Annotated in this window: 57 protein-coding genes and 1 pseudogene (2 of these 58 only partly in view); 28 read left to right on the plus strand and 30 right to left on the minus strand. The window is 61.6% G+C overall.

The features are described from left to right. Positions 1 to 898 carry the 3' portion of a 1-acyl-sn-glycerol-3-phosphate acyltransferase gene (locus tag QAO71_RS05155; protein WP_280165437.1) on the plus strand. It extends 275 nt beyond the left edge of the window, so the window shows 898 of its 1173 coding nt (coding positions 276-1173); its start codon lies off the left edge, out of view; the stop codon is at positions 896 to 898. Here the strand turns inward: QAO71_RS05155 and QAO71_RS05160 are convergent. Further along, a complete protein-coding gene (locus tag QAO71_RS05160; RefSeq protein ID WP_036990610.1) occupies positions 866 to 1141 on the minus strand; it encodes a hypothetical protein in 276 nt (91 codons plus the stop codon). The genes QAO71_RS05155 and QAO71_RS05160 overlap by 33 nt on opposite strands. A gap of 250 nt (positions 1142 to 1391) precedes the next feature. Between QAO71_RS05160 and QAO71_RS05165 the strand changes: the two genes are divergently transcribed. The 7 genes from QAO71_RS05165 to QAO71_RS05195 all read left to right on the plus strand — a co-directional run bounded on the left by QAO71_RS05165 (position 1392) and on the right by QAO71_RS05195 (position 7746). Beyond that, positions 1392 to 1853, plus strand: coding sequence for a glycine zipper 2TM domain-containing protein (locus QAO71_RS05165; protein ID WP_036990609.1), 462 nt, complete (start codon positions 1392 to 1394; stop codon positions 1851 to 1853). 158 nt (positions 1854 to 2011) lie between these two features. Further along, entirely contained in the window at positions 2012 to 4801 is a 2790-nt protein-coding gene (locus QAO71_RS05170) for a monovalent cation/H+ antiporter subunit A (protein ID WP_280165438.1), read from the plus strand. Then, entirely contained in the window at positions 4801 to 5127 is a 327-nt protein-coding gene (locus QAO71_RS05175; RefSeq protein ID WP_036990607.1) for a Na+/H+ antiporter subunit C, read from the plus strand. Before QAO71_RS05170 ends, QAO71_RS05175 begins: the two co-directional genes overlap by 1 nt. Further along, entirely contained in the window at positions 5127 to 6650 is a 1524-nt protein-coding gene (locus QAO71_RS05180) for a monovalent cation/H+ antiporter subunit D (RefSeq protein ID WP_280165439.1), read from the plus strand. Before QAO71_RS05175 ends, QAO71_RS05180 begins: the two co-directional genes overlap by 1 nt. Then, positions 6647 to 7153: a Na+/H+ antiporter subunit E gene (locus tag QAO71_RS05185; protein WP_036990605.1), complete on the plus strand. Its 507-nt coding sequence runs from the start codon at positions 6647 to 6649 to the stop codon at positions 7151 to 7153. The genes QAO71_RS05180 and QAO71_RS05185 overlap by 4 nt, the downstream gene beginning before the upstream one ends. Next, a complete protein-coding gene (locus QAO71_RS05190) occupies positions 7138 to 7407 on the plus strand; it encodes a K+/H+ antiporter subunit F (protein ID WP_036990604.1) in 270 nt (89 codons plus the stop codon). Before QAO71_RS05185 ends, QAO71_RS05190 begins: the two co-directional genes overlap by 16 nt. Before the next feature lie 9 nt (positions 7408 to 7416). Then, the gene (locus QAO71_RS05195) at positions 7417 to 7746 is read left to right on the plus strand and encodes a Na+/H+ antiporter subunit G (RefSeq protein WP_036990603.1); all 330 of its coding nucleotides are present in this window, start codon (positions 7417 to 7419) and stop codon (positions 7744 to 7746) included. A 6-nt stretch (positions 7747 to 7752) separates the two neighbouring features. Here the strand turns inward: QAO71_RS05195 and QAO71_RS05200 are convergent, their stop codons facing one another. Further along, on the minus strand, positions 7753 to 8295 hold the full coding sequence (locus QAO71_RS05200) for an OmpA family protein (protein WP_051611012.1): 543 nt from the start codon (positions 8293 to 8295) through the stop codon (positions 7753 to 7755). A gap of 129 nt (positions 8296 to 8424) precedes the next feature. Between QAO71_RS05200 and QAO71_RS05205 the strand changes: the two genes are divergently transcribed. Next, positions 8425 to 9081, plus strand: coding sequence for a hypothetical protein (locus tag QAO71_RS05205; RefSeq protein ID WP_280165440.1), 657 nt, complete (start codon positions 8425 to 8427; stop codon positions 9079 to 9081). 82 nt (positions 9082 to 9163) lie between these two features. Here the strand turns inward: QAO71_RS05205 and QAO71_RS05210 are convergent, their stop codons facing one another. Genes QAO71_RS05210 through QAO71_RS05230 form a run of 5 tightly spaced genes read right to left on the minus strand, consistent with a single transcriptional unit; the run spans position 9164 to position 14001 of the window. Next, the gene (locus QAO71_RS05210; protein WP_036990602.1) at positions 9164 to 9865 is read right to left on the minus strand and encodes an ABC transporter ATP-binding protein; all 702 of its coding nucleotides are present in this window, start codon (positions 9863 to 9865) and stop codon (positions 9164 to 9166) included. A gap of 3 nt (positions 9866 to 9868) precedes the next feature. Then, a complete protein-coding gene (livG, locus tag QAO71_RS05215; RefSeq protein ID WP_280165441.1) occupies positions 9869 to 10642 on the minus strand; it encodes a high-affinity branched-chain amino acid ABC transporter ATP-binding protein LivG in 774 nt (257 codons plus the stop codon). After that, on the minus strand, positions 10639 to 11895 hold the full coding sequence (locus tag QAO71_RS05220) for a high-affinity branched-chain amino acid ABC transporter permease LivM (RefSeq protein ID WP_280165442.1): 1257 nt from the start codon (positions 11893 to 11895) through the stop codon (positions 10639 to 10641). Before QAO71_RS05220 ends, livG begins: the two co-directional genes overlap by 4 nt. Beyond that, positions 11892 to 12818: a high-affinity branched-chain amino acid ABC transporter permease LivH gene (gene livH / locus QAO71_RS05225; protein WP_280165443.1), complete on the minus strand. Its 927-nt coding sequence runs from the start codon at positions 12816 to 12818 to the stop codon at positions 11892 to 11894. Before livH ends, QAO71_RS05220 begins: the two co-directional genes overlap by 4 nt. 55 nt (positions 12819 to 12873) lie before the next feature. Further along, on the minus strand, positions 12874 to 14001 hold the full coding sequence (locus QAO71_RS05230) for a branched-chain amino acid ABC transporter substrate-binding protein (protein WP_036990598.1): 1128 nt from the start codon (positions 13999 to 14001) through the stop codon (positions 12874 to 12876). 196 nt (positions 14002 to 14197) lie between these two features. Here QAO71_RS05230 and QAO71_RS05235 point away from each other — a divergent pair, with 196 nt between their 5' ends. Next, positions 14198 to 14530: a DUF2288 domain-containing protein gene (locus QAO71_RS05235; RefSeq protein WP_235833901.1), complete on the plus strand. Its 333-nt coding sequence runs from the start codon at positions 14198 to 14200 to the stop codon at positions 14528 to 14530. A gap of 27 nt (positions 14531 to 14557) precedes the next feature. On the opposite strand, the gene phnE is transcribed toward QAO71_RS05235, so the two are convergent. From phnE to QAO71_RS05255, 4 genes are read right to left on the minus strand one after another with little or no spacing between them, the layout of a single operon-like run. Then, a complete protein-coding gene (gene phnE, locus QAO71_RS05240) occupies positions 14558 to 15322 on the minus strand; it encodes a phosphonate ABC transporter, permease protein PhnE (protein ID WP_074780310.1) in 765 nt (254 codons plus the stop codon). Beyond that, the gene (locus QAO71_RS05245) at positions 15319 to 16167 is read right to left on the minus strand and encodes an ABC transporter permease subunit (RefSeq protein WP_136869293.1); all 849 of its coding nucleotides are present in this window, start codon (positions 16165 to 16167) and stop codon (positions 15319 to 15321) included. The genes phnE and QAO71_RS05245 overlap by 4 nt, the downstream gene beginning before the upstream one ends. Beyond that, the gene (locus tag QAO71_RS05250; protein WP_074780316.1) at positions 16158 to 16976 is read right to left on the minus strand and encodes a phosphonate ABC transporter ATP-binding protein; all 819 of its coding nucleotides are present in this window, start codon (positions 16974 to 16976) and stop codon (positions 16158 to 16160) included. Before QAO71_RS05250 ends, QAO71_RS05245 begins: the two co-directional genes overlap by 10 nt. Continuing rightward, on the minus strand, positions 16973 to 17839 hold the full coding sequence (locus tag QAO71_RS05255; RefSeq protein WP_280165444.1) for a putative selenate ABC transporter substrate-binding protein: 867 nt from the start codon (positions 17837 to 17839) through the stop codon (positions 16973 to 16975). The genes QAO71_RS05250 and QAO71_RS05255 overlap by 4 nt, the downstream gene beginning before the upstream one ends. A 132-nt stretch (positions 17840 to 17971) precedes the next feature. Between QAO71_RS05255 and QAO71_RS05260 the strand changes: the two genes are divergently transcribed. Further along, a complete protein-coding gene (locus QAO71_RS05260) occupies positions 17972 to 18787 on the plus strand; it encodes a TIM barrel protein (protein WP_280165445.1) in 816 nt (271 codons plus the stop codon). On the opposite strand, the gene QAO71_RS05265 is transcribed toward QAO71_RS05260, so the two are convergent. Next, positions 18762 to 19184: a hypothetical protein gene (locus QAO71_RS05265; protein ID WP_280165446.1), complete on the minus strand. Its 423-nt coding sequence runs from the start codon at positions 19182 to 19184 to the stop codon at positions 18762 to 18764. The two genes, QAO71_RS05260 and QAO71_RS05265, sit on opposite strands and share 26 nt — an antisense overlap. A 158-nt stretch (positions 19185 to 19342) precedes the next feature. Between QAO71_RS05265 and QAO71_RS05270 the strand changes: the two genes are divergently transcribed. The 3 genes from QAO71_RS05270 to QAO71_RS05280 all read left to right on the plus strand — a co-directional run bounded on the left by QAO71_RS05270 (position 19343) and on the right by QAO71_RS05280 (position 21043). Beyond that, the gene (locus QAO71_RS05270; protein ID WP_074780326.1) at positions 19343 to 20191 is read left to right on the plus strand and encodes an SDR family NAD(P)-dependent oxidoreductase; all 849 of its coding nucleotides are present in this window, start codon (positions 19343 to 19345) and stop codon (positions 20189 to 20191) included. A 134-nt stretch (positions 20192 to 20325) separates the two neighbouring features. Then, positions 20326 to 20589, plus strand: a complete 264-nt coding sequence (locus QAO71_RS05275; RefSeq protein ID WP_280165447.1) for a hypothetical protein — start codon at positions 20326 to 20328, stop codon at positions 20587 to 20589. A gap of 97 nt (positions 20590 to 20686) precedes the next feature. After that, the gene (locus tag QAO71_RS05280; RefSeq protein WP_036990591.1) at positions 20687 to 21043 is read left to right on the plus strand and encodes a hypothetical protein; all 357 of its coding nucleotides are present in this window, start codon (positions 20687 to 20689) and stop codon (positions 21041 to 21043) included. Between the two features lie 214 nt (positions 21044 to 21257). Here the strand turns inward: QAO71_RS05280 and QAO71_RS05285 are convergent, their stop codons facing one another. Continuing rightward, positions 21258 to 22121, minus strand: coding sequence for an alpha/beta hydrolase (locus QAO71_RS05285; protein WP_036990590.1), 864 nt, complete (start codon positions 22119 to 22121; stop codon positions 21258 to 21260). A gap of 188 nt (positions 22122 to 22309) precedes the next feature. Next, on the minus strand, positions 22310 to 22471 hold the full coding sequence (locus QAO71_RS05290; RefSeq protein ID WP_280165448.1) for a hypothetical protein: 162 nt from the start codon (positions 22469 to 22471) through the stop codon (positions 22310 to 22312). A 345-nt stretch (positions 22472 to 22816) separates the two neighbouring features. On the opposite strand from QAO71_RS05290, the gene QAO71_RS05295 reads away from it, so the two are divergent. Next, positions 22817 to 23263 carry a sn-glycerol-3-phosphate transporter gene (locus QAO71_RS05295; RefSeq protein ID WP_280165660.1) on the plus strand — a complete coding sequence of 149 codons (447 nt, stop codon included), beginning with the start codon at positions 22817 to 22819 and terminating at the stop codon, positions 23261 to 23263. 117 nt (positions 23264 to 23380) lie between these two features. Here QAO71_RS05295 and QAO71_RS05300 read toward each other — a convergent pair whose 3' ends face one another. The 3 genes from QAO71_RS05300 to QAO71_RS05310 all read right to left on the minus strand — a co-directional run bounded on the left by QAO71_RS05300 (position 23381) and on the right by QAO71_RS05310 (position 25914). Continuing rightward, positions 23381 to 23836, minus strand: coding sequence for a MaoC family dehydratase (locus tag QAO71_RS05300; RefSeq protein ID WP_036990588.1), 456 nt, complete (start codon positions 23834 to 23836; stop codon positions 23381 to 23383). A 150-nt stretch (positions 23837 to 23986) separates the two neighbouring features. Next, complete coding sequence (locus tag QAO71_RS05305; RefSeq protein ID WP_280165449.1) at positions 23987 to 25216, minus strand: DedA family protein; 1230 nt, start codon at positions 25214 to 25216, stop codon at positions 23987 to 23989. Continuing rightward, complete coding sequence (locus QAO71_RS05310) at positions 25201 to 25914, minus strand: DNA-3-methyladenine glycosylase (protein WP_280165450.1); 714 nt, start codon at positions 25912 to 25914, stop codon at positions 25201 to 25203. The genes QAO71_RS05305 and QAO71_RS05310 overlap by 16 nt, the downstream gene beginning before the upstream one ends. Positions 25915 to 26004: 90 nt before the next feature. Here QAO71_RS05310 and QAO71_RS05315 point away from each other — a divergent pair, with 90 nt between their 5' ends. The 11 genes and pseudogenes from QAO71_RS05315 (at position 26005) to lipB (ending at position 35900) form a co-directional block, all read left to right on the plus strand. Then, positions 26005 to 27270, plus strand: coding sequence for a glutamate-5-semialdehyde dehydrogenase (locus QAO71_RS05315; protein ID WP_280165451.1), 1266 nt, complete (start codon positions 26005 to 26007; stop codon positions 27268 to 27270). Further along, positions 27267 to 27905 carry a nicotinate-nucleotide adenylyltransferase gene (gene nadD, locus QAO71_RS05320; RefSeq protein WP_280165452.1) on the plus strand — a complete coding sequence of 213 codons (639 nt, stop codon included), beginning with the start codon at positions 27267 to 27269 and terminating at the stop codon, positions 27903 to 27905. The genes QAO71_RS05315 and nadD overlap by 4 nt, the downstream gene beginning before the upstream one ends. A gap of 20 nt (positions 27906 to 27925) precedes the next feature. Beyond that, complete coding sequence (rsfS, locus tag QAO71_RS05325; RefSeq protein WP_036990584.1) at positions 27926 to 28285, plus strand: ribosome silencing factor; 360 nt, start codon at positions 27926 to 27928, stop codon at positions 28283 to 28285. 6 nt (positions 28286 to 28291) lie between these two features. Continuing rightward, positions 28292 to 28759, plus strand: coding sequence for a 23S rRNA (pseudouridine(1915)-N(3))-methyltransferase RlmH (gene rlmH, locus QAO71_RS05330; protein WP_136869296.1), 468 nt, complete (start codon positions 28292 to 28294; stop codon positions 28757 to 28759). Between the two features lie 3 nt (positions 28760 to 28762). After that, complete coding sequence (gene mrdA, locus QAO71_RS05335; protein ID WP_136869297.1) at positions 28763 to 30652, plus strand: penicillin-binding protein 2; 1890 nt, start codon at positions 28763 to 28765, stop codon at positions 30650 to 30652. Positions 30653 to 30711: 59 nt separating this feature from the next. After that, positions 30712 to 31791 carry a rod shape-determining protein RodA gene (gene rodA / locus QAO71_RS05340; protein ID WP_235818277.1) on the plus strand — a complete coding sequence of 360 codons (1080 nt, stop codon included), beginning with the start codon at positions 30712 to 30714 and terminating at the stop codon, positions 31789 to 31791. 29 nt (positions 31792 to 31820) lie between these two features. Then, a complete protein-coding gene (mltB, locus tag QAO71_RS05345) occupies positions 31821 to 32837 on the plus strand; it encodes a lytic murein transglycosylase B (RefSeq protein WP_036990580.1) in 1017 nt (338 codons plus the stop codon). After that, positions 32834 to 33742, plus strand: a complete 909-nt coding sequence (locus QAO71_RS05350) for a septal ring lytic transglycosylase RlpA family protein (protein ID WP_074780345.1) — start codon at positions 32834 to 32836, stop codon at positions 33740 to 33742. The genes mltB and QAO71_RS05350 overlap by 4 nt, the downstream gene beginning before the upstream one ends. A 59-nt stretch (positions 33743 to 33801) precedes the next feature. Next, positions 33802 to 34992, plus strand: coding sequence for a D-alanyl-D-alanine carboxypeptidase family protein (locus tag QAO71_RS05355; RefSeq protein ID WP_074780348.1), 1191 nt, complete (start codon positions 33802 to 33804; stop codon positions 34990 to 34992). A 10-nt stretch (positions 34993 to 35002) separates the two neighbouring features. Then, complete coding sequence (locus QAO71_RS05360) at positions 35003 to 35278, plus strand: DUF493 family protein (protein WP_036990578.1); 276 nt, start codon at positions 35003 to 35005, stop codon at positions 35276 to 35278. Beyond that, positions 35278 to 35900, plus strand: a pseudogene (gene lipB / locus QAO71_RS05365) (lipoyl(octanoyl) transferase LipB). Before QAO71_RS05360 ends, lipB begins: the two are co-directional and overlap by 1 nt. Before the next feature lie 150 nt (positions 35901 to 36050). On the opposite strand, the gene lipA reads toward lipB, so the two are convergent. The 3 genes from lipA to QAO71_RS05380 form a co-directional block, all read right to left on the minus strand. Continuing rightward, positions 36051 to 37100 carry a lipoyl synthase gene (gene lipA, locus QAO71_RS05370; protein ID WP_036990576.1) on the minus strand — a complete coding sequence of 350 codons (1050 nt, stop codon included), beginning with the start codon at positions 37098 to 37100 and terminating at the stop codon, positions 36051 to 36053. A 190-nt stretch (positions 37101 to 37290) separates the two neighbouring features. Continuing rightward, positions 37291 to 38868 (minus strand): TerC family protein, encoded by a 1578-nt coding sequence (locus QAO71_RS05375; protein ID WP_280165453.1) that lies wholly within the window; start codon positions 38866 to 38868, stop codon positions 37291 to 37293. A 189-nt stretch (positions 38869 to 39057) separates the two neighbouring features. After that, positions 39058 to 40338 carry a lytic murein transglycosylase gene (locus QAO71_RS05380; protein ID WP_280165454.1) on the minus strand — a complete coding sequence of 427 codons (1281 nt, stop codon included), beginning with the start codon at positions 40336 to 40338 and terminating at the stop codon, positions 39058 to 39060. A 258-nt stretch (positions 40339 to 40596) separates the two neighbouring features. On the opposite strand from QAO71_RS05380, the gene QAO71_RS05385 reads away from it, so the two are divergent. Together QAO71_RS05385 and QAO71_RS05390 are read left to right on the plus strand one after the other, a co-directional pair. Further along, positions 40597 to 41895: a sialidase family protein gene (locus tag QAO71_RS05385; protein WP_235818275.1), complete on the plus strand. Its 1299-nt coding sequence runs from the start codon at positions 40597 to 40599 to the stop codon at positions 41893 to 41895. Continuing rightward, positions 41892 to 42521 carry a hypothetical protein gene (locus QAO71_RS05390; RefSeq protein WP_280165455.1) on the plus strand — a complete coding sequence of 210 codons (630 nt, stop codon included), beginning with the start codon at positions 41892 to 41894 and terminating at the stop codon, positions 42519 to 42521. The genes QAO71_RS05385 and QAO71_RS05390 overlap by 4 nt, the downstream gene beginning before the upstream one ends. Before the next feature lie 15 nt (positions 42522 to 42536). Here QAO71_RS05390 and QAO71_RS05395 read toward each other — a convergent pair whose 3' ends face one another. The 10 genes from QAO71_RS05395 to treZ all read right to left on the minus strand — a co-directional run. Next, a complete protein-coding gene (locus tag QAO71_RS05395) occupies positions 42537 to 43508 on the minus strand; it encodes a lysylphosphatidylglycerol synthase domain-containing protein (protein WP_036990571.1) in 972 nt (323 codons plus the stop codon). Further along, positions 43505 to 44737, minus strand: coding sequence for a cardiolipin synthase ClsB (gene clsB, locus QAO71_RS05400; RefSeq protein ID WP_036990570.1), 1233 nt, complete (start codon positions 44735 to 44737; stop codon positions 43505 to 43507). The genes QAO71_RS05395 and clsB overlap by 4 nt, the downstream gene beginning before the upstream one ends. Then, positions 44737 to 45525, minus strand: a complete 789-nt coding sequence (locus QAO71_RS05405) for an endonuclease/exonuclease/phosphatase family protein (protein ID WP_136869302.1) — start codon at positions 45523 to 45525, stop codon at positions 44737 to 44739. The genes clsB and QAO71_RS05405 overlap by 1 nt, the downstream gene beginning before the upstream one ends. After that, positions 45522 to 46439, minus strand: coding sequence for a DUF72 domain-containing protein (locus QAO71_RS05410; RefSeq protein ID WP_036990569.1), 918 nt, complete (start codon positions 46437 to 46439; stop codon positions 45522 to 45524). Before QAO71_RS05410 ends, QAO71_RS05405 begins: the two co-directional genes overlap by 4 nt. A 13-nt stretch (positions 46440 to 46452) precedes the next feature. Continuing rightward, positions 46453 to 47739, minus strand: a complete 1287-nt coding sequence (locus QAO71_RS05415) for a zinc-dependent alcohol dehydrogenase (protein WP_280165456.1) — start codon at positions 47737 to 47739, stop codon at positions 46453 to 46455. Positions 47740 to 47836: 97 nt separating this feature from the next. Then, positions 47837 to 50002 (minus strand): glycogen debranching protein GlgX, encoded by a 2166-nt coding sequence (gene glgX, locus QAO71_RS05420; protein ID WP_036990567.1) that lies wholly within the window; start codon positions 50000 to 50002, stop codon positions 47837 to 47839. Positions 50003 to 50008: 6 nt separating this feature from the next. Continuing rightward, complete coding sequence (locus QAO71_RS05425; protein WP_280165457.1) at positions 50009 to 50350, minus strand: DUF2934 domain-containing protein; 342 nt, start codon at positions 50348 to 50350, stop codon at positions 50009 to 50011. Next, positions 50347 to 53118, minus strand: coding sequence for a malto-oligosyltrehalose synthase (gene treY, locus QAO71_RS05430; protein ID WP_280165458.1), 2772 nt, complete (start codon positions 53116 to 53118; stop codon positions 50347 to 50349). Before treY ends, QAO71_RS05425 begins: the two co-directional genes overlap by 4 nt. Further along, a complete protein-coding gene (malQ, locus tag QAO71_RS05435; RefSeq protein ID WP_280165459.1) occupies positions 53111 to 55183 on the minus strand; it encodes a 4-alpha-glucanotransferase in 2073 nt (690 codons plus the stop codon). Before malQ ends, treY begins: the two co-directional genes overlap by 8 nt. Beyond that, positions 55180 to 56152: the 3' portion of a malto-oligosyltrehalose trehalohydrolase gene (gene treZ / locus QAO71_RS05440; protein WP_136869308.1), read on the minus strand. Its footprint extends 791 nt past the window's final position; the window shows 973 of its 1764 coding nt (coding positions 792-1764); its start codon lies beyond the right edge, outside the window; its stop codon occupies positions 55180 to 55182. Before treZ ends, malQ begins: the two co-directional genes overlap by 4 nt.

Here is a 56152-nt window from a genome sequence, read left to right on the forward strand (position 1 = left end):
GCTGGAGCATCTGAGCAAGACGCGGCCTCATCTATTCCTGGCCAATCACCGGGATATCGCCATGGATCCGGCCTTCGTCAACTATGCGTTGTACCATGGCGGCCACCCGACGCCGCGCATCGCGATTGGCGACAACCTGTTGCAGCGGCCTTTCGTCAGCGACCTGATGCGGCTGAACAAATGCTTCATCGTGCATCGCTCGGTGGCCGGGCGGCGGGAAAAGCTGGCGGTTTATCAGACCTTGTCCGCCTACATCAGCCATTCGATTCTGGATGGGCACTCGGTGTGGATTGCCCAGGCTGAAGGGCGCGCTAAGGACGGCTGCGATCGCACCGACACGGCGATCATCAAGATGCTGTGCATGAGCCGCAAGGGCGAAGCCTTTGCCGACGTGGTGCGCTCACTGAATATCGTGCCGGTTTCCATCGCCTATGAGTGGGACCCTTGCGATCAGATGAAGGCACGTGAGCTGGAGCAGCGTGAACGCACTGGCGGCTATACCAAGCAGCCGGGCGAGGATGACCGCTCTATTGCCATGGGCCTGACCGGCTACAAGGGGCGGGTGCATATCGCCTTCGGTAAGCCGCTGACCGAGGAGTACCCTGATGCCAAGGCGGTGGCCGCGGAGGCGGATCGCCAGATTCTCGGGCTATATCGTCTGTATCCCAGCAACTATCTGGCGATGGAGCAGCTGCTGGCGGAGCATCCAGCAGTAGACATCGCTGGCTGGCGCGGGCAGTTCGATGCTTCGATGCTGGCGGCTGAGGAACAGCGGTTTGCCGAGCGCCTGGCGGCCTGCCCGCCGGATCAGCGCCCCTGGTGGTTGCGCCAATACGCCAACCCGGTGGCTAGCCGCCAGTGGGTGTCAGACCAGGCGGGCAGCGAGCGTGAGCAGTAATGCCAGACCCAGGCAGACACCGCCGACCAGCATGAACATCCGGTTGGCGGGATGCGGGCGGGCCGTCGGGCCGGTTAGCGTCAGTGCGCTGCCGCCGGTTGCCAGCCGCATGGCGCGGGCGGTACGCCACTGGGTAGCGATGATCAGCCAGCTGCCACTGAGGCCGTAAAACAACGCCAGGCAGTTGAGTACAAAGGCGCTATTGTTAAGATAATAAAGCCACGCAAGCTGCAATACGGGCATGCAATTCTTCTCCGAATATATCGAGTGCTCGTGAGCTGCGGATTTAATTGTTATTCTGGCTGGAGCAGTGGGAAGGTGAATGATCGGCGCGGATTCTAAAGGAAACCGCAGTGGACCTCGACCCACGCCGAAGAAAACCCGATGAAAGGCCCCCGCAACATTCGTGGGCTGGCCGGGTCCAATATTCAGTGGCAGAAACTGCACACTAACCGGTAGCCTTCAGGGTTGCTGCACAATACAGAGGTGAATCATGAATATACGAATTCTCCAGAGCTGCCTGCTCGGTGTTGCGTTGGTGCTGGGTGGTTGTGCTTCGGGATTGACCGGTGACACCTATAGCCGCGATGAAGCGCGCGCGCCGCAAACAGTGCGTATGGGCACCGTCGAATCGGTTCGCCTGGTGCAGATCGAAGGCACCAGGACCAATATCGGTACCGGCGCTGGTGCAGTGGTTGGTGGTGTTGCCGGTAGCTCGATCGGTGGCGGACGTGGCAGCATTATTACCGGCGTGTTGGGTGCTGTCGCCGGTGGCATGGCGGGTGCGGCGGCCGAAGAAGGCATCACCCGCAATCAGGGTATCGAAATCACTGTGCGAGAGGATGGTGGCCAGACCCGCGCCTATGTGCAGGAAGTCGATCCGAGTATCTCCTTCGCTCCGGGCGAGCGAGTGCGGGTACTGACAGTCAACGGGGTTTCGCGTGTAAGCAAGTAGTAACCTGGCTGGCATGGCGGGTCGCTCATTGGCCCGTCATTGATTGACTGCCCGCTTGCGGGTGCCTTCATCCTGTCGTTCCCGGACATTTCCCGCCGCCGCGCTAGCGGGATGGACCATATTGTGCTGAGCACGTTCGAACAAACGGAGTTTCATGAATGACCCTGGCGCTGATCGTGCTGCTGCCACTGCTGAGTTTTTTCCTGCCACTGCTAACGGATACTAAAGGCCGCTCCCTATGTGCCTTGGCGACCATGGTGGCGCCAGTTCTGGGTCTGATACTGCTGTGGAGTCATGCCGCCACCGTTTTTTCAGGTGGGGTGGTGGTGCAGAGCTGGCCGTGGATCGAGCGGCTCGGACTCACCATCAGTTTTCGCCTCGATGGGCTGAGTTTCCTGTTTGCCTTGCTGATTCTCGGTATCGGCATTCTGGTTATCATCTACGCGCGCTACTACCTGTCGAAGAACGATCCGATGGGGCGCTTCTTCTTTTTCCTGTTGCTGTTCATGGCCGCCATGCTGGGGGTGGTCCTGTCGGAAAACCTCCTGTTGATGATGTTCTTCTGGGAGCTGACCAGCCTGTCGTCCTTCCTGTTGATCGGCTATTGGTCGCATTCTTCCGATGCGCGCAAGGGCGCGCGCATGGCGCTGGCGGTGACCGGGGGAGGTGGGTTGGCCCTGCTGGCCGGGGTGCTGCTGCTGGGGCAGGTGGTAGGTAGCTACGAGCTCAGTGTGGTGCTGGCTTCAGGCGATCTGATTCGCGACCATGCGCTCTATCCGCTGATTCTGGTACTGGTATTGCTGGGAGTGTTCACCAAGTCTGCGCAGTTTCCTTTCCATTTCTGGCTGCCCCACGCGATGGCCGCTCCCACGCCAGTGTCGGCCTACCTGCATTCGGCGACCATGGTCAAAGCCGGGGTGTTTCTGCTGGCGCGGCTGTACCCGGCGCTATCAGATACGGACCTGTGGTTCTTCCTGGTCAGTATCACCGGTATGGCTACGCTGTTGCTGGGCGCCTGTACCGCACTGTTTCAGCATGATTTGAAAGGGTTGCTGGCTTACTCGACCATCAGCCACCTGGGCCTGATCACGCTGCTGTTCGGGCTGGATACCCAGCTGGCGGCTGTAGCCGCCGTGTTTCATATCATCAACCACGCGACCTTCAAGGCCTCGCTGTTCATGGCTGCAGGGATCATCGACCATGAGACCGGCACGCGGGATATGCGGCGTATCAATGGCCTGTGGAAGTACATGCCTCATACCGCCACGCTGGCTATGGTTGCGGCCTCGGCGATGGCCGGCGTACCTCTGTTGAACGGTTTCCTGAGCAAGGAGATGTTTTTCACCGAGACCCTGCAGCAACACCAGTTCGGCAATTTCAGCTGGATGGTGCCGCTGGTCGCGGTAATAGCGGGCGTATTCTCGGTGGCGTACTCGCTGCGCTTTATTCATGATGTGTTTTTCAACGGCAAACCGGTGAATCTGCCGAAATTCCCACCCCATGAACCCAGCCGTTACATGAAGATTCCGGTCGAGATTCTGGTCGCCCTGTGTCTGCTGGTAGGCCTGGTACCAGGCTTTACCGTGGCCGGGTTGCTGGCAGTGGCAGCAGCAGCGACGTTAGGGGGAGACTTGCCGAGCTACAGCCTGGCTATCTGGCACGGCTTCAACCTGCCGCTGGCCATGAGCGTGGTGGCGTTATTAGTGGGTGTGCTCATCTACTTCGGGCGGCACCGTTTGCTGGGTTGGCACGTGCACCTGCCGCGGTTGGATGCGAAAAATCTGTTTGAGCGTGTGATCCAGCGGCTGGTGAACCAGGCAGCAATGCTTACCTTGCGAATCGAGAACAGTTCGTTGCAACGCTATCTGCTGTGGATGCTGCTGACGGCGCTGCTGATGAGCGGTTTCTGGTTGATGCAGCTCCCGTCACTGGTGGGGCCGATGCCCATGACCCCGGTGGATGGGGCAACTCTGGTCGGTGCCGTCCTGCTCATGCTGACAGCTGCGGCCACTGCGTATTGGCATCGTCGGCGGCTGGTGTCACTGGTCATGCTCAGCGTAGTGGGGCTATTCGTGGCCCTGGCCTTCGCCCGTTTCTCGGCGCCGGATCTGGCACTGACCCAACTCTCGGTCGAATCGGTCACCATCATCCTGATGATGTTGGCGCTGTTCTTCCTGCCGCGCACCTCGCCCGCAGAATCATCCGGATTGCGGCGCGGTCGAGATCTGCTGATCGCCGGATTGGCGGGTGTCCTGGTTACCGGGCTGTGCCTGGCCGTGCTCACCCGTCCCTACGATAGTATTGCCGGGTATTTTCTGGCCAACAGCCTGTCGGGTGGTGGCGGAACCAACGTGGTGAACGTGATCCTGGTCGATTTTCGCGGCTTCGATACCCTGGGGGAAGTCACTGTCCTGGCGATCGCAGGTGCCGCTATCTACGCGCTGATCCACGGCCTGCGGTTGCGCAAACCATCGGTGGATGAACAGGGGTGGACCTGGGCGAGAGATGCTCACCCCTTCATGCTGGTGAACCTGTCACGGCTCATTCTGCCGTTGGCCTTGATGGTATCGGTGTACATTTTCCTGCGCGGGCATAATCTCCCGGGTGGTGGTTTCATCGCGGGCCTGATTACCGCAGTGGCGCTTATCCTGCAGTACATCGCCAGTGGTCACGCCTGGAGTCAGGCCCGTTGGGGTGTCGATTTCCATCATCTTGCCGGGGCCGGCGTAATCATCGCGGGGCTGACCGGAGTGGGTAGTTGGTTGTTCGGTTATCCTTTCCTGACCAGCGCATTCGATCATTTTGCCATTCCGCTGGTCGGTGAAATCGAGCTGGCGACGGCCCTCCTGTTTGACCTCGGTGTGTATCTGACGGTGGTCGGCGCCACACTGCTGATTCTGTCCAATCTGGGCAAGCTTTCCATCCATGCCGCCAGGGAGCCTGAATAATGGAACTGCTGTACGCTCTCACCTTGGGTGTGTTGACGATGTCGGGTGTTTATTTGCTGTTACGGGCCCGTACTTTTCCTGTGGTAGTGGGGCTGACGCTTATCAGCTACGCAGTGAATCTCTTCCTGTTTGCCATGGGGCGTCTGCATACAGGCAAGCCAGCGGTGCTTGGTCAGGTGGCCGAGCATGGCGACCCCCTGCCGCAAGCGTTGGTACTGACTGCCATCGTCATCGGCTTCGCAATGACTGCCTTCGCTCTGGTACTGGCGCTTCGCGCGCAGGGTGAGCTGGAGAATGATCACGTTGATGGGCGGGGCAAACGTTGATGGATCATCTGGCCATACTGCCAATACTGTTGCCGATGTTTGCCGGCGCCCTGCTGTTATTGAGCGGCCGGGCGAGTGAGGGATTCAAGCGCAGCCTCTGTCTACTGGCAACACTGTTACAACTGCCACTGGCGATAGCCTTGATGGCACAAGCCAGCGGGGGATTGCAGGTTTACGCCGCCGGTAACTGGATGCCACCGTTCGGGATCGTGCTGGTGGTGGATCATCTGGCGGCGCTGCTGCTGCTGGTGACTGCGGTGCTGGCAATAGCGGCGGTGGTGTACGCCGTGCGCGGCGACGATCTGCTGGGGGCGAACTTTCACGCGCTGTTCCAGTTTCAACTGATGGGTATCAATGGTGCCTTTCTGACAGGTGACCTGTTCAACCTGTTCGTTTTCTTCGAAATCCTGCTCATCGCCTCCTACGCCTTGCTGTTGCATGGGACTGGTTCAGCCAGGATCCGCTCGGGGTTGCACTATGTGCTGCTGAACCTGTTCGGCTCCGCCCTGTTTCTGATCGCCATAGGTACTCTATATGGTGTTACCGGCACCCTGAACCTGGCCGACCTGTCCCAGCGTGTAGCCCAGCTGCCAGCCCCGGATGCTCCTCTTGTAGGGGCAGCAGCCATGCTTCTACTGGTGGTGTTTGGCCTCAAGGCAGCTGTCTTCCCTCTGTACTTCTGGTTACCCAAGGCTTATGCCGCTGCTACCCCGCCGGTGGCGGCGCTGTTCGCCATCATGACCAAGGTCGGGATCTACTCGATTCTGCGGATATACACCCAGGTTTTCGGGGATACTGCCGGTCCGCTGGCAGACCTGGCTAACGGCTGGTTATGGCCGGCGGCGTTATTGACCCTGGTTCTGGGTACCATAGGCGCGCTGGCTGCCAGCACCCTGAACGGTCTGATTTCCTACCTGCTGGTGGTATCTGTCGGCACGCTGCTGGCCGGGCTGGCGCTGGACAGCCACGATGCGCTGGTAGGCAGTCTCTACTATCTGATTCACTCGACCTGGGTCTGCGGCGCCTTGTTCCTGTTCGCGGGCATCATTTCCCGTTGCCGCGGGCCACGCTTTGTCGGTCGCCTGGTGCCGGGCCCCGCGCTGTCCAGGCCGACATTACTGAGTGGCCTTTTCTTCCTGGCGGCGATATCGGTAATCGGCTTGCCGCCCTTGTCCGGCTTCGTTGGCAAGCTCTTGTTGCTGCGTGCGGCGGAGACCGGGGTGGCTGCGGGCTGGCTGTACTCGTTGTTGCTGGGCAGCGGACTGGTGTCCATCATTGCCTTCAGCCGTGCCGGTAGCACTTTGTTCTGGCGCACTGATCCGGCGGCCGCTGCCGGCGGATCGGTGGATAACGTGCGATTGGTGGCCGTCCTCGCATTGCTGCTGTGCTCCCCACTACTGGTGGTGTTTGCCGGCCCGCTGCTCGATTATCTCACCATCACTGTCGATCAGTTGCTGGATCCGCAGGAGTATGCGCGGCAGGTATTATCCATGCAGATCAACACGAGCGGAGGTGGACATTGAACGCGCCAGGAAAATGGTTCCCGCATCCCTGGCTCAGCCTGTTGTTGCTAGGGGTCTGGCAACTGCTGGTCAACGATCTGTCGGCAGGGTCGCTCATCATGGGTGCGATACTGGGTTGGGTGATCCCTTTGCTGACGCATGCATTCTGGCCCGACCCGCCCAAGTTACACCGGCCCTGGGTGCTGGTTCGCTTTGTATTCCGGGTTCTCGGCGATATTCTCTTCGCCAACTTCGAAGTGGCCAAATTGATTCTGGGCGCCAGCAGCAGACTGCAACCGGCGTTTGTGGTCTACCCACTCGAACTGCGTAACGAGTTCGGGATCGGGGTGCTGGCGACCACCATTTCTCTCACGCCGGGCACGGTCTCGGCGGATGTCAGCGAGGATCATCGGACCCTGCTGATTCACGGGCTGGATGTGCCGGATGAACAGGAATTGATCGACACCATCAAGCAGCGCTACGAGAAACCCCTGATTGAGGTGTTCGAATGCTCCACAACGTAATCATTCTCTGCCTGGGCATGATCTCGGTGGCCATGCTGCTGAATCTGTTGCGGCTGTTCAAGGGGCCGGATCTGCCTGATCGGGTGCTGGCGCTGGATACCCTGTATGTCAACGCCATCGCCATGATCATTCTGATGGGGCTGCTGCTGCGCTCCAATCTGTATTTTGAAGCGGCATTGCTGATAGCCGTGATGGGATTTGTGGGTACCGTGGCCGTGGCCAAATACCTATTGCGCGGCGACATCATCGAATGAGGAGTGCCTATGGAAACTGCAATTGAATGGCTGGTCGCCGCACTGTTGCTGCTGGGAAGTCTGTTTGCCCTGATCGGCTCGTTCGGCCTGTTCAAGCTGCCGGACTTCTATATGCGCCTGCATGGCCCGACCAAGGCGACTACCTTGGGCGTTGGCTCGCTGGTGCTGGCGTCCATGATCTATTTCAGTACTACAGGGGAGGTGGGGCTGCACGAGCTGTTGATCACGCTGTTTCTCTTTATCACCGCGCCCACCAGTGCCTGCATGCTGGCCAAGGCTGCCATGCAGGTGCACGCCGCACGGGTCGAGCGGACCCGGGGCGAGCCTTGGGAGCAGTAGCAGGTATCAGTCGGCCAGAGCGATACTGGTGGGGTAGGGCGTGAGGATGATTTCTACCCGGCGGTTGAGCTTGCGACCGGTGTTACTGGCATTGTCGGCGCGGGGTTGGTTGTCAGCCATCGCGCTCAGACGCATGCGCTGACGCTCGATGCCACCGAGACGCAGCACGCTGGCCACAGCCTGGGCCCGCTCCATGCTCAGCTTCTTGTTCAGTTCGTCGCTGCCATCGCTGTCACTGTGGCCGACCACAGTCAACTGGCTGGCGCCGTCGACTTTCAGTGCCTGGGCAACCTTGCTCAGCGGCACCAGACCCGAGGGCAGCAACAGGGTGCGTTTGGGATGGAAGTTGCCGTCTACCGGTATCAGCAGACGAATCTGCTCCCCTTCGCGCTCGATCTCGTAACCCTGCTGCTCAGCGATGCTGGTGAGGTTGACGATGCGTGATTCGGCCCAGGACGGTGCCGGGGGAGCCTGTACAACTTCCTGTTTGGAGGAACAGGCGGTGACGAAAACCAGTGAAGCAAGTGCCAGTGTTTTTATGCTATTCATGTGCAATCCAGACGGTGAGGTAACCTGGGCCATCGAGTGCACACAGATTACCACCGGAAAATCGGGTTGTGACCACCAAATGCAAGCAATTCATCGGTTTATGGCCGATTCTTCAAAGAGGTTCACACTATGACGGGTTGGATTGGCCGGATACCGGCGTTGGCAGTCGCTGGTTTCTCCCTGATATTGACTGGCTGCGCCTCCTGGTCCCTCTGGCCGGCCGGGGAGGAAGCGCCCTCGCAGCTCGTTTCCGGTCTTGTCGAACGGGGTGGTGATGACCGCTGGGTTCTGCGCCCCTGCGGCCAGGAGCATGAGCGGTTGTTGCAACCGACCCCGCAACTGCGCGAGCTGTTCGATGATGTTGCCCAGCCGGGGCAGGTATCCATGTTCGCGGAGCTGCTGGTGACCGAGAACGAGGGCCGCTGGGTCGTCCAGCAGACCCAGCGGCTGCAGACCACCGGGCGTGGCTGCATGGACAACAGCGCCAGGAACAGTCAATGGGTCGGTTTCAGCCATGAGCCGGCCTGGAGGGTGGATATCAGCGCGCAAGGGCTGACGCTGACCACTGAGGATGCTGAAAGCGGTCGGCAACTGGCGACCATTCATGAACAGCTGCCGGATGGCGCGCAGGTATTTCGTGGAGTGCATGACCAGGGGCTGGAGCTATGGTTGTACCCCACCGGCTGCATCGACCGCAGCACCGGCGACTATTACCACCTGAGCGCGACGCTGATGCGCGACGGACAGCGGTTGCGCGGCTGTGGGTATCAGGGGGCTGAGCGATAACTTTCTTATCGCCTATGACAGGAGATTACCAGGGTCTGGTCCTGCTCAAAGCCTGCTCCCAGGGATGGATCCCTGACGGGGCTCAGGCACCCAGATACGCCTCCCGCACCTGCGGATTGGCCAGCAACTCCTCGCCGCTGCCCTGCATGAGAATGTGGCCGTGTTCCATTACATAACCCCGGTCGGCCAGTTTCAGCGCCTGGTTGGCGTTCTGCTCGACCAGGAAGATGGTTACGCCCTGGCGTCGCAGCTCTTCGATGATCTCGAAAATCTGCTGGATGATGATCGGTGCTAGGCCAAGAGAGGGCTCGTCGAGCAGCAATAATCGCGGTTTGCTCATCAAGGCACGGCCGATGGCAAGCATTTGCTGTTCGCCGCCGGACATGGTCCCGGCACGCTGTTGAAAGCGCTCCTTCAATCGGGGAAACAGCTCCAGGGTGGCCTGCAGTTGTGCCTGCACCTCATTGCGCTCGAGAAAGAACGCACCCATCGCCAGATTCTCTTCCACCGTCAGCCGGGAAAATACCCGCCGCCCCTCGGGCACGATGGCGATGTCCCGCCGCATGATGTCGCAGGTGTCCATCCCCATCAGTTCCTCGTCACGGTAGCGAATACTGCCGCTGGTCGGTGCGGGGTCGCCACACAGGGTCATCAACAATGTGGTCTTGCCGGCGCCATTGGCACCGATCAGGGTGACGATCTCGCCGGCTTCCACCTGCAGGCTGACATCGTGCAGCGCCTGGATCTTGCCATAGAAGGTATTGACGTCAGTGAATGACAGCATGCTTCAGGTCTCTCCCAGATAGGCCTTGATCACCTCGGGATCGCAGCACACCTGCTCCGGTGTACCGGCGGCCAGCGGGCAACCCTGGTTGATCACTACCACATGGTCGGAGATTCCCATTACCAGCTTCATGTCGTGCTCGATCAGCAGGATGGTCAGCCCATGTTCGCTGCGCAATTCGGCGATCAGTTCCTGCAGGTCGGCGGTTTCCCGCGGATTGAGCCCGGCGGCGGGCTCATCGAGCATCAGCAGTGTCGGGCGGGTGACCATGCAGCGGGCGATCTCCAGGCGGCGCTGCTGACCGTAGGCGAGGGTGCCGGCGGTGCGGTTGGCAAACTCCAGCAGCCCGGTCCGTTCCAGCCACTGCGCGGCGCGGTCCAGTGCTTCCTTTTCGCTGCGGCGAAAGCCCGGCGTCTTCAGCAACCCAGCGAGCATATTGGTGTTCATGTGATGATGCTGGGCTACCAACAGGTTCTCCGCCACGCTCATCTGTTTGAACAGACGCACATGCTGGAAGGTACGTACCATGCCCTTGCGCGCCAGCTTGAAGCCGGGCATGCCGCTGACTTCTTCGCCGCGAAAGCGGATGCTGCCGGCACTGGGCTTGTAGAAGCCGGTCAGGCAGTTGAATACCGTGGTCTTGCCCGCGCCGTTGGGGCCGATCAGCGAGACGATCTGCCCCTCGGCGACCTGCAACGCGACTTCGTTGACCGCCAGCAATCCACCGAAACGCATGCACAGGCCGGATACATCCAGCAAAGGAGCGACGCTACTCATGTTCCCAGCTCCATATGCGGGCGCTTCATCGGCAGCAGCCCCTGGGGCCGCCAGATCATCATCAGCACCATCAGCAGGCCGAACAGCAACATGCGATATTCATCGAACTGGCGCGCCACCTCCGGCAACAGGGTCATGATGATGGCCGCCAGGATTACCCCCAGTTGCGAGCCCATGCCGCCGAGTACCACGATAGCCAGGATGATCGCCGACTCGATGAAAGTGAAGGACTCCGGACTGATGAAGCCCTGGCGTGCGGCGAAGAAGCAGCCGGCAAAGCCGGCGAAGGTCGCGCCGATGGTGAAGGCGTTGAGCTTGACTGCGGTGGGGTTGATGCCCAGCGACCGGCAGGCGACCTCATCCTCGCGCAGGGCCTCCCAGGCGCGGCCCACCGGCATGCGCAGCAGGCGGTTGATAACGAACAGGGTCAACAGCACCAGCAGCAGGGCGAGGAAATACAGGAACATTACCCGGTGCACCGAATTGAACTCGATGCCGAAGAACTCATGGAAGGTCTGCATGCCCTCGCTGGCGCGGCGGCTGAACTCCAGGCCGAACAGCTCTGGCTTGGGGATGCTGCCGATGCCATTGGGACCATTGGTCAGCGCGGTAAAGTTATTCAGCAGAATGCGAATGATCTCGCCGAAACCCAGGGTGACGATGGCCAGGTAGTCGCCGCGCAGGCGCAATACCGGAAAGCCCAGCAGAAAGCCGAACAGCGCCGCCATGGCCCCGGCGGCGACCAACCCGGTCCAGAAGCCGACGCCAAAATACATGGCCAAAAGGGCGTAGGTATAGGCGCCGACCGCGTAGAAGCCGACATAACCCAGATCCAGCAGCCCGGCCAGCCCCACCACGATATTCAGCCCCAGTCCGAGCATCACATAGATCAACACCAGGGTGGCCAGGTCGATATTGCTGCGGTTGCTCATGAACGGCCAGATCAGCGCAGCGGCAATCAGAAAACACCAGAACAACCGGCGCATGGCAGGTCGCCCGGCGAGAATGCTGAACGCCGCCGGGGTGCGGGGCAGGGCCGGCACCTTGAACCACAGCGCCGTCAGTTGATCGCGGAGCAGATTGAACAGGAAGATGAACAGCGCCGCTGCGGCGATCTTCATGGCGACATCAGGTCCGGCGCCGGTCAACGCCAACCCGGTGCCTTGCTGACTGATTCGCACGCCCATCAGCAGGCCGCTGAGCGCGACCACCACCACGGCGGAGATCAGCGCCGGTTTCAGATTGCGCATCATACCTTCTCCACCTCCGGCCGCCCGAGAATGCCAGTGGGACGGAACAGCAGTATCAGAATCAGCAAGCTGAAAGCCACCACGTCCTTGTATTCGGCGCTGAAATAGCCCGAGGTCATGGCTTCGGCCACGCCCAGCAACAGCCCGCCGAGTACCGCGCCGGGAATGCTGCCGATACCGCCGAGTACCGCCGCGGTAAACGCCTTGAGCCCCGCCATGAAGCCGATATAGGGGTTGATCACCCCGTAGTACATACCCAGCAGCACCCCGGCTACTGCCGCCAGGGCGGCGCCGATGACGAAAGTCAGGGCGATGATGCCATTGGTATTGATGCCCAGCAGGTTGGTCATCTTCAGGTCTTCGGCGCAGGCGCGGCAGGCACGGCCCATGCGTGAGCGGGTGATGAACAACGTCAACAAGGTCATGCTGATCAGGGTCACCACGAAGATGATGATCTGCATGTAGGACAGGGTCGCATGGAAGCCGGTCGTGGGGCCGATGTCGAGGCCGCCGCGCACCAGGTTGGGCATGGCAATGTCCCGCGAGCCCTGGGCCAGACGCACCAGGTTCTGCAGGAAGATTGACATGCCGATTGCGGAAATCAAAGGAATCAGCCGGTTGCCGCCGCGCAGCGGCCGGTAGGCGACCCGCTCGATACTGTAGCCGTAGGCACTGGTAACGATCATGCTGACCACCAGGGCGCCGATGATCAGTAGCGGCAGCGACTCGATGCCCATCAACGCCAGCGCTGCCAGCACGATAAAGGCGATGTAGCTGCCGATCATGTACACCTCGCCATGGGCGAAGTTGATCATGCCGATGATGCCGTAGACCATGGTGTAGCCGATGGCGATCAGGGCATAGGTGCTGCCCACGGTCAGGCCATTGAGCAGTTGTTGCAGCAGATAGTAAAAACTGTCGGGCATGGATACATCCTTGAGCGCGGGGTCGGCGTTGCCGCCGACCCGTGAGCAGGTTGTGTTACTCGCTCAGTGCGGTCTTGGTTCCGTCCGCATGCCACTCATAGACCACGAAGTTGAAGTCCTTCAGGTCGCCTTTCTCGTCAAACGCCAGCTTGCCGGTAGGGGTATCAAAGGTGTTGCTGCGCAGTGCTTCGGCCACATCGACTGGGTCGGTACTTTCCGCCAGGCGTATGCCATCGGCAATCACCTGTACCGCAGCGTAGGATGGGAACACGAAGGGGCCGCGCGGGTCCTGCTTGCGCTCCTCGAACGCCTCCACCAGGTGGGCGTTGGCCGGGTCTTCATCGAATGCCTTGGGCAGGGTGACCAGCATACCTTCGGCTGCCTCACCGGCGATCGCGCTGATATCGCTGTTACCCACGCCTTCCGGCCCCATGAAGGTAATATTCAGTCCCTGTTCGCGGGCCTGGCGCAGGATCAGCCCCAGTTCCGGGTGATAGCCGCCGAAATAGGCGAAATCGACGCCGGATTGGCGCAGACGGGCGATCAGTGAGGAGAAGTCCTTGTCGCCGGCGGTGATGCCATCGAAGATCGGCACATCGATACCGGCCTCGGTCAATACACCGCGCACCGCGGTGGCAATGCCTTCACCGTACTGCTGTTTGTCATGGATGACTGCTACCTTCTGCGGCTTCACGTGCTCGACGATGTACTTGCCGGCAGTCGGACCCTGGAGGCTGTCGAGGCCGATGGTGCGAAATACCAGTTCGTAACCGCGGTTGGTGATGTCCGGGCTGGTGGCGGCGGGGGTGACCATGAGGATGCCTTCATCCTCGTAGATATCGGTGGCCGGCTGGGTGGAACTGGAGCAAAGGTGGCCGACGACGAAGCTGATGCCCTCGTTGACGATGCGGTTGGCCACCGCGACAGCCTGCTTCGGGTCGCAGGCATCATCGAACACCACGCCTTGGAGCTGGGCACCGTTGACGCCGCCAGCCTTGTTGATCATCTCGATGGCCATGTTGGCGCCGGTGAACTGCATGTCGCCATATTGCGCCACGGCGCCGGTCACCGGGCCGGCGAGGGCGATGCGGATATTCTCGGCGGCCAGGGTAAGACTGCTGACGCCGGCGAGGGCGGTGATGACGATGAATTGAGAAAGAGCCTTGCGCTGTGTCTTTTTCATGCCATTTGCTCACTTTTTATTGGAGTTGTAGTCGGGTCTGCTGGCGCTATCTTGCATTGCCTCGGAGAGTCGGCATGGTCGAAATGGAGCGCCCACAGATAAGTGAACTGTAGCGGAGGCGATGCCAAGTCGCTACTCCCCTGCCGCTTCGGTTTCCAGTCAACGGGATATTGCATCTGGCGCTGTGATGGTTACCATGCGCAACAATCATTCCCCAGAGGTAGAAGCCATGCCCGCGCCAAGCGAAACCTATGCCGCCATTCTCGGCGCCACCGCCCAGATCGAATGGAACGCACTCGAGCCGCATTTTGCCCGCGGCGAACTGCTGGTGGTCGATAGCGGGCTGGATCTGGTCACCGTCGCTCAGGCTTTTATCGACGATGATAGCGCCAAGGTAAAAGACTGGATGGCGCAGGGGCTGCTGGGCGCCGCCACAGATACCCAGGCGGCGGACTGGTTCGAGCGCAATCCGGATACGCTGTGGGCGGTGGTCATCCGGCCGTGGGTGCTGATGCAGGAGCGGAGCTGAGTTTTACCGCGCCGCCGACTGCAAGGTTTACCCCCAGCGCCGCCGCAACCAGGCGCTCAGCGCATCCACCAGCAATACCATCACCAGCATCGCCAGGATCACACTGGCGGCGCGGGGTTGCTGGAACAGGCTGAGGGTGACGTAAAGCATCTGACCCAACCCGCCGGCACCGACAAACCCCAGCACCGCGGCCATGCGGATGTTGTTTTCCCAGCGATACAGGGTGTAACTCAGCCACTGGGCCAGGACGCCCGGCAGGGTGCCGTAACAGAAGGCCGCTACCGGGCCGGCGCCGGCTTCGCGCAGGGCGCGGGTCGGGCCGGGCGGGGCGTTTTCCAGCGCTTCGGCAAACAGCCGGCCCAAAACCCCAGCCGTGTGCAGCGCCAGTGCCAGGGTGCCGGCAAAGGGGCCGAGGCCGGCAGCCAGCACCATGAGCGCGGCCCAGACCAGCTCCGGTATCGAACGCAAGGCATTGAGCAGCAATCGCGCCAGCAGCTTCGCCACGGTGCCCAGCCGCCCGGCTGCCAGCAGGCTCAGGGCGGCGCCGGCCAATGCAGCCAGCAGTGTTCCGATGGCGGAGATGGCCAGGGTTTCCAGCGAGCCATGGAAGATCTGCCGCAGCCAGTTGGTCGAGGTGTCCGGCGGGAAGAAGGAAGCGGCATAGCTGTGCATCTGCTGCAACCCGTCACCGGCGAACAGGGCGACAAAATCCAGCTTCAGCCAACTGAAGGACGCTACCACCGCCGCCAGCAGCAGGGCGACCCAGATCAGCGCTTCGAATTGGCGTTTCATGCCAACCGCCGGCGCAGTAGATTGCTGAGCTGGTCTGCCGCCAAGACCAGGACCAGGAAGGTCAGCAGGATGGTCACTACCTCGCCGCCGGCGAACATGCGAATTGACAGGTCGATCATCTGCCCCAGCCCGCCGGCTCCGACGAAGCCCATGATTACCGAGGCACGGATAGCGCATTCCCAGCGGTACAGCGTGTAGGAGGTCAATTCCTGCGCGGCAGCGGGCAGAATCCCGTAGCAGAACGCAGCCAGCCGCGAGCTGCCGGCCTGCAGCAGCGCCTGGGCCGGGCGTCGATCCACCGACTCGTAGATTTCCGCATAGACCTTGCCGAGCATGCCGCTGTAGGTGATGGCAATGGCCAGCACCCCCGCCGTCGGCCCCAGCCCCACGGCGCGTACGAACAGCAGCGCCCAGACGATTTCCGGGATGCTGCGCAGAATGATGAGTAATAGTCGCGCCGGATAGCGCAACATTCGACCGACAGGGCTTGGCTGTCCGCGTGCTAAGGCCGACACCGATAGCGCATGACTGGATATCAGACTCAGGGGTACCGCCAGCAGCAATGCCAGCACCAGCCCAGCGGTGGCCATGGCCAGGGTTTCCAGCGTGGCCTTGCCCAGCAGGGTGAGAAAGCCCGAAGACAGTTCCGGCGGCCAGAAGCCGGCCAGAAAGCGCGCAAAGATATCAAGATTGCGCGGATCGACCAGGGTCGCGAGATTGAACTCGGTCAATACCAGACCGGGCCAGAGCACCAGCAGGGCGAGAATAGTCAGCAGCAGCCGGGGCAGGGCGGCTGGATCACGGGGGCGGCCATGGACCCCGACATCGGTACCGCTCAGGTACATCGGCGTGGTGCCTCGAGGGATGCAGCGGCTATTGCAGATACCGGATCGGCAAAGACGGGCTCGTTGAAGCTGTCGTTGCTATACAGCTGGTCCAGCTCCGCCTGGGAGACGCGTTCGGCCGGCAGGTCGAACAATACCCGCCCGGCCCGCAGGCCGATGATCCGGGGGAAATGCCGTAGCGCCAGGTCCACCGCATGCAGGCTGGCGACCAGGCTGATCTGGCGCTCGGCTGCCACCTTGCCCAGTACGTTCAGCGTATGGTCGGCCAGCACCGGGTCCATCGCCGAGACTGGTTCGTCAGCCAATAGCAAATCAGCGCGTTGATACAGCACGCGGGCGATACCGACACGCTGCAGTTGGCCACCGGAAAGCTGATCGCAACGAGCGAACAGCTTGTCCTGCAGGTCCAGCGGTTCCAGCGCGGCACGGGCCCCGGCGCTATCCAGGGGGTAGCATAGCGAGATCAGGGAGCGCAGCAGCGACCATTGACCCAGCCGGCCGGCCAGCACGGCGGTGACTACGCGTTGGCGCGGCGGCAGTGGAGGACTCTGATGGATCAACCCGATGCGGGCTCGCAGCCGGCGCAAAGCCTGACCCTTGAGCGTGGCGGGGTCAACGCCCAGCAGGTGCAGTTGCCCGGTGCTGGGCGCAAGCCCCGTGCCGAGCAGCCGCAACAGACTGGTCTTGCCCGCGCCGGACGGCCCGATAATGGCGACCCGTTCGCCCTGGTTAATGCTCAGATCGATGTCATGCAGGGCTTGAAAACCACCGGGGTGGGTCAGGCCCACCCCGTCAAGCCGTACGGTCACTGCAACAGGCCGGCGGAGCGGGCCGCCTCTTCGATGCCCTCGTAATTCTCGGCACTGGTTTCAACGAAGCGAGAGGCCCGCTGCAAATCCAGAATTGCCTTGTGCTCGGGGTTTGCCGGGTCCAGCTTGAGGAAGGCGGCCTTGATGTCCTGCACCAGTTGCGCGTCCAGATCGCCGCGCACGGTCCAGTTGTAGTCGAAATAGGTCGGCGTGGTGCCGTAGACGCGCACCTTGGCGGTATCGACCTTGTTTTCCTCGACCAGTTTGTCCCACACCGAGGTGTTCAACACACCCGCATCCACCCGGCCGGCTTCGACCCAGGCGACGGTGGCGTCATGGGCACCGGAAAAACCGACTCGGCTGAAATCGTCATCCGGATTGATGCCGTCCTGCAGCAGGAAGTAGCGCGGCATCAGGTGGCCCGAGGTGGAAGAGACCGAGCCGAAGGCGAAGCTCTTGCCCAGCAGATCCTTATGTTCGTTGATTTCAGGGTCGGCAGTGATGAAGGTGCTGGTGAAGACCTCATCCTCTTCTCGTTGCACCACTGGAATGGCATCGCCGGTACGCAGCCGCGCCTGAACGAAGGTGAAACCACCGAGCCAGGCCATATCTAGGCGCCCGGCGCCCAGTGCCTCAACCACGCCAGCGTAGTCGGATACTGGCTGGAAGGCCACTTCGATGCCCAGCTCCTGTTCCAGGTAGGCACCCAGCGGCTCGAATTTGCGCAGCAGCTCGGTAGGCGCTTCATCGGGGATGGCAGACACGCGCAGCACCTTGGTCTCGGCATGGGCGGGCAGAAAACTGGCGGCAAGGGTCATGCAAACGCCAGCCAGAATGGCCAGCGGGCGGCGAAAAGTCGACATGTGATGCTCCGGTTCAATAGCGGAAGACTCCCATCCGGAGGTCGAGGCCGGATGAGGCGTGGCGCAAGTTTACTGGAACCGGCCGGGCGGGCAAACTGCTACAGTAATCAGACACGTTTCGGAGGGCTCATCATGTCCTGGCCGCTGGCTGCCAATCTATCCATGCTGTTTGCCGACCTGCCCATGGCGGAGCGGTTCCATGCCGCCGCCGAGGCGGGGTTCGATGGGGTCGAAATCCAGTTTCCCTACGATATGCCCGCCGCCACTGTGCAGCACCATCTCGCCGCTGCCGGCATGCCGCTGGTACTGATCAATGTCCCCGCTGGCGATCTCCTGACCGGCGGCCCCGGCCTGGCTGGTGTGCCGGCGCGGCAGGCCGAGTTCGACGCTGCCCTGGAGCTGGCGCTGGAGTATGCGCTGGTGCTGCGCCCGGAGAAGGTCAATGTCCTGCCGGGGCGGCTTGCCGAGGGCGTCAGTCGGGAGCTGGCGCTGGATACCCTGGCCGGCAACCTGGACAAGGCGGCCAGCGCGTTTTCCGATATCGGGGTATGCCTGGTCTGCGAAGCAGTCAACCGCCACGATATGCCCGGCTTCCTGCTGGGCAGCACCCTGGAGTTGCTGGACATGCTGGATCGGGTTGCTCACTCGAACCTCTCGGCACAGGTGGACCTGTACCATTTGACGCGGATGGGTGAGTCGCTGCCCGACTCGATTGCGCAGCTGGAAGGGCGGATTGGCCACGTGCAGTTTGCTGACGCGCCGGGTCGCGGCGAGCCGGGCACCGGGAATATGGACTTTCATGAAGCTTTCGGTGCCCTGTCGCGGCACGGTTACCGCGGCTGGCTCGCGGCGGAATACCGGCCGGCATTGCCGCCCGAGCAGTCGCTGCAATGGCTGGCACAATGGACTGCCGCCGGAACCTTCAGACTCCAGGGCCGCAGCGTATGACCCTGGCGCGTACCAGCCGCTCGCCAGCGGCGTTCTCCAGGTAGCCTACCGGCTGCCAGCCCAGCCGGTAAGCCGTCACCCGATAGTGCTGCCCGGCGGCAAAATCCCAATCCAGCCCGAGAATGCAGGTACGGCGGCGTGGTTCGGATATCTCGCCCAGCCCACCCATGCTACCTGGCACCTCGAACTGATAACGCACCTGCAGTCCGTGGCTGCCGGGCGGCAGGTCCGGAAAGCGCAACTGCCGCACCAGTTCACCGTCCAGCCGATAGGCGCGCATGTCCGCCCGGTTACCGCTATCCAGACTCACCCGCGCGAAGCCTGGGGCCAGAGGCGGCAGCGGGTGGGCGCACGCCGTCAGCAGCAGCGCCAAGGGCAACAGGAATCTCAATGACATGCGGATATTCCATCCTGCAGGCTTTCATAAACCGCACTGCTGTTCTCTGATCAACCGGGCGCATAGCGCTGGCGGGGAGCGGCGGGGCGCGGCATGCTCGCTGCATCGGCTCACCCGCGCTGCATAGAGTGCCAGCGCATCAACAGGAGAACTCAGGCATGCAGGACTTTCAGAACAAGGTAGCAGTGATCACCGGTGGTGGCAGCGGTCTGGGCCGGGAACTGGCGTTATGCTGTGCGGCGCGTGGCATGAAACTGGTATTGGGCGATGTGGACGAAGCCGGTATGCAGGAAACTCTGCGCCTGGTAGATACAGCGCACCCGGGTACCGAGTCGGTCACCATGCGCCTGGATGTATCTCGGCTGGAGCAGGTCGAGGAGCTGGCGGCGCTGAGCAAGAGTCGCTTCGGCGGCGCGCATCTGATCTTCAACAATGCTGGTGTCAGCGTCAACGGGCCGATCTGGCAGAGCACCGTGCATGACTGGGACTGGGTGCTGGGCGTGAATCTGTATGGCGTGGTGTGGGGCATCAAGGCATTCACCCCGATGCTGATCGAACAGAACGAAGGCCATATCATCAATACAGCCTCCGCTGCCGGCTGGCTCAACGGCCCGAGCAGCGGCATCTACAACGTCAGCAAGACCTCGGTGGTGGCGATCTCCGAAACCCTGGCACTGGACCTGCGCGATGCCCAGGCCAACGTTGGCGTGACCGTGCTGTGCCCGGCATTCTTCCCCACCGGCATTCACCAGTCCGATCGCAACCGCCCGGCAGACAAGGCCGAGACCGTCGAGAAGAGCGAAGTCTCGCTCAAGCGTGCTGCCGCGCTGAAATATGCCGTTGAGCACGGCCGCATCCCGGCTGCCGATATCGCCGAAATGACCCTCAAGGCCGTGGAAAATAACCAGTTCTATGTCTTCCCCCATCGCAAGATCAAACAATTGATCAAGCTGCGCGCCGAGGCGGCGGACCGGGAAGAAGGGGTGTTTGATTCGATGAATCCCTGAATTCACCGGCCAGGCCCCGAGTTCCAGGGGAGCACGGGCGCTATAGGCCGAGGTGGAGTTCAACGGGAAAATAGGGCACTGCCAGCCCAAAAGCGTGTCCAAAGCAGGGACGACCCCTGCTTTGGAGAGCTGTGATGCGACTGACTTACTTATCCATACCCTTGTTTGCCCTGCTGCTGGCTGGTTGCGGGGAGGAAGAAGAGGCCACCTTCCCGGAAACCAATACCGCCCCGCAAACCGAAGAGTACGGCGCTCCGACGGACCCGGCCAACGATCCAGCGGTGCCCAATAACAGCACCGCTGTGCCCCCGGCGGATGGCGATACTGGCGTATATGGTACCGACGGCGACGAGATGACCGACCCGGGTCCTGACAACGACTCCGGCATTACGCAATAACGCCCACGGCTGCACCGGCCGGCATGCGGAAAAAATTCGCACTTGCCGGTCGCGCGCCTGTCCAAACGCATGGACCTATCAGATGCGGAGAACCGCCATGCGACTTACCTACCTGAGCATACCCCTGTTTGCCCTGCTGCTTGCCGGTTGCGGCGATGATGAGCCTGACACCGCGCTGCCCATGGACAACGAAGCGCCGGCCGAAGAGGCCTACGGCACGCCGGTCGATCCAGCGGACCAGCCGATGTCACCCACTGATGACACGCCAGCACCGGCCACCGATCCGCGGATGCCGGCCGATGAACCCATGCCACCGGCTGAAGACCCCATGAACCCGCCGGATGAAAACCTGCAGCGTTCGCTGGACCGGGACCCGGGGCTGGGCACCGACAGCGACTCACCCAATGAGCGGGTGGATCCGGGCATCGACAGCGATACCAGTACCACGCCTTGAGAGGGCAGGTGCGTCAGTAGCTGAGTCTGCGGGCGGTCTGTTGTGGGAGCTTCCTGATGCGGGGGTAGGCTATTAGCGGCCTAAGGCCGCGGATAAGCCTACAGAAACCCTTGCGGCCGCTCCCGCAGCCCGAGCAAGGCTGCAGCTTTCAGCTCCTTCACCGAGTTTCTTCACCGCTCGGCGAAAGATTGCGACACCTTGAGCGTCGATACAATCAACCAACCATGGCCAGCCGGTGGGCATTTTCCGTCTCACCCGGCAACAAAAACCGCTCCACCGCCTCGCGCACATCTTCCCAGGCGGTCTGATGTTCGTTTTCCAGGAAATGCCCGGCATTGCGAATGGTCACATACTCGGAACGACGAGCCAGATCGGCAAAATACAGGGCATCGTTCGGTGTGGTGTACTTGTCCAGTTCGCCATTGAGAAACAGCAGCGGAATGTCCACATTTCCCACGCACTGCATATAGCGATCAGCATCCAGACTCAATACCTGGCGAATGTGATGGAGCATCTGCGCATACTCATGCACCTCCAGCGTAGAGACATGACGGAAGTTACAGCGCTTGAACAGTGGCGGCAGATGCTCGCCGATGGTGTCGTTGACCAGTGTCGCGATGCGGTTCCGGTCACAGGCTGCCAGGCACTCCTGACCGCGCGCCAGATAATCCAGCATCTCGCGGTTCAGCACCGGTGAAAACGAACTGATCACCGCCCGCTTGATCCGCGCCGGCCGCTGCGCGAGAGCCAGCAGCGTCGACACCGCACCCCAGGAAAACGCCATGACCTGGTCTGCCCGGAAATGCTCGATCAGCTCAAGCAGGATCAGCGCCTCATCCTCCTTGCCCAGCATGCTCAAGGATTCATTGTAAGGCCGCGACATGCCGCAATAGGGCTGATCGAACAACACCACGTTGAACAGCGGCTGCAGAAATCGCAGCGCCTGATGAAAGGAGGCACTGGTCGCCAGCGAACCGTTGACCAGAATGATGGTGCTGTTGCTGCGCGGATTCGGATAAAAGCGCGTATGCACCTTCAAATCACCCTGCACCCGCACCACTGCCTTTTCTGCATACATGGCCACACACCTCGGAAGCTGAATATCACTTGGGGTGCAGTTAATCGTATGGAGGTTACAGCGGGGTGTCAGAAAGTGACCGTTCGGCGGGAAGGGGAGGCATTGCCATAACGGAATTATCTCTTTCGCATTGCAGCCCGTTTTTCGGGCGTAGCGCACCCGCGCTACGCCAGCGGCCTTGCGTCAAGTCAGCCCTCCGCCTTGGCCCTCTGCATCAACGCCGCATAATCGAGGCCATAGATGCCGATATGGCAGGTACCGCTGCGTAAGCGCTCGGACAGGTTTACCAGAGCGGGCAATGGCTCTGCGGGTGCGCCATGGGCGGGGTGGCTGGTGTCAGCATGGGGCACGGGAAAATCCTTGTTCCGGTAGGGCGAGGTGTTGGTGATGATGGCAAATGCAGGGGAGCGGGGCAAGAGCTGGTAAGGTTGGAGGCCGTGAACTTTGTCCCGTGCGACATGTCATGACCCTACTTCATCACCCATCCTGGATTATCCACCTCACGCGACCATGTAGCTATGACATTACACCAGTACTCTCCCCGCCGAATCTTACGGCTGACATCTACACCATGGTATGGCATCCAGCGTCTTGTCCCTGGCATTGTTGCATTACTGATCAGCGCAGGTGCACAAGCAGCGCAGGTGGAGGATGTGCCGGCAGCCATACAGGACTCTGACAGTGGGCCGGGACTGCTGCAGCGGCCTTTGGAGTTGGCCAGGGAGTTGGCGGCTCCCGTTGATTCGGAGGAGGGCTGGTATATCCAGGGTAGCGTCTGGACCACGCACTTTGATCCTCAGCCAGACCATAACAATAATCAGGAGCTGATCGGTCTGGAGCGACACCGGGATGACAGTTATCTCTGGGGCGCCGCCACCTTTCGGCACTCTTTTGGTGAGCGGTCCTGGTATGGCTATACCGGCAAGCGTTTCGAATTTGCCGGTACGCCCTTCAATGCCAAGCTCACTGCGGGGCTGTTGTATGGTTACCGGGGAGAATATCGCGACAAGATACCCTTCAACCGTTTTGGTGTGGCGCCGGCAGTGATTCCGTCCGTCGGTGCCAGTTATCAGCGGGTGGGGGTGGATGTGGTGCTCTTAGGTGCGGCGGCGGCCATGGTCAATGTTGGGGTGCGTTTGTAGTGTCAGGGTTGGATACGCGGTAGCGCGGAGGATGGTGGGGCTAAGTGAATAGCATTCCGGCCTGCGCCGAGAATGACGAGGGTAGGTGACTCGCTCATCATTCTGGCGTCATTCAGGTCAGACGAAATACAGCGCCAGTGTCTCGGCGATGTAGGCCGGCTTGTCCACCCCTTCGATTTCCAGTGTCGCGCGGGATTTTACCAGCCACTGGCCAGGGTTCTTTTCGGTGACGTCCACTACTGTCAATTGCATGCGTACGCGGGAGCCGACGCGGACCGGTTGGATGAAACGGACGCTGTCCAGGCCGTAGTTGACGGCCATCTTCAGGCCTTCGGGGCGCATGGAAATGCCAGCGGACAGGGCGGGGATCAGGGACAGGGACAGGAAACCGTGGGCGATGGTGCCGCCGAAGGGGGTCTGTTTGGCCTTTTCTTCATCGATATGGATGAACTGGTGATCGCCGGTGCATTCGGCAAACTGGTTGACGCGTTGCTGGTCGATCAACAGCCATTCGGAATGGCCAAGGTCCTTGCCGATGAAGGAAGTCAGTTCGGATACGGCTACGGTGGTCATGGTGTTCTCCACGGCGATATTGTTGTTGGTGCGCCGACGAGCAGCGACAGGGTGCAGCCATGGTGGCAAGACGGTGCGGCAAGGGTCAATGCGTGTGCGCTTCCATTGGTTTGCTGAATGCCGCGACCGGCGTGTAAAGCTATAGGTCGTTCAGAAACCGGCCAACAGCAGCAGGCCGGCTACCATTGGCCAGGCAGGTACCAATATGGACCAGTGGGGCGACAGAGGAGGCAGTGGTCCGCCGCGTTCCACCAGCCAGATGGCCAGCAACACCGCGGCGGCCGATTGCAGTACGCTGCCTAGCACCATGGGTGTTGCCATGGGCAGGAGCAGCCAGGCGGTAATCAGTAGGGCGCAGATGGGGCCGGCGTAGAAGGTCCAGCTCAGGCGCAGCCAGAACGATAGATGCCGGTTGCCCAGCAGGACCACGCCAAGCAGCAGGGACAATTGCAGCGCCAGCAAAGTGGAATGCATCCCGGGCAGCAGGCCCAGTGCCAGGCAGAGAATTGCGCACAGCAGCAAGAACAGCAGTTGCCAGCCGTGACGCAACACCGCCAGCAATCCCAATACTGGCAGGTAAAGCAGCCACAGGAAGGCTTCACCGGTCAGCGGTTGCAGTTCAAGCCGCACGGCTGACAGGCGCGGCCAGGCGGTGCTTGCCAGCCACTCGGCAAGGGTGCCATAGACTACCGTCAGCCAAGGCTCGGCCTGCGGCAGGCAGAGCATGGCCAGCAGACAGAGTGCGGCTGCAGCCAGACTGCTCCAGCGTTGCTGGGTGCGTAGCAGGACCAGCAGTGTCAGGCCGAGCAGTGCCAGCCCGCCAGCCAACAATCCCGCCTCATGCCAGAAGGATTCCGGCACCGGCCAGCGGACCGCACTGCCGGCGAGATAGCCGGGCAGTACATACACCGGGGCCCAGGCCAGAGCCGACAGGATATTGACCAGCAGAAAGCGCCAGGTGGGCATGTCGAACATGCCGGCGACCATTGGGATAATGGGGCGGATCGGGCCGATAAAGCGCCCCAGAACAATGCTGTACATGCCATAGCGGCGGAAGAAACTCTCGCCCCGGTCAATCCATTGCGGATGACGGGCAAAGATCCGTAGTCGGCGGATGTCCTGATGAAACCAGCGGCCCAGGGCGAAGCTCAGTAAATCACCGCAGACGGCCCCGGAGAAAGCCCAGGCCAGTGCACCGAAAAGACTCAGGTCGCCGCCGCCAGCCAGGGCGGTGGCGGCGAACAGCAGCACCACCCCCGGCACCACCAGGCCCGCCACCGCCAGGGACTCGACCATGGCAATGAGAAAGATGGCCAGCCCGAGCCAGCGGGTATGGCTGCCCAGCCAGGCGATAAGCTCGCCGCTCAGCAGGCTTTCCATTCAGACACATCATCGATCAGTTGATAATCGCGGCCTTCCTGCCGAGTTCGCCCCAGAGGGTTGCGGGTGCACCAGGGGGCGTAGGCGGCGTCGACGAAGCGGTAGGGCAGATGCTCGTCCCGGCCCAGCGGAATGCCCAGCCGGGTGGTCTGGATGATCTGATGTGGACGATAGCCGTCATCGTCGATAAGCAGCTGTTCCGGGTCCGGTATCTGCGCATTCCAGACGGGCACCTTCAAGTGCAGCGAACGGCACAGCAGGGTCTGGCCATTGCACAGTCTGGTTGTTGGGCGCACCTGTCCGTTGGCGGCGGGGTTGAGTTTCTGCATCAGGGCGAGACTGTCCGGGCCGCTGATATCGTCGACCACCGGGTAGCCGGACTTGATCAGCACGCCGTCGCCTTCGCCGGCGGCGCTGATGTTCAGCGAGTCGCCGCCGCGGGCGTAATACATGTACAGGGTGCCGGCTTCCATGAACAGGGCGCGCCGGGAATGGGTCAGGCCCAGCGAGGCATGACTGCCTTTTTCTTCGCGCAGGTAAGCCTCGGTCTCGATGATACGTGCCGACAGCCAGTGGCCCTGGTGATAGTGACGGATAACCTTGCCCAGCAAATGCACCGCCAGTTCGCGGCTGTCACGCTGGAAAAAGGCCCGTGGCAGAGGGCTTGATGCCCGATGGAGTGAATTGATCGCAGACATATCAGCGATGATAGCAGGTTCGCCCTGTCCAGCGTCTGGAGGCACCGGTATAATGCTGGTTTTCCGTTTTGGTCGCAGGATGGTGAACAAATGAGCGCTGATCAGGTAACCGAATACATGTCCGTGCTGGGACGCCAGGCGCGGCAGGCTTCGCGCGTGATCGCCCGGGCCACCACGGCGGTCAAGAACCGGGCCCTGTTGGCCACTGCCGAGGCTATTGAAGCCGCCGAGGCGAGTCTGATCGAAGCCAACGGGCTGGATCTGCAGGCCGGCCGCGACAACGGGCTGGATGACGCCATGCTGGATCGCCTGGCGCTGACGCCGGCTGGTATCCGCAATATGGTCGAAGGGCTACGCCAGGTGGCGGCACTGGCTGATCCGATCGGTGCGATCCGCGACATGAAATACCTGCCGTCGGGCATCCAGGTCGGCCGTATGCGCGTGCCGCTGGGCGTGATCGGGATCATCTACGAATCACGACCGAACGTGACCGTGGAGGCCGCCAGCCTGTGCCTGAAATCCGGCAACGCCTGCATCCTGCGGGGCGGCTCTGAGTCGATTCACTCCAATCGAGCCATTGCCCAGTGTATCCGCCAGGGGTTGGATGCTGCCGGGCTGCCCCAGGAAGTGGTGCAGGTGGTGGAAACCACTGATCGCGCTGCTGTTGGCGCGCTGATCACCATGCCGGAGTACGTGGATGTGATCGTCCCGCGTGGCGGCAAGGGTCTGATCGAGCGCATCAGCCGTGATGCCCGGGTGCCGGTGATCAAGCATCTGGATGGTATCTGCCACGTCTACGTGGATGACCGCGCCGACCTGGACAAGGCCGAAGCTATTGCGTTGAACGCCAAGACTCATCGTTATGGTGTGTGCAACGCCATGGAGACGCTGTTGGTGCACGAAGGCGTCGCCGCGCAATTCCTGCCGCGCATGGCTGCGCTGTATGGCGAGAAGGGCGTGGAGCTGCGTGGTTGCCCGCAGACCTGCGCGATCCTGCCCCAGGCCATCGCCGCTAACGAAGAAGACTGGGCCACCGAATACCTGGCGCCGATCCTGTCGATTCGGGTGGTGGCGGATATGGATGAGGCGATGGATCACATCAACCGCTACAGCTCACAACATACCGAATCGATCGTCACCGAAGACTTCACCCGCGCCCGACGCTTCCTTGGTGAGGTGGATTCTAGCTCGGTGATGGTCAACGCCTCGACCCGCTTCGCCGATGGTTTCGAATACGGCCTGGGCGCGGAGATCGGTATCTCCACCGACAAGCTGCATGCCCGTGGTCCGGTTGGTCTGGAAGGGCTGACCAGTGAAAAATATATCGTCCATGGCGATGGGCATATTCGTCAGTGACACTCCGTGTCGGTGTCCTGGGCGGTACTTTTGATCCGATTCACTTCGGACACCTGCGCAGCGCCGTGGAGGTTCGTGAATGCCTGGCGTTGGATGAGCTACGGCTGATCCCCAACGCCACACCGCCGCACCGGGATGTTCCCGGTGCCAGTGCGCCGCAGCGGCTGGAAATGGTGCGCCTGGCCACCGCGTCGGATGACAACCTGCTGGTTGACGACTGCGAGCTGCGGCGTGACCGTCCGTCGTATACGGTGGAGACGCTGGAGTCATTGCGTACCGAGTTGGGCGACAATGCCACCCTGTTTCTGATCGTCGGCTGGGATGCCTTCAGCGGTCTGCCCGGCTGGCACCGGTGGGAAGATCTATTGCAGCTCGCCAGTCTGGTCGTGCTGCAGCGTCCTGAGCAGGACCAGGAATTGCCGGAAGTACTCAAGGATCTGCTGGCGGCGCGCAGTGTGGGCGACCCGTCGGCCATGCAAGCGGCCCATGGCGAGATTCTCTGCCTGGCACAAACACCCCTGGCCATATCGGCCACCCATATCCGCTCACTGATCCAGGCAGGGCGCTCTCCGCGATTTCTGTTACCCGATTCGGTGCTTGGCTATATTGAAACCAATGGGCTGTACCGGCCCTGATTGAGGAATTGAACACCATTATGCAGATTGAAGATCTGATCAAGGCAGTAGAAGACGCGTTGGACGAGCTCAAGGCCAAGGACGTGGTGCGCATTGATGTGCGTGAGCTGACCGGCGTAACCGATTACATGTTCATCGCCAGCGGTAACTCCAACCGCCAGGTGAGTGCACTGGCCGATAACGTTATTGAAAAAGCCAAGGCGGCGGGCGCGCGTCCGCTGGGCGTGGAAGGCAAGGACTCCGGCGAGTGGGTGCTGGTGGACCTGGGTGACATCGTGGTGCATGTCATGCAGCCGGCCACCCGACAGTTCTATGATCTGGAGCGCCTCTGGCAGAGCGCTGAATCCCGTCGGGCGCAGCAACAACCGACCGCGGAGTAAGGCTCCTTGCGTATTCGCCTGATCAGCGTGGCGTCACGTATGCCACGTTGGGTAGAGCAGGGCTATCAGGAGTATGCCAAGCGTATGCCTGCCGACTTGCCGCTGGAGCTGGTAGAGATTCCGCTGGCCACCCGCGGCAAGAACGCGGATGTCGCCCGGCTGATGCGCCGCGAAGGCGAGCAGATGTTGGCGGCCACGCAGCCCGGCGAACGAATCGTTACGCTTGAGGTCGAAGGTCGGCCCTGGTCTACCGAGGCGCTGGCCGAGCAGCTGGAAAGCTGGCGGCTGGACGCCCGCACAGTCAACCTGATGGTGGGTGGCCCGGAAGGTCTGGCCAGCGAGGTTGCTGCTCGCAGCGACCAGCGCTGGTCGTTGTCGCCGCTGACCTTGCCCCATCCATTGGTACGCATCCTGCTCGCTGAGCAGTTGTATCGCGCCTGGACCATTCTGAACCGCCACCCATACCACAAGTGATACATGGCCAAGCCGATTCGCATCAAGGACCACCTCAATGACGCGGGGATAGTACAGCGCAGAATCATTCTCGCGGTGCTGTTCATTCTGTTATTGGCTTTCGGCTTGCTGGCACGCATGTACTGGCTGCAAGTGGTGCAGTACGAGCATCATTCCACCCTGTCCGAGAACAACCGGGTGCACGTGCAGCCGATCCCGCCGGCGCGCGGTCGGATCCATGATCGCAATGGGGTGGTGCTGGCCGAGAACCGGCCCAGTTTCAGCCTGAGCATTACGCGTGAGCGAACCACCGATCTCGACGCCACCATCGAGCTGCTGCGCGAACTGCTGCAGCTGGGCGATGATGATATCGAACAACTGCGCCGACGGCTGCAGCAGGCGCGCCGGCCCTTCGAAGCGGTACCGGTGATGTTCAATCTGACCGAGGAGCAGATCGCCCGTATCGCGGTGAACCAGTTCCGTTTGCCGGGCATCGATGTGCAAGCCAGTTTCGTGCGGCATTATCCGCAGGCCGAGCATTTCGCCCATTCCGTCGGCTATGTCGGGCGGATCAACGAGCGGGAACAGGAGCGGATTGATCCGGTGGCCTATGCCGGCACGCACTATATCGGCAAGACCGGGGTAGAGCGCTTCTATGAGGATCTGCTGCATGGCAAGGTCGGCTATGAAGAGGTGGAAACCAACGCGCGCGGTCGCGTACTGCGGGTGCTCAAGCGTACCGAGCCGGTATCCGGCAGGGACCTGACCCTGCATCTGGACAGTGATTTGCAGGCCGTCGCGGAGCAGGCGCTGGGCAACCGCCGGGGTGCGGTGGTCGCCATCGAGCCGAAGTCCGGTGGGGTGCTGGCATTCGTCAGCCAGCCGGCGTTCAACCCGAACCTGTTCGTCACCGGCATCAGCCATGCCGATTACGGCGCGCTGCGCGACTCCCTCGACCAGCCGCTATTCAACCGCGTGCTGCGCGGACTTTACCCGCCCGGTTCGACGATCAAGCAAATCGTGGCGCTGGCTGGCCTGGATTATGGAGTAACCACGCGGACAGCCCGAGTCTACGATCCAGGGTTTTATCAGCTGCCGAACAACAGCCATAAATACCGCAACTGGAACCGTTACGGGGATGGCTGGGTGGATATGAAGCTGGCCATGGCCCGTTCCAATGACACCTATTTCTACGATCTGGCGCACAAGCTGGGCATCGATCGCATGCATGAATTCATGAGCCAGTTCGGTCTGGGCAGCCGGGTATCGCTGGACATGTTCGAGGAAACGGCCGGCCTGATGCCCTCGCGTGAATGGAAACGGGCTTCGCGCCGCCAGCCCTGGTATCCGGGAGAAACGTTGATTACCGGGATCGGCCAGGGCTATATGCTGACTACGCCGTTGCAATTGGCCCAATCCACCGCGCTGATTGCCAATCGCGGTGTGTGGAAGCGTCCGCGCATGCTGATGACCGCAGACGGACTACCGCCGGATGAAGAGGATACGCCGCCGGACGTGGTGTTGAAGAACCCGGACGACTGGGACTTCATCATCAAGACCATGGAGGAGGTGATGCACGGTGAGCGGGGTACATCCCGCGCTGCTGCCGCCGGCGCACCCTACCGTATGGCGGGCAAGACCGGTACCGCCCAGGTGGTCGCCATTGCCCAGGGCGCGCGTTACGATTCCGAAGCGCTGAAGGAGCGGCATCGGGACCACGCTCTGTTTGTTGGCTTTGCACCGTTGGATGATCCGCAGATTGCTGTTGCGGTCATGGTCGAAAACGGCGAGTCCGGAGGCCGGGTGGCGGCGCCAGTGGCCCGTGCGCTGTTCGACGCCTGGCTGCTGGAACCCGAGCCGTCTCCCGAGACGGATGATCCTGAGGCCGATAACGTCATGGAGGAAGCACCATGAAGCCGCTGGCCGGTATCTCTCCGCCTGATTCGCGGGGGCTGCGTCGCGAGCCCTGGTGGATGCGGTTGCATGTCGATCCCTGGTTGTTACTGCTGGTACTGGTGCTGGCCGGTGTGGCCGGTTTCGTCCTCTATTCCGCCAGCAGCAAGAGCATGGCGATGGTCTATCGGCAGGGGGCGCATTACGCGATTGGTTTGGCGGCGATGATCTGCGTTGCCCAGTTCAAGCCTCGCTTGATGGAGCGCTGGCTGCCACCGGCCTATCTGATATCGGTATTTCTGCTCCTGCTGGTACTGCTGGTCGGTACCGAAGCCAAGGGTGCACAGCGCTGGATCAGGATCCCCGGATTGATCACTTTCCAGCCATCGGAAATCATGAAGCTGGTGATGCCCATGAGCGTCGCCTGGTACCTTGGGCGGCGGGAGATGCCGCCGCGTTTCAAGCATGTGTGTGTCTGTTTGTTGATCATCCTGGTGCCGGTGGTGCTGATTCTCAAGCAGCCAGACCTGGGGACGACCCTGCTGATTGCTGCCTCGGGTCTCTTCGGGCTGCTGCTGGCAGGGCTGCGCTGGCGCTACATTCTCGGATCAATACTGTTGTTGGTGCCGGGAGCAGCAGCCATGTGGTTTTTCGTCATGCATGGCTATCAGAAACAACGGGTATTGACCTTTCTCAATCCGGAAAGCGATCCGCTGGGCGCGGGCTGGAACATCATTCAGTCCAAGGCGGCGATCGGTTCGGGCGGTGTGTTCGGCAAGGGCTGGTTGCAGGGCACCCAGTCACACTTGGACTTTCTGCCAGAAGGCCATACCGACTTCATCATCGCCGTATTGGCCGAGGAGTTCGGGCTGGTCGGGGTGGCGCTGCTGCTGTTCGTCTATCTGCTGATCATCGCTCGTGGGCTGTATATCACCCACCATGCCCAGGAAAGTTTCAGCAAGTTGCTCGCGGGCAGCATCACGCTGACGTTTTTTGTCTACGTATTCGTTAATATCGGTATGGTCAGTGGTCTGCTGCCCGTGGTCGGCGTACCCTTGCCGCTGATCAGCTACGGCGGCACCTCGTTGATTACGCTGCTGGTTGGCTTCGGCATCCTGATGTCCATTCACACGCACCGAAAGTGGATGACTCAGAGATGAAAAATTATCTTGGGAGGTCGGGATTGCTCATGTTTGATCGCGTTTCAGGTTGGTTACGCCACAATGCACTGGGAGCGTTGCTGACCGCCGGGTTCAGTCCCGCGCTGCTCGCCGCTGGACCCTATACCGCGGAACATCCGGCGGTTGACCCCTTTGTCGAGGAGATGCGCAGCGAGTACGGCTTCAACTCCGAGCATGTACGCCGATTGCTGGCACAGGCCGAGCGCAAGGACGCTATTCTTGAGGCTATCGCCCGGCCTGCCGAGCGGGTTCGGCCGTGGCACGAGTACCGCAAGATCTTCATCACTGATCGACGGGTGAAGGAGGGCGTGGCGTTCTGGAACCAGCACGCCGACGCGCTGGCCAGAGCCGAGGAAGTGTACGGTGTTGAACCGGAGGTGATTCTGGCTATTCTCGGTGTCGAAACATTCTATGGCGGCAACAAGGGCAGCCATCGGGTGATCGATGCGCTGACCACTCTGGGCTTCGATTATCCGCCGCGGGCAGACTTCTTTCGTCGTCAGCTCAAGTCCTTTCTGGTGCTAACCCGCGAGCAGCAGGTCGATCCGCTTGAACTGACCGGCTCCTACGCCGGCGCCATGGGGTATCCGCAGTTCATTCCCAGCAGCTACCAGGCCTTTGCTGTCGACTTCGATGACGACGGGGTGGCGGATATCTGGAACAATCCGGTCGATGCCATTGGCAGTGCGGCCAATTACTTCGCCGAGCACAAGTGGCAGCACGGCGCTGATGTGGCGATTGCCGCCGACGTTTCGGGGGATGATTTCGCCAAGGGGTTTACCCTGGACCGCGGTCTGGAGGCAAAGATCAGCGTCGGCGAGCTGAAGCGCCTGGGCTGGACTCCGCAGCAGGAGCTGGATGACGCTACTGAGGTGATGGCCTTCGAGTTCGACGCCGGGGAACATAAACAGTATTGGCTGGGTCTGAACAACCTGCATGTCATTACCCGGTACAATCGGAGCGTCATGTACGCTATGGTCGTGCATCAGTTGGCCGACCTGATAAGGGAAGCGAGGGACCAATGAACAAGCCATTGCGCAACGGCCCGGGCGTTGCCGTCGTCTGTCTGCTGCTGGCGCTGCTGAGCGCCTGCTCATCGTCGCCGGTGCAGCAGGGCCAGGGTGAGACAGCCAGTGCCAGCAAGCCGCGCCCAGCCCAGGATGGTGCGCCGGATTATTTTCAGGATGTATCGCAAATTCCGGACGCGGTCCCGGTACCCCATACCGGCGCGTACAAGGCTTCGCCCTATCGGGTGCTGGGGCGCAACTACAACCCGATGAAGGACGGCCGCAATTACCGCGAGACCGGTCTGGCGTCGTGGTATGGCACCAAGTTTCATGGCCAGTTGACCGCCAACGGTGAGTCCTACGATCTGTATGGCATGACCGCCGCCCACAAGACCCTGCCGTTGCCGACCTATGTCCGCGTGACCAATGTGGATAATGACCGCAGCATCATCGTGCGGGTCAATGACCGTGGACCGTTTCACTCCGACCGTATCATCGACCTGTCCTACGCTGGCGCCGTCAAGCTGGGCTTCGCCGAGAAGGGCGTGGCGCGGGTGCGGGTGGAGGGTATTGACCCGGTGGTCTGGCAACAGCAGAACAACCCCGGTTATCTGGTCAAGGCGCAGCCCTCAACAACACCAACTGCGGCGGCAGCCAGCCCGGCACCGGCCACAGTGGTAGCGAGCGCCGGGTTGTACCTTCAGGTTGGCGCCTTTGCCTCTGACCAGGCGGCCGAGCAGTTACGCAGCCAGTTGCAGGGCATGGTCAGTGCGCCGGTATTTGTTACCCCGATAGAGCAGGATTCCCGTACGTTGCATCGGGTCCGGCTCGGGCCAGTAAGTGATCATGCCGAGGCAGAAAGGCTAATGGAGACATTGCGCCTGGCCAATCTTGGCAACCCGTCGCTGGTCAGCGCCAATTGATATTGCCGTTGTCTGCCAGCGGCCCCTTGCGTTCCACATTTTCCAAGACAGTGAGCATCATGTTTAAAAAATTCATTCACACCCTGTTGATTTCCAGCGCTGTGCTGCTCGTCCCGGCAGCCCTGGCTCAGACGCCGCAACCGCAGCCGCAACCCCAGGCTGCCGCCCCGCTGATGCCGCCGGCACCAACAGTCGCTGCTTCGAGCTATCTGCTGATTGACGCCGATAGTGGCAAGGTCCTGGTCGAACACAATGCTGACCAGCCGCTGCCGCCGGCCAGTCTGACAAAGATGATGACCAGCTATATTGCCAGCATGGAGATTCTGCGCGGCCAACTGAAGGAAACCGATCAGGTGCTGATCAGTGAAAAGGCCTGGCGCATGGGTGGCTCGAAGATGTTCATCGAGGTGGGCAACCAGGTGCCGGTGATTGACCTGCTGCGGGGCATCATCATCCAGTCGGGCAATGACGCCAGCGTTGCGATGGCCGAGCACATCGCCGGCAGCGAGGACTCCTTTGCCGATCTGATGAACAGCCATGCCAAGCGTCTGGGCATGGTCAATACCCATTTCGAGAACGCCTCCGGCCTGCCGTCGGAGAATCATTACTCCAGCGCCCGGGATATGGCCATCATGGCCAAGGCGATCATCAACGACGATCCCGAGCACTACAAGTTGTACAAGGAAAAGGAATACGTCTGGAATGGTATTCGCCAGCCCAATCGCAACCTCATGCTGTGGCGTGACAAGTCGGTGGATGGCCTGAAGACCGGCCATACCGAGGAAGCTGGTTACTGTCTGGTGGCCTCGGCTGAGCGCGATGGCATGCGCCTGATCTCGGTGGTGATGGGGACTGTCAGCGAACAGGCTCGCGCTGCTGAAACCCAGAAGCTGCTGACCTGGGGCTTCCGCTTCTTCGAGACCAAGAGTTTCTATCAGCCGGGCCAGGTGGTTGCGCCGGCGCGGGTCTGGGCCGGGCAGGCTGACCAGGTGGATGCCGGTCTGGCTGAAGGTCTGGTGCTGACTCTGCCCAAGGGGCAGGCCGACAAGCTGGAAGCGGGTGTTACCATGAACCCGGTTATCAAGGCACCGATCGCTGCGGGCGACGTGCTGGGTCAGGTCGAAGTCAAGCTGGGTGAAGAGGTGGTCCATACCGCCCCGCTGGTAGCTCTGGCTGATGTGGAAGAAGCCGGTCTGTTCGGTCGCCTGTGGGACAGCATCCGCCTGTTTTTCTACGGCCTGTTCAACTGAGGACTTCGCCATGAGCGACAAGACTCCTGAAGCGCCCAAGATCGAGTTTCCTTGCCAGTACCCGATCAAGATCATCTGCAGTGCCGGTGACGGTGTCATCGAGCTGGTACTGGCAGTGGTCAGGCAGCACGACGCTGCGCTGGATGCCGACAAGCTGGTAGTGCAAGACAGCAAGAACGGTCGCTTTCAATCCCTGCGGCTGGTGATGACGGCAACCGGCGAGCAGCAGCTGCAGCAGTTGCATGCTGATCTCAAGGCCACCGGCCACGTGCATATGGTGCTGTGATGTCGGAGCTGATCGTCCGAGCTCTCGGGCTGGTGGATTACCAGCCCACGCTGGAGGCCATGCGTAAGCTGACCGCCGAGCGTGATGCCGATACCCCTGATGAAATCTGGTTGCTGCAGCATCCGGCGGTCTTCACCCAGGGACAGGCTGGCAAGGCGGAGCACTTGCTGGCGCCGGGGGATATCCCGGTGATCCAGGTCGAGCGCGGTGGCCAGGTAACCTATCATGGCCCGGCCAATTGGTCGGCTATCTGATGCTGGATCTGCGGCGTATGGGGTTGGGTGTGCGCGAGCTGGTCACCGCCATGGAGCGGAGCCTGGTCGATCTGCTGGCGTCTTATGACGTGGAAGCAGCGCCGAAGCCCGATGCGCCGGGCGTATATGTGAACGGTGCGAAAATCGCTTCACTGGGCCTGCGTGTGCGCCGTGGTTGCTCGTTCCATGGTCTGGCGCTGAATGTGGACATGGACATGCAGCCGTTCCAGCGCATCAACCCTTGTGGCTACAGTGGCTTGCAAATGGTCCAGCTCAGTGAGCTGGTAGCGCAGCCGGTGAGCATCGAAGAGGTGGCGCAGCGGCTGGAACAGGCGCTGCGCAAGCAGCTCGGGTTTCCGCAGGCGTAGATCGTTACATCTTTTTCCCATCCTGGGAAGGTCGAGCCCGCAGGCCGCGATCGGACTCGATGCGCAGCCTGCCGGTAACCCCGGCGGTGTCGGCTGATTTGGTACGAGCTGGTGCTCGAACCTCCCAGGCTATCCTCGGCGGCGTCCTGGTTATCTGAGATTCAGAGTCGGGATCAGATTGCTATCGACGTCCTGCCCCGGTACCGGAACAGGGGCGGCCAAGCCGAGATTGTTCTTCTCGAATACCCGGTCGGCACGGTAGCTGGAGCGTACCAGCGGCCCGGAAGCGACTTCCATAAAGCCCTTGGCCAGGCCCAGTTCACGGTAACGATTGAATTCTTCGGGGCTGACCCAGCGCTTGACGGGCAGGTGATTGCGGGTGGGTTGCAGGTACTGGCCGAGGGTGACGATATCCACGCCAATGGCCCGCAGTTCATCGAAGGTCTGCAGGATCTCCTCATCGGTTTCACCCAGGCCAACCATCAGGCTGGTCTTGGTCAACACCTGAGGGCGATGGCGCTTGGCGTGCTCCAGCACCTTCAGGGTCTTGCCATAGCCGGAGCGCGGATCACGTACTTCCCGGGTCAGTCGTTCAACGGTCTCAACGTTCTGGGCGAAAACCTCCAGCCCGGAATCGACCACCAGTTCCACTGCGGCCAGGTCAGCGTCGAAGTCCGGCGTCAGGGCCTCGACCACTACCTGTGGTGTACGCTGCTTGATGGCGCGTACGCACGCGGCGTAATGACTGGCACCACCGTCGTCCAGGTCGTCGCGGTCCACCGAGGTGAGCACGATATAGCGTAGCGCCATGAGTTCGACCGACTTGGCGGTATTCTCCGGCTCCTCGAGATCCAGCCAGCCGTTGGGGTTGCCGGTGTCCACGGCGCAGAAGCGGCAGGCGCGGGTACATACCGAGCCCATCAGCATGATGGTGGCAGTACCGTTGGACCAGCACTCGCCCATGTTCGGGCAGTGTGATTCCTGACAGACGGTGCTCAGACGGTGCTCAGAAACGTTGCGCTTGACCGCCTCGAACCGATCACCCGCCGGCGCCTTGACACGCAGCCACTTGGGTTTGGGTTCAAATACTGTGGGTTCGGCGTTGGCACGGCGCTTCTGGCCATCCTTGATGGCGGCAATACCTTGGGCATTGCGGAATTTTTCACCACTGGCAACGTTGGTTGGCGTGCTGTCAGACATCGGGATTCAGGGCTCCTGGTAGAGGCTCCATGGGAGTGTGCGCGGACACGGGCTGGCTTGTAGCCACGGAGCAGTTTACCACAGGCGCTGTAGGTGTGGGGGGAGGGCGTAGATCGGGCTGGCGGTGCTATTCGCGGCCAAAGCCGCCGCACCCACAAGTGGTTGTTACTTCTGGGTGCGGCGGAAACGGTCAGTCGCGTGACTGACCGCCTACTTCGTCCAGCCGCGTCAGTTCGACCCGGGCGATGCGCATATGCTCGATCTCGAGGATGCGCATCTGCCAGCCTTCGACGTTCAGCAGCTCATTCTGCTCGGGCATGTGTTCAAGCTGATTGAGGATCAGGCCGGCCAGAGTGGTATACAGCTGGCTGCGCGGCAATGGCTCGGGTAGCTGGCGGTTGATCTCTTCCAGGTTTTCGCTGGCGTCGGCCTCATAGCGACCCGGTCCGATTTCGATCACGCTGGGCGTCAAATCCATGCCCTGTTCAACCTCGGGCAGTTCCCCGGCGATGGCTTCCATGATGTCGGTCAGACTGACGATGCCCTCCAGAGTACCGAACTCATCGACCACGAACGCCATCTGCTTGCCCTCATGACGGAAGGCTTCCAGCGCCTTGATCGCGTTCTGGGTCTCGAATAGCACGACAGGCTGCTCGATATACTGCTCGAACTGCAGCTCGCTGCCCCGCAGGATGGCATCGAGCAGCGTCTTCTTCTGCACTATGCCCAGCGGTTCGTCATGTTTGCCATCACGGATCACTGCCAGACGCGAATAGGGCGAATCCAGCAGTTGCTGACGTTGTTCGTCCAGGCTGGTACTCAGGTCCAGCGCATGCACCTCGCGACGCGGTGTCATCAGTGCCTTGATGTTGGTATCGGCCAGGCTGAGTACACCGCGAATCATGTCCCGTTCATTCTCATGGAATACCGGTGCCGAACTATCCTCGCCGGTAAAGCCTTCATCGGACACCTGTTCGGCGCTGTCACCCTTGCCCAGCAGGCGCAGAATGTTGTGGGCGGTGCGCTCACGCAGGCTGCCGCCACTGTCCAGCCATTTCTGCTTATTGTGGCGGGCCAGTTGGTTGAAGAACTCGACCATGATCGAGAAGCCGATAGCGGCATACAGATACCCCTTGGGTATATGCAGGCCAACCCCTTCGGCGACCAGGCTGAAGCCGATCATCAACAGAAAGCCCAGACACAGGATGATCAAGGTCGGGTGGGCATTCACAAAGCGGGTGAGGCGCTTGCTGGCCAGCAGCATCACGGCCATGGCTACGATCATGGCAATGGCCATTACCGCCAGCTCGTCGGCCATGCCGATAGCGGTGACCACCGAGTCGATGGAAAACACCGCATCAAGGATAACGATCTGGGTTACCACCACACCGAAGCTGGAATAGGCCAGACGTGCGCCGCTGCTGTGCTGGCGGCCTTCCAGGCGCTCATGCAGCTCCATAGTGGCCTTGAACAGCAGAAACAGGCCGCCCGCCAGCATGATCAGATCGCGCGCTGATACGGCATGCTCACCGAAGTGGAATAGCGGATTGGTCAGGGTCACCAGCCAGGCGATGCTCATCAACAGCAACAGGCGCATGATCAGCGCCAGAGACAGGCCGAGGATCCGTGCCTTGTCACGTTGGTGCGGCGGCAACTTCTCCGCCAGAACGGCGATGAATACCAGGTTGTCGATACCAAGAACGATTTCCAGGGCGATCAGCGCGAACAGGCCTGCCCAGACGGTAGGATCAGCCAGCCATTCGAACATGGACGGCCTCCTTGGAGGTCTGGGGCAGTGCAACTGCGGGGATTGATTGTGAAGATGGGGTGCGAAGACGGTCTGTCATCGCGTTTGTTCGGGGAGGGACAGAGTTCAAAACGGTAAACCAGTGGCTTATGGAAAGATCCTTATACGCCTTCTTCGGTTATCGGACAAACTGATATTTGTTGCCGTCTGTCAGTTTGTCCGATGGCGCAGGGCTTTCAGCAGCTGTTGGTCGGGGTAGCCGTCGGCCGGCCAGCCCAGGGCGATCTGCAGACGCCGTATCGCCTGGCGGGTATTGGCACCGATGATGCCATCAACGCTACCGGGCTCGTAGCCCTGAGCTTGCAGATGTTCCTGCAGCTCCAGACGTTCGGTGCGTGACAACGGTTTGTCATCGGTCGGCCAACTGGCTTGAATCGTGCCGCGGCCCTGCAAACGTTCCGCCAACAGCCCGATGGCCAGGGCATAGCTGGTGGAGTTGTTGTAGCGCAGAATGCTGCGGAAATTGTTCATCGCCAGAAACGCCGGGCCGCGATGGCCGGCGGGCAGTACCAGCGTGGCCTCGGTGCTCGGCTGGCCGGTCAGCGGGCGACCACGGGCGTCGGTCACGCCGAGACCGGCCCACTCGGACAAGGGTTTGCGGATGGACATGTCCGCCAAGGCATAGTCGAAACCCTCGCCCAGGCGTACTTCCATGCCCCAGGGCGCACCGGATTGCCAGTTGGAATCGCGCAGATAGTTCGCGGCGGAGGCGAGGGCATCGGCTTCGGTATGCCAGATGTCACGCTTGCCATTGCCATCGAAATCCACTGCGTGGTCGTTGTAGGTAGTGGGAATGAACTGGGTTTGCCCCATGGCGCCGGCCCAGGAGCCGGTCATGCCATCGACGGTGATGTCGCCCCGTTGCAGAATTTCCAGAGCGGCCAGCAGTTGGGCCTGGGCGAAGTCGGAGCGGCGGCCCTGGTGAGCGAGGGTGGCCAACGAGCGAATGACCGAGCGATCGCCCATATTGCTGCCGAAATTGCTTTCCAGGCCCCAGATGGCAACCAGAATATGCCGGTCCACGCCATAACGCGCCTCGATCTCCTGCAGGATACCGGCATGACGTGTCAGCATCAGACGCCCGGTGGCCTGGCGTTGCGTGGACAAGGCCCCGTCCAGGTACTCCCAGACTGGCCGAGTGAATTCGGGCTGACTCTGATCGGCCTTCAGTACTGCCGGATCAGGTCCGATGTCATGGAATGCCTGGTCGAACAGCCGGGCATCGATGCCGCTGGCCAGTGCCTGGGCGCGAAAGCCATCACGCCATTGGCTGAAGGTAAGGTTGTCTGCTTCAGCTCTGGCGGTGTTCACGCCCGGCTGAACCGAGGCTTCCAGACGGTTCTCACCGCAGGCGGACAGGACCAGCAGACCGGCGGCCACCGCAAGAAGATTGCGGCACAGGGTGCTGAAACGAATGGGCTGATTGCGCATGTATCGGTTCCGACAGATTCAGATTCCGGCCCACTGTAGCACGCACCTACGCAAGGGCGAACCGCCGGGCCTGATGTTGTATTGCTGTTGGAGGGCGCCGACCGCTCCAGGTTCCTTGGTCGAGTCGAAAGATAAAAATATGTCGATCGGGCAAAGGGGCTGGTACTATCCACGGATGTCGTTTTGCAGCCAGGCTGTTTGCGCATATTCGGGGGCGTTCGACGCTGCAGACACAACAGGACATGAAGAACTAGAACAATGCAATGGAACAGTAATACCAGTCGATGGCGGATGCTGGCGATTCCCGCCGTGCTGGGTGTTTTTCTTGCAGCCTGGTCGCTGCATCCGGCTTATGAGATGTCGGATTTCTCGCCTTTTCCCGCCGCTGACTTCAATACTGCGCAGGTGGATCAGGAAGCTGAATTTCAGCAGGGTTTCGCGTCATCGGACCTGGACGAGTTCGTTCATTCGCCTTCCGTAGCGGCTTTGCCCGGTGGTGACCTCATGGCGGCATGGTTCGCCGGCTCCCGGGAAGGTGCTGCTGATGTGGATATTCGTGGCGCGCGGTTCGATGCCGTCACGGGCACCTGGGGCGAAGAACGGGTACTGGTGACCCGGGAAATGACCCGTCGTGCCATCGGTAAACCCATTCGCAAGCTGGGCAACCCGGTGATCGCATTTTCCCCGGATGAACGCCTGTGGCTGTTCTATGTCTCGGTGTCGGTAGGCGGCTGGGCAGGCAGCGCAGTCAATGCCATGGTGTCCGATGATCTTGGCGTCACCTGGTCGAAACCCCGCCAGCTGGTAACTACTCCTTTCGTGAATATCAGCACCCTGGTCCGCTCCGCGCCGGTGTTCCATGAAGACGGCTCGATCGGCGTGCCGGTGTACCACGAATTCCTTGGCAAATTTCCGGAATACCTATATCTGGACGCCCAGGGGCGGGTCGTCGACAAATTCCGTATCGCCGATGGTACGAATTCCCTGCAGCCTACGGTGGTGCCCCTGGATGGCAAGCGGGCCGTGGCGCTGCTGCGTCATGCCGGGCGCGAAGGGCATGTGCTGGCAACCGTGACCGAGGATGCCGGACGAACCTGGCAGCCGGAATGGCCCGTTGCACCATGGAACCCCAACACTTCCCTCGCTGCAGTGCGCTCGGGGTCGGGCAGTTTGTTGGTGGCGCAGAACAACTTGCTCGATGGGCGATTCAAGCTGAGCCTGGATGAAGCCACCAACAATCTTACCGAGTGGTCGCTGGTAGCCTCGCTGGACGCCTCCCCGGACCCCGACGGCAAGCCTTTTCCGCGGGTCAGGTATGAAGAGCTGATGCGCAAGAAGTTTCTCGACTCCAGCGGCACATCGCGTCAGCAACTGTTGACCGGCTATCTGCGGGAGATCGACCAGCGCATGTGCCACGACGGCATGTGCGACTTCGAATACGAATATCCCTACATGATCCGGGCCACCGATGGCCGTTATCACCTGGTCTATGCCTGGAATAACAGCTTCATCAAGCATGTAGCCTTCAACGATGCGTGGCTGGAGGCGCAGCTATGATTCCGATTAGTGTGCAATCCTGCCTGAGTTTCGCCTTGTTGGTATTCCTGCTGCTGCCCAGTGGTCGGCTGCCCCAGCGCTATCGCGCTCTACTGCTGATCGGCGTGCTGCTGGTGGGCATGGTGCCGTTGCCCGGCGGGTTGTCCCTGGCAGGCTATCTGCGTGGGCTGACCGACGAGTTGTCGATCACCGCCATGCTCTGGCTGCTGGCCGGTGCGGCGTTGCGCCTGGGCTGGACGCGTGGCCGCTCGGCCTCGGCTACCTGGCAGTTGTGGTCGGTGTTTGCAGTGCTGGGGGTGGTGCTCTATCCCGCTTCCATGGGTGTGGGCATGCTGGACACCTACAGCTGGGGTTACTCGCCCCGGTCGCTGATCGTGCTGATTGGCGCATTGACGCTGGCATTTCTGCTGCTGGGCAATTGGTTGGGTGTCTTCATGCTGACGTTGGCAACGCTGGCTTTCACCCTCGATATCAAGGCCTCGGAAAACTACTGGGACTATCTGATCGACCCCTTCGTCGCGCTCTTCGCCATTGCCATGCTACTGGGCAACGCGGTTGGTGCCATGCGCCGGTGGCGGCGTGGCGCGCTCACGCCGGTCCCGCAGTTGGATGACGGGTTGGACTGAACCCGAGCGCAGCGCTCAAGCGGCCTGTCGATTGGCGCTGCGCATGGCCTTGGCGCGTTTTTCCAATACCAGATAGATGGCGACTGCCACGCTCAGTGGCAGCAGAAAATAAACTGCCCGATAGCCAATCAACGCTGCCAGCAGGCTGCTTCTCGGCAGTTCATCTTGTAGCAGGGTGAGAAAGATCATTTCCAGCACACCCAGACCGGCGGGAATGTGGGTGATGACCCCGGCGATGCTGCTGATCAGCAGCACCCCCAGAACCCCGGGATAGAATGCCTCGGGGGGTAGCAGCAACCAGATGATCAGCGCCATCAGCGACCAGTTGAGTGCGCCCACCGCGGCCTGGACTAGCGCCAATTGCCAGGACGGCAGTTCGATGGTCTGGCCGCGTATCTGCCAACTGCGCTTGCGCGAGAAGGCGCAGGCCAGCACATAGATGACGGCGGCTATGATCATTGCCACCCCGATCACCCGCAAACCACCATTCCCCACCGCCCAACCCGCCGGCAGCTTTACCCAGCCCATTGCGAAGACGCAGCCGGCCAACCACAGATAGCCCAGCCAGTTGGTGATGATGCTCAGGCTGAAGACCCGGGCGATGGTCGGTATATCCAGCCCCAGTCGTGAATACAGCCGAAAGCGCAGCGCCACGCCGCCCACCAGGGCGTTGAGGTTGAGATTGAACGCATAGCAGACGAAAACCAGGGGGATCACCTGGCGAATCGGCAAGCGGTGCCCGGTATAGTACCGGCCCAAGAGATCAAAGCTACAGTAGGTCAGATAGCTCAGCAGCGCGACGCCGACGGCAGCCGCCACTACCCATAGCGGATAATCGCGTAGTGCCCCGCCCACGGCCTGCCAGTCGGTATTGCGCAATTGCATATACAGCAATACCGGGATGGCGATGAAGAAGAACAGGGTCAGCACACGCTTGCCCCAGCGCAACCAGGGATTGCCAGGTGCGGATTCGTGTTCGTCGCTCAAAGCAACTTCTCCTGTTCGAGAGTGGCGAGCTCTTCCTCCGCGGGGTCGTCCTGAGGCAGGAGCGGCTCCAGGCGCGGGGTGTGGGCGGGCAGGCTGCCGGCAATGGCCGGAAAATGCCGCAGAAAGTGGAAGAACAGAAAGGTCATCGGCGCTCGCCACCAGAAGCCACGAGTAGCCTTGGCCGCGGTGATCTCATCGCAGTGCTTATTGGCCAGAGATTGCAGGTGGTTGTACAGCCGCTGGTTGAGCTGCGGATCGCGGATGAACAGGTTGCCCTCCAGGTTCAGCGACAGGCTCAGGGGGTCCAGATTGCTGGAGCCCACCGTCACCCATTCCCGGTCCATCAGCGCCACCTTGCCGTGCAATGGGCGTTTGCAATATTCGTGGATGACCACGCCGCTGCGCAAGAGGTAGCTGTAGAGAAAGGTCGAACAATGACGTACCCAGGGCATGTCCGGTTCACCCTGCAGAATGAGCGTGACGTGCACGCCACGGCGGGCAGCGTTGCGCAATTCGCGCAGCATGCGATAACCGGGAAAGAAATAGGCGTTGGCGATCACCAGGCGGTGGTTGGCCGAGCGTATGGCACGTAGATATTGATCTTCGATGTCGGAGGTGTGGCGATTGTTGTCGCGGATCGCCAGCATGATCCAGGCGGCGCCGGCGTGGCGCGCGCGCGCGCGGTCTTCCGGGTTCAGCGGCAACGGTAGTTCACGGCGGGCATGACGGAACAGATTGAGGCTGGCATGGCGGATATCGCTGACCACCGGCCCGCGTACTTCCACGGCGTAGTCCTGTTTGGCACCTGGACCATAATCCCCCAGATGCACGGCAGTGAAATTGATGCCGCCGACATAGGCCACCTCGCTGTCTACTACCACGATTTTGCGATGCAGGCGGCGGAAGAGGTTGGTGCGCATGCCCATCAGCTTGGGCTGGGGATCAAATACATGCACCCGGATGCCGGCTTCGATCATCTCGCCGATGTACTCGTTACTCAGGTCCACGGTGCCGTAGCCATCGACGATGACTTCCACATGGGCGCCATTGCTCGCGGCGCTGATCAATGCTCGCTGCAGCTCCTTGCCAACCTTGTCTTCCAGAATGATGAAGGTCTCCAGCAACACCTCCTTGCGGGCGTTGCGGATACGTTCGAACACGCGAGGAAAGAACTCCTCGCCGTTGATCAGCAGGTCTGCATCATTGCCTTCACGCCAGACGGGTCTCATCAGAAACGTACCTCGACAGACAGTGGCGCATGGTCCGACAGGTGTGACCAGGGGCGCCGGTAAAGCGTTTCCGGTCCATGGGTTGTCAGGTTGCGGACATAAATCCGGTCCAGACACAGCACTGGCCATTGCGCCGGAAAACTCTTCGCCGGCGACCCGTTGGCGGTGACGAAGGCCTCTTTGAGACCGCATCTGTCCAGCCTGTCTCCGGCGCGCTTGAGCCAATCATTGAAGTCACCGGCAACGATTACCGGATCGTCCGGCGGCAACTCGTCGAGCAGTCGGCACAATAGGCGCAACTGACGCCGACGGTGGCGTTCCCACAGGCCCAGATGCACACAGATGGCATGCAGGTCCGCCTGGCCCGGCACGTCGAGGATGGCATGCAGTAAGCCACGCTCTTCGGTGCCACTGATAGATACATCCAGATTCTCGTAGTGCAGTATCGGAAATTTGGACAGCAACGCATTGCCATGGTGCCCTTCGGGATATACCGCATTGCGGCCGTAGGCGAACTGGGGCCAGATGGTATCGGCCAGGTATTCATAGTGAGGCGCATCCGGCCAGTTATCGATGTTGCGACCATGGCGATCGTTGTTGCCCAACACTTCCTGAAGAAACACCACATCCGCAGACAGGGTGCGCACGGCGTCGCGCAGCTCCGGCAGGATGAAGCGCCGGTTCAGCCAGCTGAAACCCTTGTGCGTATTGATGGTCAGCACCTTCAATGAATGGACCGTGGGCGCCCGGTTGGTGAGATGTTCCTGGGTGGAGCTCAATGGGGTCACAGAAAACGCTCCGGCAGCTGGCCCGGCTTGATTTCCAGTCCCTCGGCGCGCCCTAGCTTCTCCAGAAGCTGGCGCGCGTCATAGGGGGCGCGGACCTTGATGTCGTTATCGAAGTAGCAATAGATGTCGCGCTCGGCGCTTGAACTATCCCCCTGTTCGGATAGTCGGCGGGCACCTTCCGGCTGTTTGCCGCCGGCCCAGGCGCGGATGCGGCGCGCCCAGTCGTCCAGCGCCGAATCATCGTAGCCGCTGCTATACAGCTCCTTGTCGCCATGCAAACGCAGGTACATGAAATCGGCGGTCAGCTCCTCCACCAGCGGCCATTTGCCTGCGGTATCCGCGACCACCAGGGCGATCCGATGCTTGCGTAGCAGCTCGATGAAGCCCTCCTGCATGAAGCTGCGGTGGCGAATTTCCACTGCATGGCGCAGGCGGGTTTTGGCTCCTGTAGTTAGCCCCTCTGGCGCAGGAAAGCGGGGGCTGCGCGCGGCGCATTGGACGGCCTCGCCGAAGGTGCGCGGCAGCTGTTCGAACAACTCAGTGAACAGGGCTGGGTCATAGCGAAAGCTGGGCGGGAACTGCCAGAGAAAGGCGCCCAACTTGCGCTCCAGTTGCAGCGGCCCGGAGGCGAAGAAGTTGGCCAGCGGCTCATCCAGCTCGCGCAGACGTTTGACATGGGTGATATAGCGGGGCGCCTTGACGCTGAACACGAAATCATCCGGTGTGCTGTCGCGCCAGTTGCTGAACCGCTCCGGGGTTTGCAGGGCATAGAAGGAGCCGTTGATCTCGATGCTGCTGACCGTGCGCGAGGCATACTCCAGCTCCCGGCGCTGCAGCAGACCTTCGGGGTAGAAGTCGCCGCGCCAGGGTTCATAACGCCAGCCGGAAATGCCAATACGGATATCACTGCTCATGGGGACAGGCCATTCAAGGTTTCGGGGAAGCCATGGCAGGTGGATCGCTGGCCGGGAAGGACTCATCCAGCGCTTCGTCCAGCTGCGCTTCTTCATGGCTGCCCTGTGGTTGCAGCGCGACCTTGACCCAGCCGCAGGCGCGCCGGTCGAACGCCTTGAAGGCCTCGATGCTGTCTTCCATGGGCTCGACGCGGGTGAGAATCTGCGTGGGATCGACCCGGCCGCTGAGCACCAGCTCCAACAGGAGAGGAATGTAACGCCGGTGATGGCAATTGCCCATGTTGACCGTCAGGTTACGGCTGGCGGCCAGACCGATGGGAAAGGTGCGTGATTGCGGTGCATAGAGGCCGATCACCGACAGGGTGCCAGCCTTGGCGAGACCGGCCACGGCCCACTGCAGCGCCTGGCTCGGCGCATCGCCGGGATGCCAGTTGTCGCCGTCGGGGTTGGTGTGCGGGGCATTTTCGGCCATCTCCTGACGGAACCGCCCCCGTTGCAGCAGATCATGATCCTGGCAGGAATGTTCGGCGTCCACCCCTACGGCATCGATGGCGCGGTCCACGCCGATACCGCCGGTCAGACGTTGCAGAGTGGCGACGGGGTCTTCGATATCGAAGTTGATGACCTCGGCACCCTGGCAACGGGCCATATCGAGCCGGTCCGGCAAATGATCAATGGCGAACACCCGCGCTGCGCCCAACAGCAGGGCGCTGGCGATGGCAAACTGGCCGACCGGCCCGCAACCGAATACCGCGACGGTATCACCGGGCGTAATTTCTGCCATCTCGGCGCCGAAGTAGCCGGTAGGGAAGACGTCGGACAGCAGAATTGCCTGGTCATCGGTAATGGCTTCGGGAATCTTGATCAGGCCGATATTGGCATGGGGAATACGCGCTTTCTCAGCCTGCAGACCATCGAAACTGCCGCTGGGTTCCGGCCCGCCAAAGAAGGCGGTGCCGGCCTGGGGGCCCTTTGGATTGGCGGTATCGCACTGGGCGTAGTAACCGGCGCGGCAGTAGGAGCAGTTGCCGCAGGCGATGGTCGAGGCGACGATCACCCGATCGCCCACCTGCAGATTGCGCACATCGGTGCCCAGGGTTTCGACCACCCCCACACCTTCATGGCCGAGGATGGTGCCCTTGCGCATGCCGCTGATGCTGCCGCGGACAAAATGCAGATCGGTACCGCAGATGGCCGAGGCGGTCAGGCGGATGATGGCATCGGTTGGCTCATGCAGCACCGGATCAGCCACTTCTTCCAGGCGTATGTCACCGACATCATGAAAAACGACGGCTTTCATCCTCAGTCCTCCCGTGTCGCTGCGTTTTGTAGTGCCTACAGTTTCCGACTGGCGGGCCCAGGCTTGGTTCAGCCTTTCTGCGAAGCGGCAAAACAGATCAGGCGCTGTCCTCCCGTTCCAGAACGAACAGCAGCAACGAATGGCCGGTCATCAAGAACTCGCTTTTGAACTCATGAACCTCGCGTTTGCGCAGCGTCGGGCGGTGGGTGTCGATCAGGCAGCGCCAGCAATTGCCCTCGGCCACCTCGGGCAGGCAGAAATTGACCACGTCATGGTGCGCGTTGAACAGCAACAGCAGGGTGGCATCATCACCGCTGCGGCGGATGCCGGTGGGCTGCGCTCGCCCGTCGAGTAGCATGCCAAGGGCGCGCGCATGCGGGTCCTGCCATTGCTCATCGGTCATTTCATCACCGCTGGGGCAGAGCCAGGTGACATCCTTGACGCCGAGTTCCTCGTTGTATTCGCCAACCAGAAAGCGCCCGCGGCGCAGGGTGGGATAGGCGCGGCGCAGGGCGATCAGGCGGCGGGTGAATTCGAGTAATTGGACGCCATTCTCATCGATATTCCAGTCGATCCAACCCAGCTCATTGTCCTGGCAGTAGACGTTGTTGTTGCCCTGCTGGGTTCGGCTGAACTCGTCGCCGGCCAGCAACATCGGCGTGCCCTGGGACAGCAGCAGGGTGCTGAGCAGATTGCGCATCTGGCGCATGCGCAGTGCATTGATCTCGGCATCGTCGGTGGGACCTTCGCAGCCGTGATTACGCGAAATGTTGTGGTCGCTGCCGTCCTGGTTGTCTTCGCCGTTGGCTTCGTTGTGTTTTTGCTCGTAACTGACCACGTCGCGCAGGGTGAAGCCGTCGTGGGCGGTGATGAAATTGACCGACGCATAGGGGCGTCGGCCACGTTGGTTGTAATAATCTCCGGAGGCGGTGAGCCGGCTGGCCAACTCGGCGATCTGACCTTCCTCACCCATCCAGAATGCCCGGGCGGTATCGCGGAAACGGTCGTTCCATTCCACCCAGCCCGGCGGAAACCCGCCCACCTGATAACCGCCCGGGCCGCAATCCCAGGGTTCGGCGATCAGTTTGCACTGGCTCAGTACCGGGTCCTGGCGGCAGGCCACCAGGAAGCCGTGACGCTCGTCGAAGCCATGGGCATGGCGCGCCAGAATGGTCGCCAAGTCGAAACGGAAGCCATCCACCTGCATTTCCTCGGCCCAGTACCGCAGGGAGTCGGTGACCATCTGCAGTACGCAGGGGTGGCCCAGGTCCAGGGTGTTGCCGGTACCCGAATCATTGATGTAGTAGCGTTTCTCGTCCGGCATCAGCCGATAGTAGGTGGCATTGTCGATGCCGCGCATGGACAGCGTCGGCCCCAGCTCATTGCCTTCGGCGGTGTGGTTGTACACCACGTCCATGATCACCTCCAGTCCGGCATCGTGCAGGTGGGCGACCATTTCCTTGAACTCGTTGATATGGCCCGTAGCCAGATAGGCCGGGTGCGGGGCGAAGAAGGCGATACTGTTATAGCCCCAGTAGTTGCTCAACTGCTTGTCCAGCAGGTGCTGGTCATTGACGAAAGCGTGCACCGGCAGCAGTTCGACACTGGTGACTCCCAACGAGCGGATATGCCTGAGCAGCTCCGGATGCATCAATCCGGCGAACGTGCCGCGGACCGATTCAGGCACCGCCGGATGGGTCATGCTGATACCCCGTACATGGGCTTCATAAATAATGGTCTGGTTCCAGGGCGTATATCGATGGGTATGCCGGCCCCAGGTGAAGGCCGGGTCGATCACCCTGGCTTTGGGAATATGGGCGGCGCTGTCGCGATCATCGAAGCTGAGATCCGCATCCGCGGAGCCGAGGGTGTAGCCGAACAACCGATCCGACCACTTGAGTTCTCCCACCAGCTGTTTGGCATAGGGGTCGATCAGCAGTTTATTGGGATTGAAGCGATGCCCGGCATCCGGCTCGTAGGGACCGTATACCCGATAGCCATAGACCATGCCGGGATGGGCATCGGGCAGATAGCCGTGCCAGATCTCATTGGTGTACTCCGGAAGCTCGATGCGCTCCAGCTCCCGCTTGCCTTCATTGTCGAAGAGGCAAAGCTCGACCTTGGTGGCATGGGCCGAGAACAGGGCGAAATTTACACCCAGGCCGTCCCAGGTGGCGCCCAGGGGAAAGGGCTGGCCCTCGGCGACGCGGGATTTCTGCTGGATCTGGGGTCGCTGTTGCGGCCCCGGCTTTTTCGCGGTCATGATGATCTACTCTTTGCTTCGGCCTGGTGAAGTCTTGCCGGTCTTGCTGCTTTTACCGGTGCCGGCTGCGGGCTGGCGGGGCGTCCGGGCGGGTTTTTTAGCGCTGGCAGGCTTGCCCAGCAGGGCGGGTTTTTCCAGTTGGGTTTCATCCTCGGGCGGCAATTGCGCTGCCGCCTTGCTCCGTGGCTTGCGGGTCTTGGCTGGTTTGGGCTGTAGCTCACCCTGCTGTTCGCTCTGCAACAACTTGCAGGCCATTTCCCAGTGACGGTCGGTCTGGCCTTCGGGTTTGCCCTCGCTTTCCCAGATCTGGTAGGCCAACTCGCGAATACGCTGTTCATCATTGCTCATGGTGTGGATTCCTCATGTTGGGTGTTCACAAGAAGGCTCACCGGGACGGCATCGAGCAGGTCGCTCAGCGGTACGGCAGGTCCGCTGGCGACGGTTTCTCCGGTCAGGGCGCTGGTCAGGTAGGTAGCAGGCAGGTCGATCAGGGTGTCATCCCAGCGTTGGGCCGGAATCAGAGGTATGTCACTGTCACCAAGCAGGGGGGCGGCGAGGCGTGGGACGATGCAGATTGCCAGTTGATCCCCATGCTGCCGGCGGAAGGCGATCAGCCGATCGGCATGGCGGCCATGTAAGGTGAGAGGCTGATAAGCGCCATGCCGAAACAGGCCGGGCAAACGGCGTCGGCAGTCCAGTACCCGGGCGATCAGCCATTGCTTGATTCGTCCGTCGCGCCAGTCCTGCAGCAGTTGCGTGGGGCTGTCGTTGGCGGCCAGGCAGCGTTCGCGGAAGGGGTAGTCGACGGGCCGGCGGTTATCCGGATCGACCAGGCTGAAGTCCCAGAGCTCGCAGCCCTGGTACAGGTCGGGTACACCTGGCGTGGTCATGCGCAGCAGGCATTGGCTGAGGCTGTTCAGCGCCCCGTTGCAGGCGGTCAGCTCGACGGCGTGGGCCAGCGCCCGGCGCAGTTCGATGGCCTCGCGGCTGCCCATCAGACGCTGGAGAAACCCATGGCAGGCATCTTCATAGGCGCTGTTCGGCGCCGTCCAGCTGCTGCGCAACTTGGCTTCGCGCAGGGCCTTGCGCTGCCAGGCCAGCACCCGTTCGGCGAAGGCCGCGCAGCCGCTGTCGTCATCGGCGCTCAGGCTCAGTGGCCAACTGCTGAACAGGGTCTGGTAGAGCATCAGCTCGTCGGCCGGGGCGGGGGCCGGCTGGCCATCGACCACGGAAATCAGCGGCTCTGCCAGGTTGTGCCAGAAGTGCACCTGAATACCAAACCAGGGGGCGTGCTCACTGACCACCGCGAGTCTGGCGCGGGCGTCCTCGCCACGCTTGTGGTCATGGGTGGCGGTGGCCAGCAGCCCTTGCGGGAAGTGTTCGGCCTGTTCGATGCACTGGGCATGGAACCAGTCCGGGTCGGCACTGAAACGCTGCGGGTCGAAGCCCACATCATTGCGTGAGAGCAGGATGGCCGAGCGGTAGCAGGCGGTATCCTCAACCGCTTTGGCGGCCACCGGAGAGGTCAATTGGTGAAAGCGGGTCAGCAGTCGGCGCTGGAAGCGGCGTTTGGCCCCGGGCGGGCTGGCATGCAGCGGTTCGCCCCCCAGCCAGTGATTGATTTGCTCCAGAGTTGCCCAGTCATTGCTACCCAGTTCGGCCCGGGCACCGAACAATGCCTGATCGAGAAACCGGCGGTCCTGACCGGAGCGTCCGCAAACACTCGTATAGGTGCGGTAGACCGGATAATGCACGATCAATGCGCGCAATGCGCGGCGGATGGCGCCCAAGGTGATATCCCGGGTGGCCAGGCTGCAGCGAGCCAGGCGTAGCAGGGCCTGGCAGAGCGTCTCAAAGTCGGCCGCCAGGGAATTGCTCAACACCAGGCGCCGGGCGTCGCGGATCTCTTCGGTGAAATCGGTGCTGCGGCCGGTCAGGCTGCTCCAGAGTTCCGCCAGGTCGGCCTGGCCGTTGGGGTCATGCTGCAAGAGTGACACCCGGTTCATGAAATCGTAGCCGGTGGTGCCATCCACCATCCAGTCCGTCGGCAGTTGCTCGCCCGCCGCCAGGATCTTCTCCACGTGGATGGGGAAATGCCCTTGGCGGTCACCCACCAGCCGGTCAACGCGACGGCGCAAACGGCGGCAGTAGGTGCGCGGATTGGCCAGCCCGTCGATATGGTCAATGCGCAAGCCGTCGATAAGCCCGGCCTCGACCAGTTCGAATATCTTGCGGTGCGTGGCCTCGAACACTGCGGGTTGCTCGGCGCGCAGGCTGATCAGTTCATTGACATCGAAGAACCGGCGCCAGTTGATATCGTCATTGGCGGTGCGCCAGCTGGCCAGGCGGTAGTGCTGGCTTTCCAGCAGATGATGCAGGTGTAGGCAACCTTCGGCGGTATCGGGTTCGAAGCGCCGCAGCGCGTGCTCTATATCCTGCAGGGTGTCGCCGGTGGCGGCGGCCGCCAACTCGTGGCATATCCGGGCGCCGAGGGCATGGGCCGAGAACTCATCCTCCAGTGCTGCGCAGCGATCGGCGATGCGGGTCAGAGCGACATTGCCGGTCGGCGTCAGGATATCCACATAACTGGCCACGGCCAGTGGCAGGCGGTGATCGAAGTGGGTGACGAAGAAGCTGCCGGACGTGGCATCGAAGGTAAGGCGCAGCTCGCCGGCCTTGAGTACGTCCAGATAGTCGCTGCGCAGAATGGGCAGCAGCAGGCGGTCGCGCATGAACGGGTCTTGGGAGCGCCAGGTGATGTCGAAGAAGCCGGCATAGGGGCTGGCCGCCCCCCATTGCAATACGTCCTGCCACCAGGGGTTGGCATTATCCACGGCCATGTGGTTGGGCACGATATCCATGATCAGCCCCATGCTGCGCTGGTGCAGCGCATCGGCCAGGCGGCGCAGGGCGTCTTCGCCACCGAGCTCCGGATTGACTTGGGTCGGGTCGATCACGTCGTAGCCATGCAGCGAGCCGGGGCGAGCGGTGAGCAGAGGGGAGGCATAGATATGGCTGATGCCCAGCCGGGAGAAGTAATCGACCAGCGCCAGTGCATCATCCAGAGTGAAGCCGGCATGAAATTGCAGGCGCAGGGTGGCACGCAGTTCAACCATCGAAGCTCTTCCTTTCACGGTTCAGGCGCGCGTTGTGCAGCCGTTCTAGCCGGCGTATGGCCTGCGGCGCGTCAAGCATCTGCGCGGCGCTCTGTGACCAGCGCCGGCGCCAGTTGGGGTGGGTATCGCCCGGGCCGGGCAGGTTGGGTTGTTCGGTGGCGCCGAGCAGGTCTTCCAGGGGCACCAGCACCAGGGGGGCTGGCGTGGATCCGAGGAAGCCGATGCTGGCATCCAGCTGCGTCTGCGGGTCTTTTCCACCCTGGGTCAGCCCCTCCCGCTGCAAGGCCTGATGCAAAACATGGACTTCCTCGGTGCGCTGCCGGCGATCCTGTTCGGCCTGCTCGGCGCTGCTCTGGCCAACATGTTCGCGCCAGGCGATGTCACGGCCCGACTGCCAGCCGGCCAGTGTCGGCAGATCATGGGTGGTGGTGGTGGCCAGGGCAGCATTGCTCCATTGCTCCGGGGCGGGCAGCTCGCCGTCCTGTTGTTCGAACAGCAGTACCCGCATGCCGAGGATGTGGTGGCGGGCGAGGGTATCCTGCAGCCCTTCGGGCACCGTGCCCAGGTCTTCGCCGATGATCAGGGCGCGGTGGCGCCAGGATTCCAGAGCCAGCAGGCGCAGGAAGTCGTCCAGGGGGTAATTGAGATAGGCTCCGTCCTGGGCGTCAGCGCCCTCGGGGATGATCCACAGTCGCTGCAACCCCATGATGTGGTCGATGCGCATGCCGCCGGCATGCTGCAGATTGGCCCGCAGCATTTCAATGAAGGCTCGGTAGCCGCTGCGCTTCAGGCCGAGGGGAGAGAACGCGGCCACGCCCCAGTTCTGGCCGTCGCGATTGAGCAGGTCCGGCGGCGCGCCGATGCTGACCTGATTCAACAGCTCCGTCTGGTGCGCCCAACCGAAACTGCCGCTGATATCGGCGCCAATAGCCATGTCGGCAATCAGGCCGATGGCCATGCCGGCTTCACGGCAGCGGCGCTGTACCTGCGCCAGGCAACGATCGATCAGCCATTGGCTGAAAGCGTGGAATTCCAGCTCTGCGGCCTGCTCCCGGGCAAACGCTTCCACCTGGGGCGAGGCGGGATCGCGCAGCGGCTCGGGCCAGGCTCGCCAGTCGCTGCTGCGGCCTTGCTCCAGAGCTTGTTGTTGCAGTGCTTCATGCCGGCAATGGTACTCGAGACGCTGACCACCGGCCTGGCGGAAATCATTGAAGTCCTCCTGCAAACGGGTGGGCGCGCTGGCAAAATCGGCATGCAGCTGGCGCAGCAAGCGCAGGCGCAGGGTAGACACGGCTGGCCAGTCGATCAGCTCCAGCTGCTCCAGTTCATCCAGTTCGTCCTGCAGGCCAAGGCGGGCGATGGCCTGTTCGACAGCTTCGCTGCCGAGTACCTGAGCCGGTGCGGCATGCAGGATGTTGAACAGGGAGCGGCTGGATGGAGAATACGGACTGTATTGTTCGGGGCGGGCACTGAACATGGCATGTAGCGGGCTGATCGCCAGAGCATCGGCGCCCTTGTCGGCGGCGACTGCGGCCAGCTCAGCCAGGGCCGCGGTATCGCCCAGCCCGCCATCATCTGGCCGGCGCAGGGAATATACCTGGGCGGCAATGCCCCAGATGTACCTCCGGTCGCCGGTCAGTTGGGGAACCGACAGGGCTGCCGGGGGTGTGCAAGCCAGAATCCATTGCCGTTCGCCACAGCGCAGTTGGTGATAGCCGCAGGGTAGAGCTGGCAGGCAGCCGCGTGCGTCCACCTGCAGGCTCTGTCGCTGGCCGTCCTCCATGACGAGCTCGCAACGGCTGCCCGCAGTCAGGCGGCATTGCAGGTCGATGGGTTGTTCGGCATCACAGAACAGCAGTGGGCCGTTGTCCGCTTCCTTTCTGAGTTGTTTCGCGCGTTTGAGACTGGCGCTGATCTGGTCGGAATCCTTCGCCGGCAGGCCAAGGGCAGCCAGCACGGCGCGCAAAGGCGCCTCGCCAATGCTGGCGGGCTCGCCGTGGGCGTCGGTCCAATCGCAGCTGACTCCGGCTTCCCGGGCCAATTCACGTAACGCCGCGGGGATCATGTGGCTTGGTCCAGAATCGCCCTTGAGCTGTAACCCGGCAATATGGTCGGGTCTTTGGACAGGCTGGCGCGATAATCATGAATGATCCGGGTGCCGGGATCCGGAGCGGTCACCGGTACCGAACTGCCCGACAGATTCAGGTCGATGCGTAACCGGCTGCCGTCGCCCAGCCGCCAGCAGGCGGAGACGGCTTTTTCGCCGGTAATGGTAGTGCCATCGGACAGGGTGCCGGGCAGGCGTGGCACGATGTGCGCATGGCGCAGGCGCAGCAGGCTGCGGTAATAGGCCAGCCAGTCATCCTGCAGGGTAGAGTTGCCGCCGGTGCGATCTGGCACCGAGGTGATATAGGTGCTGTGCGAGTTGGGATCGGGAATGCGCTGTCGGATCATCTCATCGGCGAAGGCGGTAAAATCCGCGAACTCGTTGCGACGCCCCTCGCGTACCGCCTTGCCCAGCTCTTCGTCATGGTCGGTGAAAAACAGAAAGGGTTGCTCGCAGCCCCATTCCTCGCCCATGAACAGCAGCGGGATCATTGGGCACAGCAGTACCAGTCCCAGCGCTGCCTTGACCGCACGGTGATCGGCCAGGGTAATGAGACGTTCGCCGAAGGCGCGATTGCCGACCTGGTCATGGTTCTGCAGGAACAGGATGAAGGCGGTGGGGGGCAGATGCCCGCTGGGTTCGCCTCGGCTGCTGCCAGTACGGGTGGTTTCACCCTGGTAGATGAAACCTTCCTTCAGACAGCGTGCCAGCTTGATGGTGGCGTCATCGGCAAAGTCCCGGTAGTAGCTCTCGTTCTCGCCGGTGAGCAGCACATGCAGGGCATGGTGGCCATCGTCATTCCACTGGGCATCGAAACCCTCGGTCAGCAGGCTGGCCTGGTTATGCTCGTTTTCCAGCATCAAATGCACATGGCGTTCCGGGGGCACGGCGCTGCGCACCCGGCGGGCCAGGTTGGTGAGAAAATCC

This window comes from Halopseudomonas sp. SMJS2, from assembly GCF_029866945.1.
Classification (GTDB): domain Bacteria; phylum Pseudomonadota; class Gammaproteobacteria; order Pseudomonadales; family Pseudomonadaceae; genus Halopseudomonas; species Halopseudomonas bauzanensis.

Coding starts and splice junctions, on each gene's coding strand:
- QAO71_RS05300 (WP_036990588.1), bottom strand. CDS start 23,836: ATGACCACCGTAGCCGTATCCGAACTGACTTCCTTCATCGGCAAGGAC.
- QAO71_RS05255 (WP_280165444.1), bottom strand. CDS start 17,839: ATGTCGACTTTTCGCCGCCCGCTGGCCATTCTGGCTGGCGTTTGCATG.
- QAO71_RS05310 (WP_280165450.1), bottom strand. CDS start 25,914: ATGTCTGCGATCAATTCACTCCATCGGGCATCAAGCCCTCTGCCACGG.
- QAO71_RS05360 (WP_036990578.1), top strand. CDS start 35,003: ATGAGCGACAAGACTCCTGAAGCGCCCAAGATCGAGTTTCCTTGCCAG.
- QAO71_RS05280 (WP_036990591.1), top strand. CDS start 20,687: ATGCGACTTACCTACCTGAGCATACCCCTGTTTGCCCTGCTGCTTGCC.
- QAO71_RS05285 (WP_036990590.1), bottom strand. CDS start 22,121: ATGTATGCAGAAAAGGCAGTGGTGCGGGTGCAGGGTGATTTGAAGGTG.
- QAO71_RS05385 (WP_235818275.1), top strand. CDS start 40,597: ATGCAATGGAACAGTAATACCAGTCGATGGCGGATGCTGGCGATTCCC.
- QAO71_RS05200 (WP_051611012.1), bottom strand. CDS start 8,295: ATGAATAGCATAAAAACACTGGCACTTGCTTCACTGGTTTTCGTCACC.
- rsfS (WP_036990584.1), top strand. CDS start 27,926: ATGCAGATTGAAGATCTGATCAAGGCAGTAGAAGACGCGTTGGACGAG.
- mrdA (WP_136869297.1), top strand. CDS start 28,763: ATGGCCAAGCCGATTCGCATCAAGGACCACCTCAATGACGCGGGGATA.
- QAO71_RS05195 (WP_036990603.1), top strand. CDS start 7,417: ATGGAAACTGCAATTGAATGGCTGGTCGCCGCACTGTTGCTGCTGGGA.
- lipA (WP_036990576.1), bottom strand. CDS start 37,100: ATGTCTGACAGCACGCCAACCAACGTTGCCAGTGGTGAAAAATTCCGC.
- QAO71_RS05410 (WP_036990569.1), bottom strand. CDS start 46,439: ATGAGCAGTGATATCCGTATTGGCATTTCCGGCTGGCGTTATGAACCC.
- malQ (WP_280165459.1), bottom strand. CDS start 55,183: ATGATCCCCGCGGCGTTACGTGAATTGGCCCGGGAAGCCGGAGTCAGC.
- QAO71_RS05170 (WP_280165438.1), top strand. CDS start 2,012: ATGACCCTGGCGCTGATCGTGCTGCTGCCACTGCTGAGTTTTTTCCTG.
- QAO71_RS05175 (WP_036990607.1), top strand. CDS start 4,801: ATGGAACTGCTGTACGCTCTCACCTTGGGTGTGTTGACGATGTCGGGT.
- QAO71_RS05160 (WP_036990610.1), bottom strand. CDS start 1,141: ATGCCCGTATTGCAGCTTGCGTGGCTTTATTATCTTAACAATAGCGCC.
- phnE (WP_074780310.1), bottom strand. CDS start 15,322: ATGAAACGCCAATTCGAAGCGCTGATCTGGGTCGCCCTGCTGCTGGCG.
- QAO71_RS05425 (WP_280165457.1), bottom strand. CDS start 50,350: ATGAGCAATGATGAACAGCGTATTCGCGAGTTGGCCTACCAGATCTGG.
- QAO71_RS05275 (WP_280165447.1), top strand. CDS start 20,326: ATGCGACTGACTTACTTATCCATACCCTTGTTTGCCCTGCTGCTGGCT.
- QAO71_RS05270 (WP_074780326.1), top strand. CDS start 19,343: ATGCAGGACTTTCAGAACAAGGTAGCAGTGATCACCGGTGGTGGCAGC.
- QAO71_RS05260 (WP_280165445.1), top strand. CDS start 17,972: ATGTCCTGGCCGCTGGCTGCCAATCTATCCATGCTGTTTGCCGACCTG.
- QAO71_RS05375 (WP_280165453.1), bottom strand. CDS start 38,868: ATGTTCGAATGGCTGGCTGATCCTACCGTCTGGGCAGGCCTGTTCGCG.
- QAO71_RS05190 (WP_036990604.1), top strand. CDS start 7,138: ATGCTCCACAACGTAATCATTCTCTGCCTGGGCATGATCTCGGTGGCC.
- QAO71_RS05390 (WP_280165455.1), top strand. CDS start 41,892: ATGATTCCGATTAGTGTGCAATCCTGCCTGAGTTTCGCCTTGTTGGTA.
- QAO71_RS05355 (WP_074780348.1), top strand. CDS start 33,802: ATGTTTAAAAAATTCATTCACACCCTGTTGATTTCCAGCGCTGTGCTG.
- QAO71_RS05230 (WP_036990598.1), bottom strand. CDS start 14,001: ATGAAAAAGACACAGCGCAAGGCTCTTTCTCAATTCATCGTCATCACC.
- QAO71_RS05210 (WP_036990602.1), bottom strand. CDS start 9,865: ATGCTGTCATTCACTGACGTCAATACCTTCTATGGCAAGATCCAGGCG.
- glgX (WP_036990567.1), bottom strand. CDS start 50,002: ATGACCGCGAAAAAGCCGGGGCCGCAACAGCGACCCCAGATCCAGCAG.
- QAO71_RS05235 (WP_235833901.1), top strand. CDS start 14,198: ATGCGCAACAATCATTCCCCAGAGGTAGAAGCCATGCCCGCGCCAAGC.
- clsB (WP_036990570.1), bottom strand. CDS start 44,737: ATGAGACCCGTCTGGCGTGAAGGCAATGATGCAGACCTGCTGATCAAC.
- QAO71_RS05315 (WP_280165451.1), top strand. CDS start 26,005: ATGAGCGCTGATCAGGTAACCGAATACATGTCCGTGCTGGGACGCCAG.
- QAO71_RS05380 (WP_280165454.1), bottom strand. CDS start 40,338: ATGCGCAATCAGCCCATTCGTTTCAGCACCCTGTGCCGCAATCTTCTT.
- livG (WP_280165441.1), bottom strand. CDS start 10,642: ATGAGTAGCGTCGCTCCTTTGCTGGATGTATCCGGCCTGTGCATGCGT.
- QAO71_RS05180 (WP_280165439.1), top strand. CDS start 5,127: ATGGATCATCTGGCCATACTGCCAATACTGTTGCCGATGTTTGCCGGC.
- QAO71_RS05350 (WP_074780345.1), top strand. CDS start 32,834: ATGAACAAGCCATTGCGCAACGGCCCGGGCGTTGCCGTCGTCTGTCTG.
- mltB (WP_036990580.1), top strand. CDS start 31,821: ATGTTTGATCGCGTTTCAGGTTGGTTACGCCACAATGCACTGGGAGCG.
- rodA (WP_235818277.1), top strand. CDS start 30,712: ATGCGGTTGCATGTCGATCCCTGGTTGTTACTGCTGGTACTGGTGCTG.
- QAO71_RS05220 (WP_280165442.1), bottom strand. CDS start 11,895: ATGATGCGCAATCTGAAACCGGCGCTGATCTCCGCCGTGGTGGTGGTC.
- livH (WP_280165443.1), bottom strand. CDS start 12,818: ATGCCCGACAGTTTTTACTATCTGCTGCAACAACTGCTCAATGGCCTG.
- QAO71_RS05245 (WP_136869293.1), bottom strand. CDS start 16,167: ATGTACCTGAGCGGTACCGATGTCGGGGTCCATGGCCGCCCCCGTGAT.
- QAO71_RS05205 (WP_280165440.1), top strand. CDS start 8,425: ATGACGGGTTGGATTGGCCGGATACCGGCGTTGGCAGTCGCTGGTTTC.
- QAO71_RS05305 (WP_280165449.1), bottom strand. CDS start 25,216: ATGGAAAGCCTGCTGAGCGGCGAGCTTATCGCCTGGCTGGGCAGCCAT.
- treY (WP_280165458.1), bottom strand. CDS start 53,118: ATGGTTGAACTGCGTGCCACCCTGCGCCTGCAATTTCATGCCGGCTTC.
- QAO71_RS05265 (WP_280165446.1), bottom strand. CDS start 19,184: ATGTCATTGAGATTCCTGTTGCCCTTGGCGCTGCTGCTGACGGCGTGC.
- QAO71_RS05165 (WP_036990609.1), top strand. CDS start 1,392: ATGAATATACGAATTCTCCAGAGCTGCCTGCTCGGTGTTGCGTTGGTG.
- QAO71_RS05415 (WP_280165456.1), bottom strand. CDS start 47,739: ATGAAAGCCGTCGTTTTTCATGATGTCGGTGACATACGCCTGGAAGAA.